This is a genomic window from Pseudoselenomonas caprae (assembly GCF_008271345.1).
In the GTDB taxonomy this organism is placed as follows: Bacteria; Bacillota; Negativicutes; order Selenomonadales; family Selenomonadaceae; genus Selenomonas_A; species Selenomonas_A caprae.
Window position 1 is genome coordinate 1 of the sequence record NZ_VTOZ01000021.1, and the last position, 51,936, is coordinate 51,936.

At 53.9% G+C, this 51,936-nt stretch carries 53 protein-coding genes, 1 tRNA gene, 1 other RNA gene and 1 pseudogene; 41 read left to right on the forward strand and 15 right to left on the reverse strand.

From position 1 onward, the window contains the following. Nucleotides 1-59: 59 nt before the first annotated feature. Nucleotides 60-404: a cupin domain-containing protein gene (locus FZ041_RS09950; RefSeq protein WP_075445293.1), complete on the reverse strand. Its 345-nt coding sequence runs from the start codon at nt 402-404 to the stop codon at nt 60-62. A 146-nt stretch (nt 405-550) separates the two neighbouring features. Between FZ041_RS09950 and FZ041_RS09955 the strand changes: the two genes are divergently transcribed. The 15 genes from FZ041_RS09955 (at nt 551) to FZ041_RS10025 (ending at nt 16,896) form a co-directional block, all read left to right on the forward strand. Beyond that, entirely contained in the window at nt 551-1,309 is a 759-nt protein-coding gene (locus tag FZ041_RS09955; RefSeq protein WP_075445291.1) for a YdcF family protein, read from the forward strand. Further along, nucleotides 1,306-2,649 carry an MATE family efflux transporter gene (locus FZ041_RS09960; RefSeq protein WP_075445289.1) on the forward strand — a complete coding sequence of 448 codons (1,344 nt, stop codon included), beginning with the start codon at nt 1,306-1,308 and terminating at the stop codon, nt 2,647-2,649. Before FZ041_RS09955 ends, FZ041_RS09960 begins: the two co-directional genes overlap by 4 nt. 102 nt (nt 2,650-2,751) lie before the next feature. After that, nucleotides 2,752-4,434 carry a phospho-sugar mutase gene (locus tag FZ041_RS09965; RefSeq protein ID WP_149189448.1) on the forward strand — a complete coding sequence of 561 codons (1,683 nt, stop codon included), beginning with the start codon at nt 2,752-2,754 and terminating at the stop codon, nt 4,432-4,434. Between the two features lie 27 nt (nt 4,435-4,461). Further along, nucleotides 4,462-5,061 carry a phosphohexomutase domain-containing protein gene (locus FZ041_RS09970; RefSeq protein ID WP_082336300.1) on the forward strand — a complete coding sequence of 200 codons (600 nt, stop codon included), beginning with the start codon at nt 4,462-4,464 and terminating at the stop codon, nt 5,059-5,061. A gap of 251 nt (nt 5,062-5,312) precedes the next feature. Continuing rightward, complete coding sequence (locus tag FZ041_RS09975; protein WP_075445283.1) at nt 5,313-6,773, forward strand: hypothetical protein; 1,461 nt, start codon at nt 5,313-5,315, stop codon at nt 6,771-6,773. A gap of 163 nt (nt 6,774-6,936) precedes the next feature. Then, nucleotides 6,937-7,467: a hypothetical protein gene (locus tag FZ041_RS09980; protein WP_149189449.1), complete on the forward strand. Its 531-nt coding sequence runs from the start codon at nt 6,937-6,939 to the stop codon at nt 7,465-7,467. Between the two features lie 7 nt (nt 7,468-7,474). Then, the gene (locus tag FZ041_RS09985) at nt 7,475-8,836 is read left to right on the forward strand and encodes a type II secretion system protein GspD (protein ID WP_149189450.1); all 1,362 of its coding nucleotides are present in this window, start codon (nt 7,475-7,477) and stop codon (nt 8,834-8,836) included. Nucleotides 8,837-8,848: 12 nt separating this feature from the next. Further along, on the forward strand, nt 8,849-9,520 hold the full coding sequence (locus FZ041_RS09990; protein ID WP_075445277.1) for a response regulator: 672 nt from the start codon (nt 8,849-8,851) through the stop codon (nt 9,518-9,520). A gap of 142 nt (nt 9,521-9,662) precedes the next feature. Further along, the gene (locus tag FZ041_RS09995) at nt 9,663-10,310 is read left to right on the forward strand and encodes a precorrin-2 dehydrogenase/sirohydrochlorin ferrochelatase family protein (RefSeq protein WP_149189451.1); all 648 of its coding nucleotides are present in this window, start codon (nt 9,663-9,665) and stop codon (nt 10,308-10,310) included. Further along, nucleotides 10,279-11,598, forward strand: a complete 1,320-nt coding sequence (hemA, locus tag FZ041_RS10000; protein WP_149189452.1) for a glutamyl-tRNA reductase — start codon at nt 10,279-10,281, stop codon at nt 11,596-11,598. The genes FZ041_RS09995 and hemA overlap by 32 nt, the downstream gene beginning before the upstream one ends. Beyond that, nucleotides 11,558-12,505, forward strand: a complete 948-nt coding sequence (gene hemC, locus FZ041_RS10005) for a hydroxymethylbilane synthase (protein WP_149189453.1) — start codon at nt 11,558-11,560, stop codon at nt 12,503-12,505. Before hemA ends, hemC begins: the two co-directional genes overlap by 41 nt. A 23-nt stretch (nt 12,506-12,528) precedes the next feature. Continuing rightward, nucleotides 12,529-14,043, forward strand: a complete 1,515-nt coding sequence (gene cobA, locus FZ041_RS10010) for a uroporphyrinogen-III C-methyltransferase (RefSeq protein ID WP_149189454.1) — start codon at nt 12,529-12,531, stop codon at nt 14,041-14,043. 21 nt (nt 14,044-14,064) lie between these two features. Continuing rightward, nucleotides 14,065-15,045, forward strand: a complete 981-nt coding sequence (gene hemB, locus FZ041_RS10015; RefSeq protein WP_149189455.1) for a porphobilinogen synthase — start codon at nt 14,065-14,067, stop codon at nt 15,043-15,045. A 3-nt stretch (nt 15,046-15,048) separates the two neighbouring features. Further along, on the forward strand, nt 15,049-16,368 hold the full coding sequence (gene hemL / locus FZ041_RS10020) for a glutamate-1-semialdehyde 2,1-aminomutase (protein WP_075445265.1): 1,320 nt from the start codon (nt 15,049-15,051) through the stop codon (nt 16,366-16,368). Nucleotides 16,369-16,482: 114 nt separating this feature from the next. Next, on the forward strand, nt 16,483-16,896 hold the full coding sequence (locus FZ041_RS10025) for a hypothetical protein (RefSeq protein ID WP_075445264.1): 414 nt from the start codon (nt 16,483-16,485) through the stop codon (nt 16,894-16,896). A 5-nt stretch (nt 16,897-16,901) separates the two neighbouring features. Here FZ041_RS10025 and FZ041_RS10030 read toward each other — a convergent pair whose 3' ends face one another. From FZ041_RS10030 to ilvA, 7 genes are all read right to left on the reverse strand, one after another. After that, nucleotides 16,902-17,657, reverse strand: coding sequence for a C40 family peptidase (locus tag FZ041_RS10030; RefSeq protein WP_075445262.1), 756 nt, complete (start codon nt 17,655-17,657; stop codon nt 16,902-16,904). Between the two features lie 42 nt (nt 17,658-17,699). Further along, nucleotides 17,700-18,071: an ArsR/SmtB family transcription factor gene (locus FZ041_RS10035; protein WP_082336299.1), complete on the reverse strand. Its 372-nt coding sequence runs from the start codon at nt 18,069-18,071 to the stop codon at nt 17,700-17,702. A 46-nt stretch (nt 18,072-18,117) separates the two neighbouring features. Continuing rightward, on the reverse strand, nt 18,118-19,200 hold the full coding sequence (locus FZ041_RS10040; protein ID WP_075445260.1) for a DUF871 domain-containing protein: 1,083 nt from the start codon (nt 19,198-19,200) through the stop codon (nt 18,118-18,120). Between the two features lie 45 nt (nt 19,201-19,245). Then, a complete protein-coding gene (locus FZ041_RS10045) occupies nt 19,246-20,619 on the reverse strand; it encodes a PTS transporter subunit EIIC (protein WP_149189456.1) in 1,374 nt (457 codons plus the stop codon). Then, nucleotides 20,616-21,530, reverse strand: a complete 915-nt coding sequence (murQ, locus tag FZ041_RS10050) for an N-acetylmuramic acid 6-phosphate etherase (protein WP_149189457.1) — start codon at nt 21,528-21,530, stop codon at nt 20,616-20,618. The genes FZ041_RS10045 and murQ overlap by 4 nt, the downstream gene beginning before the upstream one ends. A 100-nt stretch (nt 21,531-21,630) precedes the next feature. Next, nucleotides 21,631-23,166 (reverse strand): L-lactate permease, encoded by a 1,536-nt coding sequence (locus FZ041_RS10055; protein WP_149189458.1) that lies wholly within the window; start codon nt 23,164-23,166, stop codon nt 21,631-21,633. Nucleotides 23,167-23,358: 192 nt separating this feature from the next. Next, nucleotides 23,359-24,609 carry a threonine ammonia-lyase gene (gene ilvA, locus FZ041_RS10060; RefSeq protein WP_075445252.1) on the reverse strand — a complete coding sequence of 417 codons (1,251 nt, stop codon included), beginning with the start codon at nt 24,607-24,609 and terminating at the stop codon, nt 23,359-23,361. Between the two features lie 243 nt (nt 24,610-24,852). Between ilvA and FZ041_RS10065 the strand changes: the two genes are divergently transcribed. Further along, nucleotides 24,853-25,284 (forward strand): universal stress protein, encoded by a 432-nt coding sequence (locus FZ041_RS10065; protein ID WP_075445250.1) that lies wholly within the window; start codon nt 24,853-24,855, stop codon nt 25,282-25,284. Nucleotides 25,285-25,314: 30 nt separating this feature from the next. Further along, entirely contained in the window at nt 25,315-25,731 is a 417-nt protein-coding gene (locus FZ041_RS10070; protein ID WP_075445248.1) for a universal stress protein, read from the forward strand. A gap of 60 nt (nt 25,732-25,791) precedes the next feature. Here the strand turns inward: FZ041_RS10070 and nrdG are convergent, their stop codons facing one another. From nrdG to FZ041_RS10085, 3 genes are all read right to left on the reverse strand, one after another. Further along, on the reverse strand, nt 25,792-26,295 hold the full coding sequence (nrdG, locus tag FZ041_RS10075; protein WP_075445246.1) for an anaerobic ribonucleoside-triphosphate reductase activating protein: 504 nt from the start codon (nt 26,293-26,295) through the stop codon (nt 25,792-25,794). Nucleotides 26,296-26,297: 2 nt separating this feature from the next. Next, on the reverse strand, nt 26,298-26,582 hold the full coding sequence (gene nrdD, locus FZ041_RS10080) for an anaerobic ribonucleoside-triphosphate reductase (RefSeq protein ID WP_075445244.1): 285 nt from the start codon (nt 26,580-26,582) through the stop codon (nt 26,298-26,300). 161 nt (nt 26,583-26,743) lie between these two features. After that, nucleotides 26,744-27,778, reverse strand: coding sequence for a mechanosensitive ion channel family protein (locus tag FZ041_RS10085; protein WP_075445242.1), 1,035 nt, complete (start codon nt 27,776-27,778; stop codon nt 26,744-26,746). Nucleotides 27,779-27,920: 142 nt separating this feature from the next. Between FZ041_RS10085 and FZ041_RS10090 the strand changes: the two genes are divergently transcribed. The 7 genes from FZ041_RS10090 to FZ041_RS10120 all read left to right on the forward strand — a co-directional run bounded on the left by FZ041_RS10090 (nt 27,921) and on the right by FZ041_RS10120 (nt 34,902). Then, nucleotides 27,921-28,463, forward strand: coding sequence for a GNAT family N-acetyltransferase (locus tag FZ041_RS10090; RefSeq protein ID WP_149189459.1), 543 nt, complete (start codon nt 27,921-27,923; stop codon nt 28,461-28,463). Between the two features lie 192 nt (nt 28,464-28,655). Then, nucleotides 28,656-29,315, forward strand: a complete 660-nt coding sequence (gene deoC, locus FZ041_RS10095; protein ID WP_075445238.1) for a deoxyribose-phosphate aldolase — start codon at nt 28,656-28,658, stop codon at nt 29,313-29,315. Between the two features lie 28 nt (nt 29,316-29,343). Next, the gene (locus FZ041_RS10100; protein ID WP_149189460.1) at nt 29,344-30,525 is read left to right on the forward strand and encodes a phosphopentomutase; all 1,182 of its coding nucleotides are present in this window, start codon (nt 29,344-29,346) and stop codon (nt 30,523-30,525) included. 51 nt (nt 30,526-30,576) lie between these two features. Further along, nucleotides 30,577-31,899, forward strand: coding sequence for a pyrimidine-nucleoside phosphorylase (locus FZ041_RS10105; protein ID WP_075445234.1), 1,323 nt, complete (start codon nt 30,577-30,579; stop codon nt 31,897-31,899). 95 nt (nt 31,900-31,994) lie between these two features. Beyond that, nucleotides 31,995-32,381: a cytidine deaminase gene (locus FZ041_RS10110; protein WP_075445232.1), complete on the forward strand. Its 387-nt coding sequence runs from the start codon at nt 31,995-31,997 to the stop codon at nt 32,379-32,381. A gap of 95 nt (nt 32,382-32,476) precedes the next feature. Beyond that, nucleotides 32,477-33,676: a NupC/NupG family nucleoside CNT transporter gene (locus tag FZ041_RS10115; protein WP_149189461.1), complete on the forward strand. Its 1,200-nt coding sequence runs from the start codon at nt 32,477-32,479 to the stop codon at nt 33,674-33,676. A gap of 779 nt (nt 33,677-34,455) precedes the next feature. Further along, nucleotides 34,456-34,902, forward strand: coding sequence for an Hsp20/alpha crystallin family protein (locus FZ041_RS10120; RefSeq protein ID WP_149189462.1), 447 nt, complete (start codon nt 34,456-34,458; stop codon nt 34,900-34,902). Between the two features lie 319 nt (nt 34,903-35,221). On the opposite strand, the gene FZ041_RS10125 is transcribed toward FZ041_RS10120, so the two are convergent. The 3 genes from FZ041_RS10125 to FZ041_RS10135 form a co-directional block, all read right to left on the reverse strand. Then, nucleotides 35,222-35,584 (reverse strand): hypothetical protein, encoded by a 363-nt coding sequence (locus FZ041_RS10125; RefSeq protein WP_149189463.1) that lies wholly within the window; start codon nt 35,582-35,584, stop codon nt 35,222-35,224. 236 nt (nt 35,585-35,820) lie between these two features. Continuing rightward, complete coding sequence (locus FZ041_RS10130; RefSeq protein WP_149189464.1) at nt 35,821-36,036, reverse strand: hypothetical protein; 216 nt, start codon at nt 36,034-36,036, stop codon at nt 35,821-35,823. A gap of 336 nt (nt 36,037-36,372) precedes the next feature. Next, nucleotides 36,373-37,752: an ATP-binding protein gene (locus tag FZ041_RS10135; RefSeq protein WP_149189465.1), complete on the reverse strand. Its 1,380-nt coding sequence runs from the start codon at nt 37,750-37,752 to the stop codon at nt 36,373-36,375. 112 nt (nt 37,753-37,864) lie between these two features. On the opposite strand from FZ041_RS10135, the gene FZ041_RS10140 reads away from it, so the two are divergent. The 17 genes from FZ041_RS10140 to FZ041_RS10220 all read left to right on the forward strand — a co-directional run bounded on the left by FZ041_RS10140 (nt 37,865) and on the right by FZ041_RS10220 (nt 51,688). After that, complete coding sequence (locus FZ041_RS10140; protein WP_149189466.1) at nt 37,865-38,143, forward strand: transposase; 279 nt, start codon at nt 37,865-37,867, stop codon at nt 38,141-38,143. 537 nt (nt 38,144-38,680) lie between these two features. Beyond that, the gene (locus tag FZ041_RS10145) at nt 38,681-39,067 is read left to right on the forward strand and encodes a response regulator (protein ID WP_075445228.1); all 387 of its coding nucleotides are present in this window, start codon (nt 38,681-38,683) and stop codon (nt 39,065-39,067) included. Continuing rightward, nucleotides 39,057-39,704 carry a chemotaxis protein CheX gene (locus FZ041_RS10150; RefSeq protein ID WP_149189467.1) on the forward strand — a complete coding sequence of 216 codons (648 nt, stop codon included), beginning with the start codon at nt 39,057-39,059 and terminating at the stop codon, nt 39,702-39,704. The genes FZ041_RS10145 and FZ041_RS10150 overlap by 11 nt, the downstream gene beginning before the upstream one ends. A gap of 152 nt (nt 39,705-39,856) precedes the next feature. Continuing rightward, nucleotides 39,857-39,948: transfer RNA gene (locus tag FZ041_RS10155), tRNA-Ser, on the forward strand. A 51-nt stretch (nt 39,949-39,999) separates the two neighbouring features. Then, nucleotides 40,000-40,099, forward strand: an RNA gene (ffs, locus tag FZ041_RS10160) — signal recognition particle sRNA small type. Between the two features lie 81 nt (nt 40,100-40,180). Then, nucleotides 40,181-41,887 (forward strand): DNA polymerase III subunit gamma/tau, encoded by a 1,707-nt coding sequence (gene dnaX, locus FZ041_RS10165; protein ID WP_149189468.1) that lies wholly within the window; start codon nt 40,181-40,183, stop codon nt 41,885-41,887. Beyond that, nucleotides 41,884-42,726 carry a MurR/RpiR family transcriptional regulator gene (locus FZ041_RS10170; protein ID WP_149189469.1) on the forward strand — a complete coding sequence of 281 codons (843 nt, stop codon included), beginning with the start codon at nt 41,884-41,886 and terminating at the stop codon, nt 42,724-42,726. Before dnaX ends, FZ041_RS10170 begins: the two co-directional genes overlap by 4 nt. 256 nt (nt 42,727-42,982) lie before the next feature. Continuing rightward, nucleotides 42,983-44,326: a PTS sugar transporter subunit IIC gene (locus tag FZ041_RS10175; RefSeq protein WP_149189470.1), complete on the forward strand. Its 1,344-nt coding sequence runs from the start codon at nt 42,983-42,985 to the stop codon at nt 44,324-44,326. A 16-nt stretch (nt 44,327-44,342) separates the two neighbouring features. Continuing rightward, nucleotides 44,343-45,572, forward strand: coding sequence for a hypothetical protein (locus tag FZ041_RS10180; protein WP_149189471.1), 1,230 nt, complete (start codon nt 44,343-44,345; stop codon nt 45,570-45,572). Nucleotides 45,573-45,623: 51 nt separating this feature from the next. Then, complete coding sequence (locus tag FZ041_RS10185; protein ID WP_149189472.1) at nt 45,624-45,926, forward strand: PTS sugar transporter subunit IIB; 303 nt, start codon at nt 45,624-45,626, stop codon at nt 45,924-45,926. Nucleotides 45,927-45,935: 9 nt separating this feature from the next. Further along, nucleotides 45,936-46,259, forward strand: a complete 324-nt coding sequence (locus FZ041_RS10190) for a PTS sugar transporter subunit IIA (protein ID WP_149189473.1) — start codon at nt 45,936-45,938, stop codon at nt 46,257-46,259. A 2-nt stretch (nt 46,260-46,261) separates the two neighbouring features. Then, nucleotides 46,262-47,683, forward strand: a complete 1,422-nt coding sequence (locus FZ041_RS10195; RefSeq protein WP_149189474.1) for a 6-phospho-beta-glucosidase — start codon at nt 46,262-46,264, stop codon at nt 47,681-47,683. Nucleotides 47,684-47,708: 25 nt separating this feature from the next. Further along, nucleotides 47,709-48,506 (forward strand): glycoside hydrolase family 16 protein, encoded by a 798-nt coding sequence (locus FZ041_RS10200; RefSeq protein ID WP_255449343.1) that lies wholly within the window; start codon nt 47,709-47,711, stop codon nt 48,504-48,506. Nucleotides 48,507-48,520: 14 nt separating this feature from the next. After that, nucleotides 48,521-50,314, forward strand: a complete 1,794-nt coding sequence (locus FZ041_RS10205) for a glycoside hydrolase family 9 protein (RefSeq protein WP_075445212.1) — start codon at nt 48,521-48,523, stop codon at nt 50,312-50,314. 206 nt (nt 50,315-50,520) lie between these two features. Further along, nucleotides 50,521-50,856, forward strand: a complete 336-nt coding sequence (locus FZ041_RS10210) for a YbaB/EbfC family nucleoid-associated protein (protein WP_075430492.1) — start codon at nt 50,521-50,523, stop codon at nt 50,854-50,856. Nucleotides 50,857-50,858: 2 nt separating this feature from the next. Then, complete coding sequence (recR, locus tag FZ041_RS10215) at nt 50,859-51,455, forward strand: recombination mediator RecR (RefSeq protein WP_075445210.1); 597 nt, start codon at nt 50,859-50,861, stop codon at nt 51,453-51,455. Continuing rightward, nucleotides 51,455-51,688, forward strand: coding sequence for a pro-sigmaK processing inhibitor BofA family protein (locus tag FZ041_RS10220; RefSeq protein ID WP_075445208.1), 234 nt, complete (start codon nt 51,455-51,457; stop codon nt 51,686-51,688). The genes recR and FZ041_RS10220 overlap by 1 nt, the downstream gene beginning before the upstream one ends. Here FZ041_RS10220 and FZ041_RS14580 read toward each other — a convergent pair. Next, nucleotides 51,666-51,936, reverse strand: a pseudogene (locus tag FZ041_RS14580) (hypothetical protein); the annotation flags it as partial. The gene FZ041_RS10220 and the pseudogene FZ041_RS14580 overlap by 23 nt on opposite strands.

Consider the following 51,936-nt stretch of genomic DNA (forward strand, 5'->3'; position numbering starts at 1 on the left):
ACAAAAAATCCGTTGACGCATTTTCGTCAACGGATTTTTGCCGTGTAGCGGCCAGCCACTTATTTTTTGATGATGAGTGCCATGAATACGAGGTCTTCGGTCTTCGAAGCATTGGCGATGCCGTGCTTCTCGCCATCTGGGCAGAAGGTCGTGGCTCCTGCGCCGAGAGTGACTTCCTTGCCATTGTCGTTGTAGAGGGCTGTGCCCTGCAGGATATGATAGGTCTCGGTGTTGCCGTGATGCTCGTGGACACCGATGGAGCAAAGTGGCGGGATGATGACTTTCGCGTACATGTCGCATTTGCCATCGAGCTCTGCTGGCGTCAGCAGCTTGACGATGGTGATGGTGCCGTTGCCATCGGCTTTGTTGGTTGCCTGGATTGGGGTTGGTTCGATAAAGGCCATGATTGAAACTCTCCTTCTTTTCTTTTTCAAATTTATTTGCTACAATGACATTATACAACTTATTGATGCTGAAATAAATGCGGGGATTCCGGCAATGGCCAGGGATTTGCGCTTTTTCTTTTGTGTGTTGGAGCCGGAGGTGCGAAATGGTCTATTTGTTGAAGTTTGGTGCGAGCTGGATATTGCCGCCGGGAATCTTTATCCTGGCACTATGGGCGCTGGCTGTCTATATCTGGCGCTGGAAAGGGGAGCGGCGGCTGGCGGCGGTGCTGGCTGGCATCACGCTGGTCTTTTATCTGCTCTGTACGAGCCTGGTGTCTGAGCGGGCTATGGGCTGGCTGGAAGGGGCGTATACCCCGCCAGCAGACCCGCAGGGAGATGTTGTCGTCATGCTGGGCGGTGGTGCCTTCTCTGATGTACCGGATGTGGATGGCATGGGGACGCTCTGTGCAAATCCTTCGAGCCGGCTGCTGACGGCGGTGCGCCTGCAGCGCAAGCTCGATGTGCCAATCCTGCTTTCGGGCGGCCAGGTTTATGAGGATTCTGGCCCCGAGGCGAAGATCGCGCGCCGTATCCTGATTTCGCTCGGCGTCCCTGAGGATAAGATCCTGGTGGAGACGAAGAGCATCAATACGACGCAGAATGCGAAATTCTCGGCAGCCATCCTGCGGGAGCATGGCCTTACACATCCGATCCTGGTGACATCGGCCTTCCATATGAACCGTTCGGTGCTGGCCTTCGCCAAGCAGGATATGACGGTGACACCATATCCTGCGGATTACCAGACGAATCTTCGCCATGTGTTCCACTATAACAAGCTGAGCCCGCAGGCAGGTGCATTGCGGGATAATGTGATTGTGCTGCAGGAGGTATTGCGGGCTGCGGTGACGAGGTATCTGGAATGACAAAAAATCTCACGGAGGGAAATCCGGCTAAACTCATATTCTTCTTCACGCTACCGCTGATTGCTGGCAATATCTTCCAGCAGCTCTACGCGTTTGTCGACACGCTGATTGTCGGCCGCTTCCTGGGCGTCGAGGCACTGGCGGCTGTCGGCTGTACGGGCAGCCTGATGTTCTTGATGCTGGGCTTTGTCATCGGTTTTTCGACAGGCATCACGATCTACACGGGGCAGCGGTATGGTGCCAAGGACGCGAAGGGCGTGCGCCAGAGTGCGGCGGCCTGCACGATCCTGTCATTGGCCGCTTCGCTGGTCCTGACGGTGGCCGGTGTCTCGCTTTGCCGCCAGCTGCTGGTCTGGATGCAGACGCCGGCAGAGATCATGGACGGTGCCGTATCGTTCATCAGCATCGTCTATGGCGGCATCGTGATGTTCGTGTTCCTGCAGATGCAGACGAATATCCTGCGCGCGCTCGGCGACAGCCGGATGCCGACGGTCATCCTGGCCTTGGCGCTCATCATCAACATCATCTTAGAGCCGGTCGCTATCCTGGTGCTCGAATGGGGCATCCCGGGAGCAGCTCTGGCGACGGTGGTGGCGCAGTTCATCGGCAATGCTGTCTGCTATCTCTACATCCGCCGCCGTGTCCCCGCGCTGCATACGCAGCGTGAGGACTGGCATGTATCCTGGCATATCCTGCGCGAACATCTGAAGATCGGACTGCCGATGGGCTTCCAGTCATCAATCATCGCCATTGGTGCCATCGTCCTGCAGGTGGCGCTCAACAATCTCGGCCCGACTGCTGTGGCTGCCTACGCTGCTTCGCAGAAGGTCGATTCGGTGGCCATGATGCCGATGATGTCGTTTGGCCTGGCCATGGCGGCTTATACGGCACAGAACTATGGCGCGCAGAAATACGAGCGCATCGCTGAGGGCGTGCGCAAGTGCTGCTATATGTCGGTATCCTTCAGCATCCTGGCTGGTGTGCTGCTCATCATCTTTGGCCCTGATATCATGTATCTGTTCGTGGGCGAGGGGCAGCAGCAGGTCATCGACTATGGGCAGCAGTATCTGATGGTCAATGGCTCGTGCTATTGGATCTTGTCGCTGCTGTTCATTTTCCGCTATACGCTGCAGGGCTTAGGGCAGAGTGTGGTGCCGACGATCGCTGGCATCATGGAGCTGGTCATGCGCACAGCGGCAGCGATCTTTCTCTGTGCGTCCCTGGGATATCTCGGGGCCTGCCTGGCCAATCCGATGGCCTGGATTGGTTCGTGTGTTCCGCTGGCCATCGCGTTTTATTGGACGAGTCGGAGCTTCAAGAAAAAATATAATCTCGGTTAATCCTTGTTTAGCAGGGATTTGCGGCTGGGTGTCGAAGTAAATGGATGGGTTAATGTATTCATAATGCCAGATCAACCGATTCATGAAAGGGATGGATTAATTATGTATCAAGATGAGTACAAACGTTGGGCCGCAGCAGATCTTCTGGATTTTGACCTGAATAAGGAATTGGACGATATCCGCGATGACGAGGAGGCCATCAAGGATCGCTTTGCGGTTGCATTGGAATTCGGTACGGCTGGCTTGCGCGGCGTATTGGGAGCTGGCACGAACCGCATGAACATCTGGGTTGTGCGCCAGGCTACCCAGGGCGTTGCTGACTGGGTCAAGACGCAGGGCGGTACGCAGACGGTAGCTATCAGCTATGACAGCCGTCTCAAGGGGTGGAACTTTGCGCGCGAGGCAGCCAGCGTATTGGCGGCCAACGGCATCAAGGTACGCCTTTACGATGAGCTCATGCCAGTACCGGCACTGAGCTTCGCTACGCGCTACTACAAGTGCAATGCCGGCATCATGGTGACGGCATCGCATAATCCGGCCAAGTACAATGGCTACAAGGCATATGGGCCCGATGGCTGCCAGATGACGGATGATGCGGTGGCAGTCGTCTACGACTCGATCCAGAAGACCGATGTACTGACTGGAGCGAAATACATCAGCTTTGCTGCTGGTGTCGAGAAGGGCCTGATCCAGTTCGTCGGCGATGACTGCAAACAGGCTTTCTACGAAGCAATCGAGGCGCGTCAGGTCCGCCCAGGCCTTGCCAAGACGGCTGGACTCAAGCTGGTCTACTCGCCGCTCAACGGTACGGGACTGGTGCCGGTCACGCGCGTGCTCAAGGATATAGGCATCACGGATATCACCATCGTGCCGGAGCAGGAATATCCGAATGGTTACTTCACGACTTGCAGCTATCCGAATCCGGAGATCTTCGAGGCTCTTGCGAAGGGCCTTGAGCTGGCCAAGGCTGAGCAGGCTGATCTGATGCTCGCCACTGACCCGGATGCAGACCGCGTCGGCATTGCCATGAAATGTGCGGATGGCTCCTATGAGCTCGTATCTGGCAACGAGATGGGTGTGCTGCTGCTTGACTATATTTGCCAGGGCCGCAAGGAGAAGGGCACGATGCCGGAGAAACCGGTAGCGGCAATGTCTATTGTTTCGACGCCGCTGGCTGACAAGGTCGCTGAGCATTATGGCGTCGATCTGCGCCATGTGCTCACAGGCTTCAAGTGGATCGGCGATCAGATTGCCGGCCTTGAGGCCAAGGGCGAAGAAGACCGCTTCATCTTCGGCTTTGAGGAAAGTTACGGGTATCTGGCCGGCCCATATGTCCGCGATAAGGATGCGGTCGTATCGTCGATGCTCATCTGCGAGATGGCAGCTTACTACCGTTCTATCGGCTCGTCTATCAAGCAGCGTCTGGAGGAGATCTACCAGCAGTATGGCCGGTACTACAATGCTGTAGATTCCTTCTCCTTCCCGGGGCTTTCGGGTATGGACAAGATGAAGGGCATCATGGCGGAGCTGCGCAAGAATCCGCCGACGGAGTTTGCGGGCCGCAAGGTGGCAGCGTGCATCGACTATGCGGAGCCGGAGAAAACTGGCCTGCCGAAGGCCAATGTGCTGACCTATACGCTCGATGATGGCTCGACTGTCGTAGTCCGTCCCTCCGGTACGGAACCGAAGATCAAGACGTACTTCACGACGCTGGGCAAGGATCTTGCTGAGGCCAAGCAGGTGAAAGAACAATTGGCAGAGGCTGTGAAGCCGCTGCTGGCATGACAATAGGATTAAACAGAGGTGTATTTGATGGATTCAGTCAGTAAAGAGGTTCGTTTGGTTCAGGAGGTATATGACCTCAGAGAGCTTGAGAAGAAGATTGCCGCCAGCGATTTTGATGCCGACAACGATGGAACGGCTGAGGTGGTTGACGTCGATGTCATGCAGGCATATGTGGACGGACTGCTCGCGTATGTCGATGGGGACAAGCTCAAGCCCTACAAGGTCGTGGCCAATACGGTCAATGGCCCGGCTGGACCGATCATCAATGCACTGGAAAAGAAGCTGCCGTTTGATATCGTGAAGGTCAACAACGTGTTTGACCGCAGTTTCCCCTACGGCGTGCCAGATTCAGCCGATGATGGTATGCGGGCGGCTACGGCTGCAGCTGTACGCGAGCAGGAGGCGGATATGGGCGTCCTTTGGGATCTCGACCTGGGGCGCTGCTGCTTGTTTGATGAAACTGGCCGTTGCATTCCTGGGGAGTGCGGCGAGCGCGGTATGCTGGTCTGGCTGCTGGTGCTTGAACTGCTCGCGCGTTCCCAGGGGAAGAAGCTATCGGAGCTTTTGGCTGCGGAGGCATTTTCCTGGCAGGATATTGCAGAGCGGCTCAAGGCAGCACGCTGTTGAAACGAAAAATGATGAAGGATGCCACCGTCCAGGGAACTGGGCGATGGCATTTTTATGTGGCAGGCCCGGTGTTCCTGATTTTGGAATATTGTTTCAAGAGAACCGAAACCGTCTTGATTCGATATTGACTAAGAGAAACTGGTTCGTTATAATAATCACGTATGGAACAATAAGTGATTTTAACGCCTGCATTTTGCTTGGTTGCAACGATTTGCACCGGAAATGGGGCACAAAGAGGAGTGTTGACGAGCATGAGTTTGAAACTGAAATCCGGCTTTACTTTTGACTACGATAACCTGTATGGTGAAGGCAAAGTCACCGAGGCAGATCTCAAGAGCTACGAGGAAGATCTGAAGAAAGCCCATGAGGCAATGAAGGTTATGCGTGAGACGGGCTTCATCCGTGCGCATCTGTCAAAGGATGGTGAGCCGGAGAAAGTTCTGTTCAGCCAGCTGCCGTATATCGAAGAGGGCCATCTGAACAGCCCGAGTTCGATGAAGCACCTGCAGGAGCTCACAGACCATGTCAAGGACAATGTGGATGTTGTGGTTTCGCTGGGTATCGGCGGCTCTTATCTTGGTGACAAGGTTCTCTTTGATGTCCATTGCGGCGAGTTCTGGAATGCGATGTCCAAAGAGGAGCGCAACGGTTTCCCGAAAGTCGTATTCAGCGGCCAGAACATCGATCCGCGCCGCACGGGCGATATCATCCACTATCTGAAGAGCTCGGCTGCCATCACGCAGAGCCATGAGAAACGCAATCTCAAGGTACTGCTGCTCGTCATCTCGAAATCCGGCGGCACGCTCGATACGATGTCGAACTTCATGGTCATCTATGATGCCCTGCAGAAGTTTGAGGGCATCGATGTCGAGGTCGTAGCGGTAACGGATCCGAACATGGAGAAACAGACGCTGCTGAAGAAGCTGGCTATCGAAAAAGGCTGGCCGCAGTATGCTGTACCAGACGGTGTCGGCGGGCGCTTCTCGATCTTCTGCGAGGTCGGCCTGACGCTGGCTGCCTGCATCGGCTTTGACATCCAGGCATTCCTCGACGGTGCCAAGGATATGGACAAGGCTTGCCAGAACGACGATATCTGGCAGAACCCGGCTATGCTCAATGCGGCATTGAAGTTCGCTGCTGCTGAGAAACATGGCCGTGACATTGAGGTCATGATGCCGTATGGTGATTACCTCAAATCCGTTTCGGAGTGGTACATCCAGCTGCTGGCTGAGTCCCTCGGCAAGCAGTACAATAAAGAGGGCAAGGAAGTATGCTATGGCCGTACGCCGCTCGTTGCTGTCGGTACGACGGACATGCATTCCCAGACGCAGCAGCATCAGGAAGGCAAGCTCGATAAGGTTGTCCAGTTCATCCGCCTCGAAAACTGGGAGAATGACCTTGAGATTCCGAATGTATTCCCTGAGGCTCAGAAGCTCGCGGACATTTCCGGCGTGACGATGGGACAGGCGCTTGAGGTGGCACGTCAGTCCAATGCGGATGCGTTGGCTTCCAACAAGCGCTACAATGCTTGCTTCACGCTGCCGAAGCTCGATGCTTATCATCTCGGCGAGCTCCTCTACATGCTGGCTATGTCGGTTGCTTATGAGGGTGAGCTGGCTGATGTCGATGCGTTCGACCAGCCGGGTGTTGAGTCCTACAAACGCATCATGGGACCGAAACTCGCAGAGTGCAAGGCGAAGAACCAGAAATAATTCCTGTAACGGATTCGGGAAGAACTTCCTCCATGGAGGAAGTTCTTCTTTTTCGTTATCGTTGTGATATAAATAAGCAAAAACACTATACAACAAGATTCTGCTTGGCTATAATAAAAAAAGGAAAGTCCATTATGCGCGGACAAAAGAGGTGGAATCGCTTATGGACCTACAGAATGACAAGCAGAGACTGATGGTATTGCTGGTGACGTCCTTGGTGGCTGGGGCAGGGATCCTGTATGCGGGCGAGCCGGAGGAGATTCCCGTGGAGACGGCTCCTGAGACGGCAAGTGAGCCAGAGACTGGCCACAGGCCAGTGCAGGGCTTGGCGCTGGCACAGGCCGGCAGTGAAGTGCGCAATCCCTTCACGCTGGCACATGAGACTGCGGCTGAGCAGGGAAAGGCGGTTGTGGTACCTGCTGGGCAGCCGCTGCCCGCTGAAACGTCGCTATCGCCGCCGCCAGCAGCAGCGCCATCTGAGCCAGGGGGGCTGGCGGAACCCGAGTTATGCGGTGTCATGCAGACGGAAAGCCGCTGCCTGGCGCTGCTGCGGATACAGGGAACAACTGTGGCTGTGGCTGTTGGCGAGACCTGTCAGGCATGGCGTGTGGTGGCGATTGACCAGGATAGTGTTGTGATGCAGAAGGGCGGGCGGGAAAAACGTCTGGTTTTGTCCCTGCCGGCTCTGAGATGAGGAAACGATGATGAAACTGTGGCAGAAATGTTTGCTGGTGCAAGGGATGATCTTCAGCCTGCTGCTGTCAGGCGCAAAGGCTGAACCGATGCAGGTACAGGTGGTTGATGGTGATGTGCGCGCCGTACTGTTGTCGGCTGCGCGCATGGGAAACTTCAACCTGGTGCTCGATGATGCGGTGACGGGAGCTGTGACGCTATCGCTCACAGATGAGCCGGAACGCGTCCTGCAGCTGGTGGCCGCAGCCAAGGGGCTGCTGGTTGTCCGGGAGGGCAACGAGTATCTGGTGACGACTGCTGCGCGGGCAGCCAGCCTGCGCAGTATGCATGTTTACAGGGCGAAGTACGCCAATCCGCACGATTTGGCGCAAGTTGTAAATTTGTCACTGCAAGCGGCAGGAAAAAAGGATTCGGCGTTGAATCTAAATACTGATAACGGTAAGAAAAAAGAGTCTAAAGCGGATGTTGCGGGACAGGAGGAGAAACTGGCGCTGGTCAATGAAACGACAGGCGATGTAGTCTTCTATAGTACGGCCACAGAGGCACAGGCACTGGAAGCTTTGCTGCAGGAGTTGGACGTACCCGCTGAGCAGGTGTCCTTGGAAGCCAAGGTCGTAGCTCTATCGCGCAATGCCTCCAAGGAATTGGGCATAGAGTGGCAGTGGTCGAAGCTGCCGCAGTATCCGGAGTCGCATAAGCGCTGGTATCATGTGGGGAAGGATAATGAGCGCGTAGAGACGGAAGTCCGGCGGCAATGGGATGGCAAGGAGCAAGTGCCGGGAATCATCCAGTTTGGACATGGCCCTGAGGGGCAGCCCTTTGAATTCTATTTTGCAGCCAAACTCAATGCACTGCTCACAGATGGCAAGGCTAAGATCCTGGCGCGTCCGAATATAACGACGCTGCAGGGGCACGAGGCCGTCATCAATATCGGCGGCGAAGTCCCTGTGCCGACGCAATCGGTTACGGATGCGGCGACGACAACGACGATGACCTATCGGCAGGCGGGGATTATCCTGCGCTGCACGCCACGGGTGAATGAGGACCGCCAGATCACGGCGGAAGTCCACACAGAGGTCAGCACGCCGTTGTTTGTCAATGACATCAAGGCGTATCGTTTCCAGAAGCGCAGCGCAGATACCCATGTGCGTCTGCGGGATGGCGAGACGATGGTGATTGGTGGTCTCATTGGCAGCGAGGAATCGCATTCGCTCAGCAAGATCCCAATCCTGGGGGACATTCCTATCTTAGGACAATTTTTTCGCAATCTGAAACATAGCCGTACGGAGTCAGAAATCATGATCTTCCTGACGGCGCATATATTAGGAGATTCTGGTGGGATAAGGGATACAGGTCAACCGGAAACGTAAAGGAGAACAGTTATGGCGATTAAGATTTTGATTGCAGATGACCATGCGCTTCTGCGACAAGGCATCAAGCGTGTATTGAATTTCGAGGATGATTTGGAGGTCATCGGCGAAGCAGAGGATGGGCAGGAAACATTGGCGCGGACGCTGATGCTCCAGCCGGATGTACTGCTGCTGGATCTTAACATGCCGGGGCTCAGCGGGCTCGAAGTCGCACGCCAGCTCAAACAGGCAGATTGTCCGACGAAGATCATTGCACTGACAATCCATGACAGCGACAACTATGTGTTGGAGCTGCTCAAGAACGGTGCGCTGGGCTATCTGCTCAAGGATGTCGAGCCCTCGGTGCTCGTCAAGGCCATCCATGTGGTCAATGAGGGCAATGCCTTCGTCTATCCGAAACTGGCTGAGCGCTTGTTCGGCAGCTTGTCGCTGTCGGACGATGTGGAGACAAAGGCGCGCGAAATGCTCGACGAGAGCCGTGGGGAACGTCTGACGGCTCGCGAGATGGATGTGCTTGAGTGCATTGCCAAGGGCTTTTCGAATCAGGATATCGGCAAGGCCTTGGGCCTCAGCGAGAAGACGGTTAAGAATCATCTGACGAGCATTTTCCACAAGCTCAAGGTCAATGACCGCACGCAGGCGCTGGTTTATGTGCTCAAGAACAAGATCATATCGTTGGATTGATAAGAAATACGTGCGAATGAAGGAAGATATCCGGTCGGGTATCTCCTTTTTTTTTGCGCAGAGATGGAGTATAATAATAGAAGTGTATTAAAAATGAATCAAATTCGTAATTGATATTCATTCAGGAAAGCAGGGACGGCAGATGCTTTATCCATTGAATCTGGAACTGTCCGCCAAGGTCTGTGCCATCATAGGCGGTGGCCGTGTGGCGGAGCGCAAGGCGCAGGGATTGCTGGCGGCTGGTGCGCGTGTGACGGTCATCGCTCCGGAGGCGACCGCAGGCCTCAGGCAGCTGGCTGAGCAGCGGCTGCTTTGCTGGCGGCAGGAAGAGTACCGTCCTGGCAGCCTGCAGGAGCTGTGCCCCTTATTGGTTTTCTGCACGGCAGATGTGCCAGCAGTCAATCGGCAGGCCGCCGCAGAAGCGCGGTCGCTGGGGGCGCTGGTCAATGCTGCTGCGCAGCCTGAGATCACGGATTTTCAAGTGCCATCGCGCGTGCAGCGTGGCGATCTGCTGCTGACTGTGTCGACAGGCGGCGGCAGCCCGGCGTTTTCCCGGCTCCTGCGTGAGCGGCTGGAGCAGGAATATCCTGAAAGCTTTACAGCGTTCATGGACTGGCTGGCAAAGCTGCGGGCTGAAATCAAGCAAGTGCCTGGTGGCAGTGATACCCATCAGCAGTTATGGCGGCAGGTGCTCAACCAACAGATTATAGATTTAGTGAGAGCTGGCGAGCTTCGCCAGGCGGAGGATGAGATAAGACATGGAATTACTGATGCTGGGATTAAACCATAAGACAGCGCCCGTAGATGTGCGCGAGCGGTTTTCGATTCCTAAGCAGGCGGTGCGCAATGGCCTGGCGAATCTTAATGAATATGAAGGCCTGCTCGAGGCAGTTGTGTTATCGACTTGCAACCGCAGCGAGATGTATGCGGTGGTAGATGATGTGCGGCAGGACCTGCCGACGCTGAAGCAGTTCTTGTTCGACCTTACGGGCAACGAGGAAAACATCGATGAGTATCTCTACCATTATGCACATGAGGATTGCATCCGCCATCTGTTCCGCGTAGCATCCAGTCTGGATTCACTGGTGTTGGGAGAGGGTCAGATACTCTCCCAGGTCAAGGAGGCCTATGCTTTGGGACGTGAGGCTGGCACGACGAGTACGGTGCTGAATACCCTGTTCCATCGCGCGATTGCCACGGGCAAGCGCGTGCGCACGGAAACCCGCATCCAGTATAATTCGGTTTCGATAAGCTATGCGGCTGTCGAGCTTGCGCGCAAGGAGCTCGATGGTCTTGAAGGCTCGAATGCACTCATCTTCGGAGCGGGCAAGATGGCTGAGCTCACGGCACAGCATCTGGTGGCACATGGGGTCAAGAAGATATATGTGACCAATCGTCATTTCGACCGTGCCGAGCAGCTGGCTGAAAGGTTCGATGGCGAGGCCATCCCGTTTGAAGAGGCCATGAAGCAGGCCGTGGATGTCGATGTCATTGTGACTTCGACGGGAGCGCCGCATTACGTCATCAAGCCCTGGGAGACGCGCCAGCTCATGACGAAGCGCCGTGGACGCCATCTGTTCCTCATCGATATCGCCGTTCCGCGCGATGTCGACCCAGATGTCGGAGACATCAAGGGCGTCACGCTTTACAACATTGATGCACTGGAGGAAGTCGTCGACGAGCATATCCAGGAGCGCCGTGAGGAAGCTGAGCAGGCCAAGGACATCATCGAAGAGGAAGTCCTTTCCATCGAGGACAAGTTCCAGTACCTTTCGTTCCGGCCGCTGATGGCCTTGCTTTCGGAGCGCTGCGAGCGCATCCGGCAGCGGGAGATCAAGCGGGCGAGCTCGAAGCTGCCGGATCTCACATCGGAGGAGCAGCGTCAGATCGAGCACATGACCCGTATGATTGTGCGCAAGATCCTGCGCATGCCGATGATGAAACTCAATGCTTCGGCGGGAACGCCGCAGGAGGAGTTCTATATCGATGCGATGCGTTCGCTATTCAAACTTGATACGATAGGAGAGACAGCTACCCGTGAAGAAAGACACCATCATTATCGGTACGCGGAGCAGTAAGCTCGCGCTTTGGCAGGCGGAATACGTCAAGAGCCGCCTGGAGGAGAAATACCCGGCACTGACCGTTGAGCTGAAGCTCATGACGACCAAGGGAGACAAGATACTCGATGCGCCGTTGGCCAAGATCGGCGGCAAGGGCCTCTTTACCAAGGAGTTGGAAACAGACATGCTGACCGGGGGCATCGACCTGGCTGTGCATAGCCTCAAGGATATGCCGACAGAGGTTCCCGATGGCTTGGTGATTTCGGCCATCACCAAGCGCTTCGATCCCGGTGATGCGGTAGTCAGCCCGGAATACCAGCGCTTTGACGCTCTGCCACTCGGTGCGAAGGTCGGTACGTCGAGCCTGCGCCGCAAGGCACAGCTGCTGCATGTGCGCCCCGATCTCAATATCTGCGATCTGCGCGGCAATGTCAACACACGCTTGCAGAAGCTTGCGGATGAGGATTTTGATGCCATCATCCTGGCCGTGGCGGGGCTGAAGCGCCTGGGATTCGGCGAGCGCATCACGGATGTGCTGCCGAAGAGCATCGTCCTGCCGGCCGTAGGACAGGGGGCGCTGGCCATCGAGACGCGGGCCGATGATGCCGAGATCCGTGCGCTTATCGATTTCCTCAATGATGACGAGACTGTGCGGTGCGCGACAGCTGAGCGGGCTTTTCTCGGCCGCGTCGAGGGCGGCTGCCAGGTGCCTGTCGGCGTTTATGCAACCCCGGCTGAGGCGGGGCAGCTGCAGGTCGAGGCCGTCATTGCCTCGCTCGATGGCAGCAAGCTTTACCGCGACAAGATCACAGGGCAGGCTGCTGATGCCGAGTCTCTCGGCCGCCAGCTGGCTGACATGCTGCTGGCAAAGGGCGGCCTTGAGATCATGCATGAACTCGGGCTGCTGCTTGATCGCAATCAATAAAGGAACAAGGGAGAGATAGATATATGGCAGGAATGGTTTATTTGGTGGGAGCTGGCCCCGGAGATTATCGTCTGATCAGCCTCAAGGCGGTGGACTGTCTCAAGCAGGCAGATGTTGTCGTCTATGATCGCCTGGCCGATGACCGCATTCTTCAGTGGGCGCCCGATGATGCTGAGTATATTTACGTCGGCAAGGCATCGAGCAATCATACGATGAAGCAGGAGGATATCAATCAGCTGCTGGTCGATAAGGCCAAGGAGGGAAAATGCGTCGTGCGTCTCAAGGGCGGCGATCCGTTTGTCTTTGGCCGTGGCGGTGAGGAAGGATTGCTGCTGCAGGAAAATGGCCTGCCGTTTGAAATCGTGCCAGGCATCACGTCGGCGATTTCGGTACCGGCTTATGCAGGGATTCCGGTCACGCATCGGGCGGTGGCGACTTCGTTTGCCGTGGTCACGGGCCATGAAGATCCGACCAAGGGAAAGAGCAATATGCACTGGGAGCATCTGGCGACTGGTGTCGACACGCTCGTCTTCCTCATGGGCGTAGCGAATCTGCCGCATATCACGGCTAAACTCATCGAAAATGGCCGTCCGGCTGATACGCCGGCGGCTGTTATCCGCTGGGGTACGAAGCCTGAGCAGCGCGTGCTCATGACGACGGTTGGCACGGCAGCAGAGGATGTAGCGAAAGCTGGTCTCAAGCCGCCAGCAATCTTTATTGTTGGTGATGTTGTCAACCTGCGCGAAAAACTGCAGTGGTTTGATGAACCGAAGACGCATCCGCTGTTTGGTAAGACAGTGCTTGTCACGCGGGCGCGCAGCCAGGCTTCGAAGCTGACGGCGCGTCTTGAACAGCTGGGGGCCAAGGTTATCGAGACACCGGCTATCCGCATCGAAGATCCCGCCGATGATTATGCAGCGCTTGATGCTGCCATCGGCAATCTCAGCGATTATCAATGGCTGATCTTCACGAGCGTCAATGGTGTGGAGCATTTCTTTGCCCGTTTGTTTGCAGCTGGCAAGGACGCGCGGGCAATGGGATATGCGAAGGTGGCGGCTATTGGCAGCGCTACGGCTGAAAAGCTCAAGGCCTATGGCATACTGGCTGATGTCGTGCCGCAGGAATTCCGCGCCGAGGGTGTTTTGGAAGCGCTCCAGGGGAAACTGCCGCCCCATGCGAAGATCTTGCTGCCGCGGGCCCAGGAGGCTCGGGAGATCCTGCCCGAGAAGCTCCGTGAGCAGGGTGCGGTGGTAGATGTTGTCCCGGCATATCAGACCGTGGCTGCTGCCGTGGACGGGGAGGCACTCAAGGCCCAGCTCGCAAGCGGCGAGATCGACCTTGTAACCTTCACGAGCTCTTCGACAGTGACGAATCTCATCCAGATTGTGGGCGCGGCAGCCGCACTGGCTGGGGTGAAGACGGCCGCCATCGGCCCGGTCACGGCTGACACGGCTAAGAGCAATGGCATCGAGCCAGACATCGTGGCGAAAGAATACACGATTGATGGCCTTGTGGAAGCAATCAAAGAAAACATGTGATTTTCATAGGAGATGGACTTTATGTATACTCAGAAACTTCGCCCGCGCCGCATGCGCATCTCGCCTGCTATGCGCGCTATGGTCCGTGAGACGAGCCTTTCGGCCAAGGACTTTGTCTATCCGTTGTTTGTAGTTCCTGGCGAAAACATCAAAGAAGAGATCCCGAGCATGCCGGACTGCTATCATCTGTCGGTCGACAATGCCGTGAAGACTGCCCAGGAATGCTGGCGGCTCGGCATTCCCGCCGTCGAGGTATTCGGCCTGCCAGAGTACAAGGACGAAGACGGCTCGAGTGCCTGGGATATGACGAGCCCCGTACAGCGCGCCATCAAGGCCATCAAGGAGGCTGTGCCGGAACTCATGGTCATCGGCGATGTCTGCCTGTGCCAGTATACGTCGCATGGTCATTGTGGCCATCTGGAAGACCACTACGTGGACAATGACAAGACGCTCAAGCTGTTGCAGAAAGTAGCGGTGTCGCAGGCAAAGGCCGGCGTGGACATCATTGCGCCGTCGGACATGATGGATGGCCGTGTGGCAGCCATCCGCGAGGCACTTGATGAAGCTGGCTATACCAATGTATCCATCATGAGCTATGCGGTCAAATACGCTTCAGGCTATTATGGCCCGTTCCGCGATGCTGCGGACAGCGCTCCCTGCTTTGGTGACCGCCGCCAGTATCAGATGGACCCGGCCAATGCCCATGAAGCCATCAAGGAAGTCGATCTCGATGTAGCCGAGGGGGCGGACATCATCATGGTGAAGCCAGCGCTGGCTTATCTCGATGTCGTGCGCCAGGTACGCGACCATATCCATCATCCGGTGGCTGTCTACAATGTCAGCGGCGAATATGCGATGGTCAAGGCGGCCGCTGCCAATGGCTGGATCGATGAGAAGCGCATCGTGCTGGAGACGCTCCTGAGCATGAAACGCGCCGGGGCCGATATCATCATCACGTATCATGCCATGGATGCTGCGAAATGGCTCAAAGAAGAGGTGTAAGCCATGTTGAATCTTGAAAAATCTGCTGCTGCCTTTGCTGAGGCCAAGAACCTCATGCCGGGGGGCGTCAATAGTCCGGTCCGCTCGTATGCCAGTGTGGACTGCAATCCGCCATTCATCGCCCGGGCTGAGGGCGATAAGATCTATGATATCGATGGCAACGAATACATCGATTATGTGGGTTCCTGGGGGCCGATGGTCGTCGGCCATGCGCATCCGCAGGTCGTCAAGGCCCTGCAGGAGGCCGCCACACGCGGCACGAGCTATGGTGCGCCGACCTGCATCGAGTCGGAGCTGGCCAAGCTCGTCATGCAGGTCTATCCGTCGATTGAAGTCATCCGTATGGTAAATTCCGGCACTGAGGCGACGATGAGTGCGCTGCGTCTTGCCCGCGGCTATACGGGCCGAGATAAGATCGTCAAATTCATCGGCTGCTATCATGGCCATAGCGACAGCCTGCTCGTCAATGCCGGTTCGGGCATGGCAACGTTCGGTGTGCCGAGCTCGCCAGGGGTTACGAAGGGCACGGCACAGGATACGATTTCGGTGCCGTATAACGATGCGGAAGCCATCACGAAGGTTATGGAGGAAATCGGCGATGAGGTCGCAGCTGTCATCGTGGAGCCGGTGGCAGGCAACATGGGCTGCGTGCCGCCGAAGCAGGGCTACCTGCGCACGCTGCGCAATCTGACGGAAAAGCATGGCGCTCTGCTGATCTTCGATGAGGTCATGTGCGGGTTCCGTGCATCCCTGGGCGGGGCTCAGGCAGCTTATGGCATCACGCCAGACCTTACCTGCCTCGGCAAGATTATCGGCGGTGGCCTGCCGGTTGCTGCCTATGGCGGCCGCCGGGACATCATGCAGAAGGTCTCGCCGGCTGGCCCTGTCTATCAAGCGGGTACGCTCTCGGGCAACCCGCTGGCGATGACGGCAGGTCTTGAGACGCTCAAGATTCTTACGGCGGAGCCGGAGGATGGCAAGGCTGATTACAGCCGTGAGCTCACGCTCAAGACGAAGAAGCTCCTGCTGGGGTGGCAGGAAAAAGCCAAGGCAGCTGGCGTTACGATCCAGGCACATCAGGCCGGTTCGATGTTCGGTATCTTCTTCAATGATCACGATGTCTTTGACTATGAGGATTCCTGTGCGTCGGATCAGCAGGCGTTCAAAGTCTGGTTCAAGGCGATGCTCGAGCAGGGCATCTATCTGGCGCCGTCGCAGTTCGAGACGCTCTTCATGAGTGGCGCGCACAGCGATGCGGACATTGACCGTACAATCGCTGCTGCAGAGATTGCCTTCCAGGCTGTGGCTGACAGCAGAAAATAAATACAGACGCAAAAATCCCTGCAGACGATCAGAAGTCTGCAGGGATTTTTAAGTTTTTCCCATTTTCGCCGATAATACCTGTAGAGATGTCAGATCCGTACAGGAGGATAGCTTATGGCGGTAAAGATCGATGGTTTTGGCCTGCTTGCCGGGGAAACAGGCAGCAGGCAGACGACAACAGCAAAAGCAGCAGATTTCCAGCAGTTGTTCTCCAGTCTGCTGGCCCAGCGCAAAGGCAGCTTGGAAAAGACGCTGGAGGCAATGGAAGAACGGCGCGAAGAGATCAAGCAACTCAAGGTTCAGCGCGAGTTTTCCGAGACTGTGAAACGCATCCTGCCCGATGGCAGCATCCGGATCTCCGTTTATGAGAACGGTCATCTGGAGAGCTGCTATCGCCTGATGCCGAAACTCCGGCCGGTGATCGACGAGTCAAAGCCGATTCCCAAGGCCCCCGATGGCACGGAGCTTATCGGACAGGCCAAGGTCAAATTCGTGCCGCGCCGGAACATCCTCGAAGAGATGCTCTGACGGCCTTATTTCACGATATGCTTGCCGCCGTAGTATCGCGGCTGCCAATAGTCACTGGACAGGCTGTCGATGCGGACGCCTTTGCTGGAGCTGGCGTGGATGAAGTCTCCATCACCCAGGTAGATGCCGCAGTGCGAGGCTCCGGGTTCATAGGTCGTGAAGAAGACGAGATCGCCGGGCACAAGCTGGCGGCTGCTGGTGGTGCGGCGTCCGAGCTTGTACTGCTCATCGGCTGTACGCGGTATGGCGATGCCGTTCTGGGCAAAGACGTATTGCAGGTAGCCGGAGCAGTCAAAGGCCTTGGGGGTTGTGCCGCCGAATTTGTAGGGCACACCGATATAGGACTTGGCTGTCTTGATGATGTCCTTGACCTTGCCCGGGGCAAGGATCGGTTTATTGTTCGGAGCAAGAGGAAGCTTTTGGTTGGGGAGCGAAGGCGCCGCTGGCGGCGGCACATTCGCTCCCCATTCGCGTTGCTTGGCCTTTTGGAGCGCCCGCCAGGTGGCATTGTTGACGATACCGGTCACGCGGATCTTCTGGTCGCGCTGGAATTCGGCAACAGCGCGTTCGGTTTCATTGCCATAGACGCCGTCAACGGAGCTGATGGTGTAGCCGATGGTCTTGAGCTTTTTCTGCAGCAGCAATACGTCATGACCGTGTGAGCCGGCATGAAGTGTGGGCGATGCAAAGGCAGCGCCAGTCAGGAACATAAGCGATACGCCAGTCAGGATGCCGGCGCGGAGCAACCGGGATTTCTTCATCGGAACCGTCCTTTCTGCCAAGAGGATAGCGGCTATTGGCCGTCAGGTCTCGCGCACATGGTCGAGGCCCTGGCTCATGAGCTTGACGACATGGTCGTCATCGAGGGAGTAGAAGGCTTCCTTGCCGACCTTGCGGAACTTCACCAGCCGGGCTGCGCGCAGTACGCGCAGCTGGTGTGAGATCGCAGACTGGCCCATCTGCAACGATTCGGCAATATCACAGACACAGAGCTCGGTTTCGGAGGCCAGCAGGGAGAGCAGCTTGATGCGGGTCTTGTCGCCAAGGATCTTGAAAATATCTGCGAGTTCCTGACTCGTAGCGTCGTCGAGTTTGTGGACGGCGCAGTGTTCTAACTTGTCTGGATGGGTATGATGAATCTCGCAGAGGTCATCGTTAGCTGTCAATTCTTCCATGGAATCCTCCCTAAGTCGTGCATATAATCATAATTATTATAGCAGTTTATGTATCGAATCGGAATGAAAATTTTCGGCCTGGCGTGATGTACTGGAGCAGGTTGACTTCGCTTTCCTCCACCATGGCCGGGACGTTGACCCGCGTGTCGGCAGTCTGGGGATGGCGGATGATCTGCAGTTCGCCCATGTAGCGCTGGTAGCCCTGGTTATCGATGGTGATGGCACCGACAGGCCGCACAAGCGTGTTTTCCGGTGCGATGATGCCGTGCTGCTTCTTCAGCAGCGCACGGCTTTCCTCGGCCCGGATGCAGTCACGGGCTTCATCGGCACGGGCCGTGAAGGTATGCGTGAGCAGTTCGCGCTGGATGGGATCATGGGTCAGGAGCTTTGCACGCAGTGTGACCTGGTCGCCAGCCAGGCTGCCGATGGCGGCCAGCTCTTCATCAGCGGGCAGGCTGTCAGCCAGAAACACTGAGTCGATGCCGAGGGCGATGAGATGGCGGGCGGCCAGCTCGCTGGGTTCGTCGCGATGCTCCTCCATGGTCGGCAGGCCATCGTGCAGCGGGCCGCGGCGGCGATGCTGGCTGGGTACGAAGGCACCGGTGCGGATGCCGAGCTTGTGCAGCATCATCGTCTTGCGCACGAGGAATTCCTCGCTGATGCCCGTGCCGCGCCGCGGGTAGAAATTATGCAGCGCGTCGATCTGATGGAAGTTGGCGTCCATCTCGACGAGGGCACTCAGCAGCTTGCCTGTGATTGTCGAGGCGTTGAGCTGGATGCGGATGCCCTGCTTGTTGCGTGACAGCCGGACAATCTCCTCAAGCCCGAAGCCGTAATCGAGGCGCAGCGTAGTGATGCCGAGCATGCGGAAGGCTTGCGGGCTGAACTCCTTGATGCCGAGCAGTTCCATGGTTGCCGGCGAGATGTCGGAGATGACCTCCATATCATGCTGGCGGGCGGCTTTCAGGAGCTCTGAGAGCTCGCGCTTGAGGGCGGCGGTATTTGTTTCAGGGATATGCAGGGAGGTAAAGAGCCGGCGGAAACCGCAGGCGGCGGCCTTTTCAATCAGCGCCAGATTTTCCTCGGGGGTGTTGTCAAGGCCTGGATAGATGGAAATACCATTTTCCATAATATTACCTTCTTTATCATTTTATAGTCGTGCCGGAAGCGGGAATCACGCTTCGTTGGCAGGGTCATCGAAACCGAGCAGCCAGGCGGCGATGAAGCCGGTCACGTAGGCCGTGAGTACGCCTGCCAGATAGATGAGTACATGGTTGGTCGTGGCGGCCAGCGGCAGCCCCGAGATGCCGAGTGCCGAAGCACCGACCACGAAGGCTGCCTGGACGGCACCGCCGAAGGCACCACCGATGCAGGCAGCGAGGAATGGCTTGCCCAGCGGCAGGGTGACACCATAGATCAGCGGCTCACCGATGCCCATGATGCCGACCGGCAACGCTGAGGCGACGGTTTTCTTGAGATGGGGATTCTTCGTCTTGCAGAAGACGGCAAAGCTGGCGCCTACCTGACCAGCACCTGCCATGGCCAGGATCGGCAGCAGGATGGTCATGCCATATTGGGATAGCAGTTCGACATGGATCGGGGTAAATGCCTGATGGATGCCGAGCATGACGATGGGCAGCCAAAGACCGCCGAGTACAAAGCCTGTGATAGCACCGCCGCTCTGGACGGCCGTGGTGGCAGCACTGCCGATACTGCTGGCGATGAAGCCGCCGAGCGGCTGCAGCAGGCAGATGGCAATCGGCCCGGCAATCAGGAAGGTCAGCAGGGGCACCAGGAAGAGACTGAACATATCAGGGATCAGGCGCTGCAATCGCTTTTCGATCCAGGCACCGAGTGCGGCGACGAGCAGCACCGAGATGACACCGCCGCGTCCTGGAACGAGCTGGGTGTCTCCCAGCGTGATGGCTGCCAGTCCCGGATGGCTGATGAGTCCGCCTAGGATGCCGCCGAGGATCGGCGAGCCGCCGAATTCCTTGGCGGTGTTGTAGCCGATGAAAAGATTCATGCTCCAGAATACGACATTGCCAGCGACGGCACCAAGCTGGAACCAGGCAGTGCTCGTAATGGTGGGATCGAACTTGGCGGCGGTGCCTAAAAGTCCCGTAGTCAGGCCGCAGGCGATGAATGCCGGTATCAATGGCAGGAAAATGCTGGCAAGGCGTTTAAGGAATAACTTGAATGGTGTAGCATTTTTTGCCCGGATCTGCGCATGGAGCGCCTGGCCATCGCCAATCTGTGGCCTGGACGCAGAGGAAACAGCTTTTGCGGCGGCAGATTCTTTTGTCACGATATGGGAAAAGCAATCGGTGACGCTATCCGTTGTGCCAGGGCCGAGGATAATCTGCAGCTCATCGCCGGTATCGTTCACACCGAGGATGCCTTCAATCTTTTTCAGACGGGCTTCCATATCTGCGGGGCGTTGCGCAAGATACAGGCGCAGGCGGGTCATACAATGGCTGATGGAGGTGATGTTGGCGGCTGGGCCGGTTACCGCATAAATTTCTTGCGCGATGCGTTCGTATTTCATGGTGTATTCTCCTCCTTTTGTTGTAGGGCAAGGCTGAGTTTTCCCTGTGCTTTGGCAAGCAGGGAAGTTCCTTCGGCTGGTGTGCAGCCGGTAAGCTGGAGCAGGATAGCCAGCTTGGCGTTGCCATTGGCTGCGTCAAGCGCGGCTATGGCGTCCTCGCGGGTGCAGTCTGCGGCTTCCATGACGATGCGGCGGGCGCGTTCCTCGAGCTTGAGGTTGGAGGTTTTGACGTCGACCATCAGATTGCCGTAAACTTTGCCGAGTTTGATCATCGTGCCTGTGGAGAGCATATTGAGCACGAGTTTCTGGGCAGTGCCGGCCTTCATGCGCGTGCTGCCCGTGATGGCTTCGGGGCCGGTGACGGGAGTGATGGCGATATCGGCAAGCTCTGCAATCGTTGAAACGGCACTGCACGACAGGGCGATGGTGGCAGCGCCGAGCTCGCGGGCATAGGTGAGACCGCCGATGACGTAGGGGGTACGGCCTGAGGCCGCAATGCCGACAAGCACATCGCCTCTTTGCAGGCCGATGTCCTCCAGGTCCTGACGGGCGAGTTCAGGATTGTCCTCTGCGCCCTCCTGGGCCTTGAAGATAGCTGGCAGTCCGCCGGCTATCAGTCCTTGCACGAGATCGGGGCTGGTGCCATAGGTCGGCGGGCATTCGACTGCGTCGAGGATGCCGAGACGGCCAGAGGTGCCAGCGCCGATGTAGATGAGACGGTGGCCGCAGCGGAGTCTGTCCGCAATCAGGTCGATGGCGGCGGCGATCTGCGGCAGTACATCCCTGACAGCGAGCGGTACTGTCTGATCCTCGTTATTGATGAGTGTCACCATAGCGAGCGTATCGAGCTCGTCGATATGAGCGGTCTGCGGATTGCGCCGCTCGGTTGTGAGTTGGTTTAGCTGAATCATTCTGCTTGCTGCTCCTTTTCGGGTATATGTGTTTAGTATACCACACGACATGCGAAAAAACCTTCCTCGCTTGCGAGGAAGGTTTTGTTTCTCTATGGAATCAGCCGACGAACGCCTGGCCAAAGTAAACGATAAGGCCCATGACAATGACAAAGGGCAGATAATATTTGACTGCGAATTTCAGCAGCTGGCCGTCGACACCGGTAACGCCGATGGAAGCAACAGCAATCGCGATGCTCTGCGGCGATACCATCTTGCCCGCGCAAGCGCCCGTAGCGTTAGCCGCGGCAATCCAGGACTGGACAGCCGGGCTTGCACCGATGGCCATAGCCGAGTCGGTCTGCAGCTTGCCAAACAGGACGCAGCTCGACGTAGCCGAGCCCGTGATGAAGGTACCGATCGAGCCGATGAAAGCAGCGATGCACGGATAAGCCGTACCCGTTGCAGCAACAGCCGTCTCAGCAATCTCGTGGGTCATGCCGGCATAGCCCATGACTTTAGCCGTAGCGATGACCGTGATGATCGTAAGGATCGTGAAGCGCAGATTGCCGATCGTGCGCTTGAGGACGCCGAGCATCTCACCGAAGCCAGCACCCTGGACATTGCCGCCGATAAAGGCAGCCAGCAGGATCAGCACACCCGGCGTAGCAACCCAGGTGAACGTATACGGTGCGCCGCCTTCACCTGTATAGATGAGAACCGACGACTTGATGAGGTTCAGCGGATCGTGGATTGCCGGGATGAGTTTCGACGTTGCCAGCAGGAAGACAAAGATGAGGATGAACGGCAGCCAAGCTTTGATACCGGCAGCAGCCGTGACAGGCTCCTCGTCTTCATGAGCAGGCATGGCAAACTCGGGATCGTTTACCGGGAAAGCCTTGGCGCAGCCAACGATGGCGGCCATGGCACCGATAGCACCAGCGACAACAGCGAGTTCCGGGCCCATGGTGGAAGCAACGATAAACTCTGGTACGAGGAAGCCGGCAGCGGCTGCGACGCACATGATCACCATGCCCTTGAGTCCTTTGAGGGAACCACCGCTGGCTACCAGCGTCATGAGCAGCGGGCAGAGCAGCGTGAGCGGTGCGAGCTGCAGGCAGGTGTAGGTGGCCAGCGTCGTGGCATCGCTACCCGTGACACTGCCGAGAGTGACAAGCGGGATGCCGATGGAACCGTAGGCAGTCGGCACAGAGTTGGCGATCAGGCAGACCGAAGCCGCCATGATCGGATTGATGCCGATGCCGGCAAGCATGCCGGCCGGAATCGCGATAGCCGTACCGAAGCCGGCCATACCCTCCAGGAAGCCGCCAAAGCCCCAACCAATCAGGAGGATGAGCACACGACGGTCATTGCTGACCGAGGTAAGCATCTTCTTGATGACATCCATACCCTTGGTGTGCAGGGAAAGGTTGTAGGTGAAGATTGCGGCGATGATGACCAGAAGGATTGGCCAGCAAGCCAGAGCCACACCTTCAAGGAAGGCCTGGAATGCGTGCAAAGCAGTCATATCGTAGAGAGCCATGCCGACCACCACAGAGATGACGAGTGCCAGAGAGCAGGCCTTGTGACCGGGCATATGAAGGATGCTCAGCGCAACGACCAGCCAAAGGATTGGGGACAGTGCGAGTAGAACCAAATGAGTTCATTCCTTTCTTTACAGCTCATTGTGAAAAAATGATGAAAATAAATAAGATACTTCATTATATAAGCAGGTACTAAAAAAGTCAATGCGATAGCGTAAAGGTTCTATTTTCAGAAAACTATGAATAGAATTACGACGACAACAAAAGAACCCGGCAGGAACCGGGTCCAAAGAATGGGCGGATATTCAATAAAGGCGCTCGACTTCGTAGCCATTCTGAGCCAGTGCGTGGATGATGCGCTGGACGTGTTCTTCGTTGTGGGTCTCTACGGTGACTTCAAGCACGACCTTCTTGAAGCTGTCGGTGACCTTGGCTTGATTATGGTTGAGCTCGATGACGTTGGCGTTCTCTTCGGACAGGATGCGCGACACGTTGAGGAGTTGGCCAGGTTTGTCCGGCAGCAGGACGGCGAAGCAGAAGACGCGGCTGCGGGCGATCAGTGCCTTTTCAATCAATGCGGAGATCATCGAGATGTCGATGTTGCCGCCGCTGACGATGGCCGCGACTTTCTTGCCCTTGAAGGGCAGTTTGGGCAGGGCGGCCAGCGAGAGGACGCCGGCGCCTTCGGCAATCAGCTTGTGCTTTTCGATGAGGGACAGCAGGGCGCCCATGATTTCCATCTCCGAGACGGTGATGATATCGTCGAGGTATTTTCGGCAGAACTCAAAGGTCAGGGTGCCGGCGGTTTTGACCGCGCAGCCATCGGCTACGGTGTCGGCACTGGACAGTGTCACGATCTTGTTCTTCTTCAGGGCCTTTTTCATGCAGGCCGCATTGGCTGGCTCGACACCAATGACCTTGATGCCGGGATTGACGAGTTTCGTTGCCAAAGCCACGCCTGAGGCAAAACCGCCACCGCCGATCGGCACGAGGATGGCATCGATATCCTTGCAGGCATCGATGATTTCGAGGGCCGTCGTGCCCTGGCCGAGCAGTACCTGCAGATCGTTGAACGGATGGATATAGACGTAGCCATGCTGCTTCTGGAGCTCGAGGCTGTAAGCATAGGCATCGTCGAAGCCATCGCCATGCAGCACCACCTCGGCACCGAGGGCCTTGGTACCCTCGACTTTGAGGATCGGTGTCGTGGCCGGCATGCAGATGACTGCCTTGACACCGAGCTTCTGGGCGGCGAAGGCGACACCCTGGGCATGATTGCCAGCCGAGGCAGTGATCACGCCCTTGGCACGTTCCTCTTCGCTGAGCTGGCTGATCTTGTTATAGGCACCGCGCAGTTTGAAGGCACCAGTATGCTGGAGGTTTTCCGGTTTCAGGAAAACCTGGTTGCCGGATTGTTCCGAGAAAAAGTCACTGGGAATCAGCGGCGTTTTCTTGACCACGCCCTCGAGCTGCCGGGCGGCTTGATAGACACCGGCAATGGTGGTCGATGCGACGATTTCCTGGTTGGATGGTGATGCAGCGGCGGTTTTCGACATGGATGATGCCTCCTTAAAAGAATGTATACACAAATATACTAGAAAATAAGATTTACTTTACACTATAAAGGAGATATAAAGTTAAAATAGCCGTTAAGTGTTCTATAAAGTGTATCATCTTTTCGCAATTATTGTCAACGAATAAATCCTGGGGATTTTTTCGCGGAGATTGGGAAAATTTAGAGGAATTTTGCGGCAATTGCCGAAATATACAATATAAGCATTACGGGGGAGGAAGAAAATATGAAGAATCTTACCCGTATCTTGGTTCCTGTTGATTCATCTGCCGGTGCTGACCGGGCCGTGACGCTGGCCGCTAGTCTGGCACAGGCGACAGGAGCTGTCCTGGACGTGCTGCATGTCTCGTATTTCGATGCGGACACCGACGATGAGCAGGAGTCCTGGCTGCCTGCATCGATTGCGGGGCCGGTCGGACGCGTGGGGCAGGAGGCGCTGGAGCGGGCGAGGAAATACGTTCCCGCGTCGGTCACTGCTGTCTATCATCGCCGCACGGGAATCCCGGCTGAGGAGATCCTGGGCTTTGCCGCTGAAAAGCAGGCCGGGCTCATCGTGATTGGCTGCCGTGGACTTGGTGTGGTGGAAGGCTTTCTGTTGGGCAGCGTCAGTCAGGAAATCGTAGAACGGGCGACTGTCTCTGTGGTGGTGGCCAGATGAATTCGAGCATTTTATCAAGGGGGTAATACTATGTCGAGAAATATCCTTGTACCAGTAGATGGGTCGGAAGGTTCGGATCGTGCGGTAGCACAGGCGATTGCGCTGGCTGAGGCCTGCGAAGCCAAGCTGAACTTCCTGTATGTGGCGAATATCAACCAGCTGGCCATCAATGCCTGCCTTTCGGATGCGATCCTGGAGGCGGTCACCAAGGCTGGCAACGTCATCCTTGACCGGGCAATGGAGATGGTTCCCTCGGGCATCGAGAAGGAAGCCTTCTCGGAGACGGGCTCGCCAGCAGTCGTCATCCTAGACTTCGCGACGACTAACGAGATGGACATGATCGTCATGGGCAGCCGCGGGCTCGGTGTTGTCAAAGGCGTGCTGCTCGGCAGCGTCAGCCAGTACATCGTCGAGCAGTCCAAGTGCCCGGTACTGGTCGTGAAATAAGACAGAGCAGACAACAAAAAGGAGCAGCGGGAAGTTGTGGATAACTTCCCGCTGCTCCTTTTACGTATCTGTGTATAAAAGTTTGATTTTACCGGTTTTGCGCCAGTGATGCATATCGATGATGCGCTGGTTCGAGGAGCCACGGAAGGCCAGTGTGAGGTCCCGCTGTTCCTCCAGGAAGCGGCCGTCAATGAGCACATCGACTTCGGCGAGCAGCGCGTTGATGGCAGGATTGCAGCGTTGCTGCAGCTCTTCCAGCGTGAAGCCCGTGTAGCTCCAGACGGTCAGGCCGCGGGCATGGATCTCACGGGCCAGCCGTGCCAGCGGTGCGGGTTGCATGAAGGGCTCGCCCCCACTGAACGTGATGCCTGCGAGGAGCGGATTGGCATCGACCTCAGCCAGGATGGCCTCGGTGGTCGTCTCACGTCCGCCACGAAAGTCGTGGGTGGCAGGGTTATGGCAGCCGGGACAGTGATGCGGGCAGCCCTGGGTAAAGACGGTCAGCCGCATGCCCTCACCGTCGACCATTGAGTCATCGATGATACCGGCAATCTGCAGTTTCATCGTCAGTGCATGCCGTGCTTGACGCGGTCGTGCTCTTCACTCTTCTTGGCATCGTTCCAGCGATCGATGGTGCCGACGAGATAGCCTGTGATGCGGCGGATGCGCTCGAATTTGTGCGGCTGCAGGACGTAATCGATGTTTACTGTGTCATCGCCAGCAGACGAAATGCGCAGCGTGTCGATCTTATCGTTTGTCTCATTTTCGACATAGTCGATATAGTTGATGATTTCCTGCTCGGAAACATCAGAAAGTCCTTCAATCGTTACATCAATACCATTTACTACCATGATGATCCCCGTCCTTTTCCTATATTGCAAGTGCGCGTCAGCGCCTGATCTTTTGACGCAAGGCATTGCTTGAATCTGAACAAATTATACAATATGTATGGGGTGATAGTCAATAGATACACTATATATTGTTATCCACAGATTATTTTCCCTTTTGTGGATTACGAGTGGATAACCGTGCGGATCGGGTAAGGAATCTCGATTCCTTCTTCGCGATAGCGTTTGGTGAGTGCTTTGATGAATTCGTGACGGATGATGAATTGATGGTCAAAACGGCTGGAATGCATGAGCACGTTGAAATCGATGCTGGACTCGCCGAAGGTGTGGAAGCGCACGGCAGGCTTGATCTTCACATCCTTATCGACCTCTTGCAGTGTTTTTTCCGCGACTTCGAGGGTCACGCGCTCCACCAGGTCAAGATCGCTGCCATAGGCGACGCCGATGGGGATCTTGATGACGATGTCGCGGCGCGGCATGCTGAAATTGGTGATGATCGAAGACGCGATTTTTTGATTCGGTACAACGACCATGTTGGCGTCGCCAGCCGGTACAATAGTAGTGAAACGCCAAGTGATGTCGGTGACGCGCCCTTCTTCGCCTGTGCTGAGGCGGATGTAGTCGCCGATGCGCAGCTGCTTGGACAGGATGAGGTGCAGGCCTGAGAAGATATTGGCCAGCGTTTCCTGTAGCGAGAGGGCGACGGCCATACCACCGACACCGAGGGCGGTGAGGATCGGGGCGATCGATATGCCATAGTATTGGAGGATGACAAGGCCGCCCATCGCGTAGATGATGCAGTTGACGATGGCGTTGAGCAGGGTTGTCTTGGGAAGTTTCTGCTGGGAGCGCTCAATCTGCATGTTGATGATGCCGCTGACGGCACGGGCGATGACGCGGGTGATCGACAGGATGATGACCGTGAACAGGATATAGGAGAAGATGCGTACAAGCGGTTCGATGATGTCGATGGTGTTGACGATCCAGTAGAGACCGACAACGAGGCAGAGCGAGATCGGCACGCCTTGCAAGGCGTTGATGAAGATATACTGCCAGCTGGCTTCATCGGTGTCGAGATGCTGGGCGACCCGCCGGTGGATGATACGGTTGATGGTGATTCCGGCTGTAAGCGATGCTGCCAGGATGCAGCCCGGAATGATCAACATTTCAAGGAGATGGGTCCAGTCAATCCAGCCCATCCATGCTAAATTAGGCAAAAAATTACCTCCTCATCGTCGTTTTCGTGACAGGATTACTTGAACTTAAAAATCTCTCTAATTATACTATACCTATGTGAAAAGAAAAGGTGATTTTCACGAATTCAGGAAACGGAGTGATAGCATGGCCGAGATTCTGCAATCTGGAGAGCGCTTGCAGCTGCGCAAGGCAGAGCTCACGGATCTGGACTATATAATGAAGCTGGAATACGAACCGGAAAACCTCAAGTTCATCGTACCCTTTGACCGGGAGTTCCATACGCGCATCATTGCGGAGGGCAAGGCCGCAATGGATGTCATCGTCGAAGAACGGGCGACGGGGGCGGCAGTTGGTTATCTGATGATCAATGGGCTGACGACACCGGCCAAGGAAATCGAGTGGACGCATGTCATCATCGGCAAGAAGGGGCTGGGCTATGGGCATGAAGCGATGAAGCTTTTGAAGGCCTGGGCTTTCGATACCTTGGGGTTCCACCGGGCCTGGCTCGACTGCAAGGACTACAACGCGCGGGCCTTGCATCTCTATGAATCGGAAGGCATGCTGCGCGAGGGGCTGATCCGGGAGACGATACTGACCAATGGCGTCTATGAGAATCTCGTGATACTCGGCATCCTCGATCGCGAATATCGCGCGCGCAAGGAGCAGGGGCTGGAGCTTGGCTGCTGACCGCTGCTGCCGGAAAAACAAAAAAAACAGGACACATGTTTAGAAAACACGATGAAATACGTGGTGGTTAAAGACATGTGTCCTTTTATTATACGAAGGAAAGCGATACAATAATAGCAACAAAGGGAAACATGATGATGCGATTCGTCAATCCTTGTAAACATAGTTACCTATCCATAGGGAGGAATTTTCATGAAAGCAACGGAAATCTTAGCGTGTGTCGATCATACGTATCTCAAACAGACGGCGACCTGGGCAGATATCGAGAAAATCTGCGATGAGGCAGTCGAATATCATACGGCCACGGTCATGGTGCCGTCTTGCTTTGTGCCGCGCATCAAGGCACAGTATGGTGATTCGCTCAAGATCGCGACGGTAGTTGGTTTCCCGAACGGCAACTGCAATACGGCAGCCAAGATTGCCGAGACGGCACAGGCTCTGGCTGATGGCGCCGTAGAGATTGACATGGTCATCAACATCGGCATGCTCAAGGCTGGCGAGACGGATTACGTCACTGAAGAAATCCGCGCCCTCAAGCGCCTCTGCGGCGAGCGCGTGCTCAAGGTCATCGTAGAGACCTGCTTCCTGACGGAAGCGGAGAAGATTGCCGCTTGTGAGTGCGTGACGAAGGCTGGCGCTGATATCATCAAGACGTCGACGGGCTTTGGCTCGGCTGGTGCGAAGCTTGAAGACATCGAACTCTTCAAGAAGCACATCGGCGAAGGCGTTGAGATGAAGGCTGCTGGCGGCATCCATACGCGTGAGGAAATGGAAGGCTTCCTCAAGGCTGGCTGCACGCGTCTTGGTGCCAGTGCTGCGGTCAAGGTACTCAAAGACGAAATCGGCAAATAACAGTGGCGCTAGAAGGGAAGGGTATAAAGTGAGTAAGTTCAAACGCGCGTTCATCATTGTTCTGGATAGCTATGGTATTGGCCGTGAGCCGGATGCGCCGGAGTTTGGCGACGATGTCTGCAATACGCTCAGATCCATCGCCGCTTCGCCGAAGTACGACACGCCGAACATGAAGAAGCTTGGCCTGTTCAACATCGATGGTGTCGGCTGCGGCACGCCGGAAGCAGAGCCAATCGGCGCATTTGCCCGCCTGCGTGAGCTTTCGCGCGGCAAGGATACGACGACGGGGCATTGGGAGATCGCGGGCATCGTGTCCGAGCGGCCGATGCCGACCTATCCGGATGGCTTCCCGGCTGACCTCATCGCGAAGCTGGAGAAGGCTTTTGGCAAGAAGATACTCTGCAATAAGCCCTATTCGGGTACGCAGGTCATCCATGACTATGGGCAGGAGCAGGAAAAGACGGGGGGGCTCATCGTCTACACGTCGGCAGACAGCGTATTCCAGATTGCTGCCAATGAGGCGGATGTTCCCATCGAGGAACTCTATGGCTACTGCAAGACGGCTCGCGAGATCCTGCAGGGCGAGCACGGTGTCGGCCGTGTCATTGCCCGTCCGTATGTCGGTAGTTTCCCGGATTATACGCGCACGTCGCGCCGTCATGACTTCTCCCTTGACCCGACCGGTGATACGATGATGGACGCCTTGCAGCGCAAGGGGCTGGAGACGATTGGTGTCGGCAAGATCTCGGATATCTTTGCTGGCCGCAGCATCAGCCGCAGCCTCGGCATCAACAAGGACAATGTCGATGGCATGGAAAAGACGCTGAAGCTCATGGATGAGGATTTCACGGGCCTGTGCTTCGTGAACCTGGTCGACTTTGATATGCAGTACGGCCACCGTCGCAATATCGATGGCTATGCTGAGGCTGCCACGGTCTTTGACCGCCAGCTCGGCGAGTTCATGGCCAAGATGCGCGACGACGATGTGCTGATGATCACGGCTGACCACGGCTGCGATCCGGGAGCTCCAGGCACGGATCATACGCGTGAGTATGTACCACTGCTCGTCTATGGCAAGCAGATCAAGGCTGGTTTGAATCTGGGCACGTATCCGACGTTTGCAATGATTGGCGCAACGATTGCCGACATGTTTGGCTGCGAACTCAAGACGAAGGGCGAGAGCCTGCTGCCGCGGCTGATAAAAGACTGAAAATAAGGGGGAGGCATCACCTCCCCTGTTATATAAAGGAGATATGCAGCAATGAGAATGTATGATCTTATCACGAAGAAAAAACATGGCGAGGTCCTGACGGATGAGGAAATCCAGTTCATGATCACGGGTTATGTCAATGGTGAGATTCCTGACTATCAGATGTCAGCAATGACCATGGCCATCTGGTTCAATGGCATGAACGATCATGAAATCACGGAACTCACGAAAGTCATGGCACAGTCAGGCGATATGATCGATTTGTCGGCTATTGCTGGCAAGAAGGTCGACAAGCATTCCACGGGCGGTGTCGGCGATAAGACGACGCTGATTGTGGCACCTATCGTAGCTGCTTGTGGCGGCAAGGTTGCCAAGATGTCCGGCCGTGGGCTTGGACATACGGGCGGCACGGTCGATAAGCTCGAGGCGATCCCTGGCTACCGTACGGTACTCGATCGCAAGGAATTCTTCGATACGGTCAACAAATGCGGCATGAGCCTTATTGGCCAGTCGGGCAATCTGGCACCGGCGGATAAGAAACTCTATGCGCTGCGTGATGTCACGGCTACGGTCGACAGCATCCCGCTCATTGCTTCTTCGATCATGAGCAAGAAACTGGCGGCTGGCAGTGATTGCATCCTGCTGGATGTCAAGACGGGCAGCGGTGCTTTCATGAAGACGCTTGATGACTCGATCAAGCTCGCGCAGACGATGGTAGCCATCGGCGAGGGCGCTGGCCGCCGTACGGTGGCGCTGATTACCGATATGGATACGCCGCTGGGCTTTGGCATCGGCAACAGCCTGGAGGTCATCGAGTCGATGGATGTCCTCAAGGGCCGTGGCCCGGCTGACCTTACGGAAGTATCGCTGCAGCTGGCTGAGAACATGCTGTATCTCGTTGGCAAAGGCACGATCGAGGAATGCCGGGCGATGGCGGAGAAAGCCATTGCCGATGGCAGTGCTTTCGAGACGTTCTGCACGATGGTCCGTGAACAGGGCGGCGATGACTCCGTGCTGCGCGACTATGAGAAGTTTGCCCAGGCACCATACAAGCAGGAAGTCTTGGCTGAGCGCGATGGTTTCATCACCAAGATGAATGCGGAGGAGATCGGTGAGACGTCGGTCATCCTTGGTGCTGGCCGCGAGACGAAGGACAGCGACATTGACTTCTCGGCAGGTCTTGTCCTGCACAAGAAGTTTGGTGATGCCGTCAAGAAGGGCGACAGCCTGGTGACGCTCTACACGTCCAAGGAAGCATCGCTGAAGGATGCGGAGCGCCTGTACCGCGAGGCTGTAGTCATCGGCGATACCCAGCCGGTCAAAGAGCCACTGGTCTATGCCCGCGTGGAGAAGGACAAAGTCGAAAAGTATTGATTGTTGCGGCGAGGGATAAAGAATGCCTCCCCTGGGGGAGGCGTTTTTTATCGGCAAAATTGTCAATAAATTTTGTATTGAGGGAGTGTTTTAGCGTGAATGACAAAGAATTGATTGAAGTCGCGCGCAAGTACCGTGAGTTTTCTTATAGCCCGTACTCCAACTTCAAAGTCGGTGCGGCGGTGCTGACGAAGAAGGGCAATGTGTACGGCGGCTGCAATGTGGAGAACTCAAGCTACCCGCTGACCAACTGTGCGGAGCGCACGGCCATCTTCAAGGCGGTATCCGAGGGCGAACGCGAGATTGAGGCCATCGCTTTGATTGCCGATACCGAGGGGCCGTGTTCACCATGTGGTGCCTGCCGTCAAGTCATGGGAGAGTTCCACATCAACCGCATCATCATGGCGAATCTCAAGGGGGATGTAAAGGTGGTTACCCTGGAGGAAGTCCTTCCGTTTGCCTTTACTGAAAAAGATCTCTAAATTCATAGATAAAGTTTGACAATACCAGATGCGTGTGCGAAAATAGGACTCGTGTCCTTATTTTCTCATGATGCAAAAAGGAGAGAAAGAAAAAGATGTATTTCATTATCAATCTTCTTGGTGTAGTGGTCTTTCTGGCCATTGGCGTTCTTTTATCCAAGAAACGTAAAGAGATTCAGTGGCGCTGTGTTGGTGCGCTGTTGCTTTTGAATGTGTTCATCGCCTGGTTCCTGACGACGTTCCCAATCGGCCGTGACATCGTATCTGGTGCAGCGGCAGGCTTCGTCTGGCTTGTCAGCGTTGCTTACGATGGTATTGCCTTTGCTTTCCCAGATTGGGTCCATGTCGAGCAGATGAACTTCTTCACCTCGGCACTGCTGCCGATCCTGCTGGTTGTACCGCTTTTTGATATCTTGACGTACATCGGCATCCTGCCGTTTGTCATCCGTTGGATCGGCAAGGCACTGGCGTTCATCACGCGCACGCCGAAGTTTGAGTCGTTCTTTGCCATCGAGATGATGTTCCTTGGCAATACGGAGGCACTGGCTGTCTCCACGCTGCAGCTCAAGCGCATGAAGGCTGACCGCAACCTGACGCTGGCCATGATGTCCATGAGCTGTGTCACGGCTGCCCTGATTGGTGTCTACACGAAGATGATGCCGGCGGAATTCATTCTGACGGCTGTTCCGCTCAACTGCATCAACGCGCTGATTGTTTCGAACCTGCTGCATCCGGTACGGGTCTCGGAAAAGGAAGATGTCATCGCTACGCTGGATGACAACGGAGCTGAGCGTCAGCCGTTCTTCTCCTTCCTCGGCAACTCGATCCTTGGCGCTGGCCGCCTGGTACTCATCATCTGCGCCAACGTCATCGCGTTCGTTGCTCTGGCAGCACTCATCGATAAGCTGCTCGTCCTCATCCATCCGTCAGTCACGTTGGAGAATATCCTCGGCTGCATCATGTTCCCGTTTGCCTGGCTGCTCGGCTTGGATGCTGGCGAGGCATTCCAGCTGGCGCAGTACATGGGCACGAAGCTCATCACGAACGAGTTTGTCGTCATGCTCAATGTCAAGGACATCATGGCGAACTTCAGCGTGCACATGCAGGGCGTTTTGACAGTCTTCATCACGTCCTTTGCTAACTTCTCGACGGTTGGTATGATCATTGGCTGCTTCAAGAGCATTGTTGATGAGGATAAGAACGATCTGATTTCCCGCAATGTTGGCTATATGCTGCTGTCCGGTATCCTGGTATCGCTGCTGTCGGCAGGCATCGCTGGCCTTTTCATCTGGTAATCGCTGAACAAAGCAAGAACCTGGCTTTTTGTCCAATGTCATTTAGTTAAGCCTTCCCCTTGAGGGGAAGGTGCCCCGTTAGGGGCGGATGAGGTGGAGAGTTCTCTCGTTTATCTGCCTTATCTTGTTCATTTGCACCTCATCCGTCAGCCTTCGGCTGCCACCTGTCCAGGGTGTCCACCGGACACCCGCGGCTTCGCCGCCCCCTCAAGGGGAAGGCAGTTGAAACAATGATGCTTAACTTAATGACATTGCCTATAGAGGTGGGGGACATCTTCTTCCGAGTTATATCATAAAAGCGAAATTTGTGATATAATGTGGATAAGGCAAGTTCGATTAACAAGCTTCCATGTGGCTGCATAGTTGGCGCTATGCGGTCTCCGGGCGAAGGGGCTGCTCCTGAGGGAGTGGCCTTTTTTGTACGCACATACCCGCATCAAGGCAAAAGCCTCCACGGATATGGCCATCCTGTCCAGGCTGCCATGTGTTACCAATAAGAAGGTGGAACCTACCTCACAGCTCGTGGTACCATAAAAAGAATTGATACAATTTTCCACAAACTTATCCTCACTGACAATACAGAGCTGGCTCTGGACAATATCAGCAACATTCACAGCTCCCTGCTGCCCGACGAGACATTTTACTGATTTTTTCTTTTTGACCTATTGACTTTTTGACTTTTATGGATATAATAAAGGTTGTAAGGAGCAAAGGAACAGCGATAGGGTTCCACCCCCTTACAGCCAGTATTTACCATCCATGAGAGGAGATTGATTACTATGTTTGGTCTGGTTCCATTTGTAACGAGAAATAGTTCAGTGAGCGAGAGCAGCTTGTTCGATCACCTGCTGGATGTTTTTGATGAACCTTTCAAGAGCTTAAATACTCAGGGATTCAAAGTCGATGTCAAAGACAACGGCAGCGCCTACGAGCTGAAGGCCGACCTTCCCGGCTTCAATAAGGATAATGTGGCACTAAGCTATGAAAACAACTATCTGACAATTTCCGCCAAAAGGGAGGACTCCCATGACGAGAAGGACAACCAGGGCAATTTCATTCGCCGTGAGCGTTCCTGCGGTCAGATGTCACGGTCCTTCTACATTTCAGGTATAGATGAACATAACGCCACAGCAGAGTTCAAGGATGGCGTGCTGAGAGTCCAGTTGCCTAAACTCCAGGAACAGGCAGCCCCTGATCATCAGATTCCGATTTCCTGTGCCGGATAATTACGCTCCCTTCTTAACGCCGGGAACCGTCTATCCATTGTGACAGACGGTTTCCGGCGTCATTTGTATGCGCAGATATATGATCTGAATTTATGAGCTGACAAAAAAACAGGCAGACCCTTAATTGATCTGCCATAACTTCAAATTCATTCATCTGGCTATTTCCAGAAGGAGAGAAATAACAAATATATACCAAAAAGCCCCCGCCGGAATGACGGGGACGGAGTTTGTCAAGATAAGTGTGTAAGTTTTTTTGCCATAAGAAAAGCTTAATATTGCTCGTACTTTAGCATTCTTGCCTGAATTTTCTCATCAATGTTTACCAATTCCATTCCTCGCGGGACAGTTGTTTGCCAACCACATTCATTGCATGTTGCATAGCCTCATAGTGGCTGACTTCTTTGCCGTTGATTTTATAAGTGTTAGCCCATCCCGATGATATTAGGCTGCCACTATGAATAGTGGCATCAACGCCAACGGATTTCCAAGCATCAGCAATTTCAGAGTCATGGTCTTCGAACCTGATGCGCGCAGCACCATAACGGTCACACTGGCTGGGCTTACCAGCCAGCAATACATTAAGAAAACGGCTGTCTTCTGCGGTTGTACCAGCGCTTCCCCCTGCTACCCCTTCCAGTTCCTGGTCATTCAGCTTGCTGTTTGCGAATTTCTTGTTTTCCATGATGAATCTCTCCTTTGTAAAATCCTTTGTTTGTTCCTCTCTGTTCTTTATACGCTTGAAATCGAAAAGTGTTACATGATTTTATAATTTTTTTTTGGAGTTGGCGCGACTACCAGTAATATAAGGGCCTCCGAGGATTTCTCCCGTCCTTTAAAAGGCCGCCTTTGTCATGGGACTCAAAGCCCAGTCCCTTGAGGGCATCCCGCATGCTGTCAAAGTTCACTCCGCTGATGTCGTTAAACACATTCTTGTGCCCGGCCTTCTCCAAGAATCCGGCCACTTCCATGCTCTGGAGATAAGTCCCCCCCTGCTACCCCTTTCAGTTCCTGGTCGCTCAGCTTATAGTGCGAGGAGTCGGCGAGGAAACATAAACATAGGGGATTGGCGGCCCCTGCTACCCCTTCCAGTTCCTGGTCGCTCAGCTTGCGGTTTGCGAATTTCTTGTCTGCCATGATAAATCTCTCCTTTGTGAAATCCTTTGTTCGTTCCTCTCTGTTCTTTATACGCTTGAAATCGAAAAGTGTTACATGATTTTATAATTTTTTTTTGGAGTTGGCGCGACTACCAGTAATTAAGGGCCTCCGAGGATTTCTCCCCAGAGGTCTGTGTCTTATTCTGCTTTGTATTCTTCTACCCACTTGATAACTTCTTCAACCGACAAGCCCTTGGCATCTATCGCATCGAGAAGCCCCTTGATCTTAAAGGCTGTTTCCATGAACCTGACTTCTGGTGGACACCCTGGCATATCCATACAACACAGGCTTCACCTCGCTATTTTCTTCCCAATATCACCTATACATGTCTCTCAAGGTCACCAAGCGATAGGCGTCTCTATCTACATCTGCAGCAAAACCACTGCGAGAGAAGAAGCCGAAGCCGTAGAAGTTCAGCCCCAACTCTCTTGCCTGCCATTCCTTTTCGTGAACGACCTTCATGCTCAAAGGCTCTTTCCTGTACTTGCACTCATAAGAGATAAGACCACGCTCATCTTCGGTGACGACATAAAATTCTCCATTTTGCCTTTTCGCCTTGTCATGATATATATACCTGCCAATGGCAAAGAAAGGCGGATCTATTTTATTAGCTCGGTTTTGTCTCAAGAGGTATTCCGCAGCTGCCTGCTCGAACTTTCTGGGGAGATAGCTATCATTAAGCACTGTCTCTACTTTAGTATGGTAGAAGGCCTCTGGCGCCATGGCACTTCTCGCCGTCATTTCCCGGAAAAGGAAGCTGTAATAGAAATCCAGCAGGTTATCACTAATCACATAACGATGCTGGCGCTTATTGGATGAGGCATTGATAGGTGAATCCTTTTCTATAAGCCCCATGCCTTCAAGCTTGCCCAGCGTATGGCTAAGCCTGCCGCTGCTGCCGGAAAAGTTCTGTGCAATCTCACTGTACCTGCCCACACCGCCAGCTATCTTCTCCAATACATAATTGGCGTTCTCTTCCTTGGAAAGTTCCGCCGTAAGCTGGAGCCGTATCTCATTCTCAAGGAAGGAACCCTCTGGAATAAGAAGCCGCTGTACGTTTTCTGCCGGAGAAAGCCTGTCATCCAGCTGCATGAGATAGAAGGGAATCCCGCCAAAGATGCTGTACAGGAACAATTTCTCCTCATCAGTCCTCTCGGGATAAAACAAGGCGGCCTCATAGTAGTCAAATGCCTGAAGCTTCACTATCTCGGTAAATCTTCCAAAAAGTGGCGCCTGGCCCTCCATAACTTTCTGCATCGTCTCCATGTAGGAACCGCAGAGGATGAGCTTCAGGCATGACTGATGCTGCCATTCATCTATGGCTATCTGGAGCTCAGAGTCGATGCTCTCATCATCTCCGCGCAAGAACGGATACTCATCTATGAAGAGTACCACCTTCTGACTGGTCGCCTTGCTGTAAACATACTTCAGAAGCTTATCTATGGAGCTGAAGTCAATAAAAGATTCATCGAAGGCTTTAGCAGTCGCCTTAGTTAATCCTGCCAGGTTCTGGGAAAAGGAAGTCTTACGGCAGACATAATGTATAACAACGGCATCTACGCCCTTCAGAGCTTCCTTAATAAGCTCGCTCTTCCCTACACGCCTTCTGCCGTAAACCAGCAAAGCCTCAGAACGGCCACTGGTCAATCGGCTCCTTATCAACGACAGCTCATGCTGCCGGCCTATAAACTGCATGTACTCACCACCACTCACTTAAATCATTTTAACTTAAATTAATTTAAGTACATTCTAGCATAAAAGGCTTCTGACATCAATCACCATCAATACATTGTTTTGACACTAAGTTATGAGACTCCATTTAACCTTTGCGCTGGAGAGAACCAAGCACTTTGAAGTATCCAAACAGTTTCTGCGCCAACGTCAGGAAGATTTGGAACGTATAACCTCAAAAGAAGGAGTACAGCTACGCATAAACCGAAGCATACAGGCAGAGGGTGCATTTGCAATGATGAAGGCGGACATGAATTTCCGAAGGTTCCTGAGCCGTGGCACAGCAAATGTCCTTGTTGAGATCATGCTGCTGGCCATGGCTTACAATATTCAAAAGCTGCACTGCAAAATCTAGTCAGACAGAGCAGGCCAGCACCTGTTCCCTGTGAATAACGCAGCCTGAATACAAAATAAGAGCACAAGGAAAAAGGCGATTTTTAGACCGCCTGGTATCTTGTGCTCATTTTTAGTGGATTTTACAACGAATAGGAACTTCTTATACATAAACAAGAAAAAGGGGGGCTGTGCATAAGTGGAATTACACTCATGCAACAGCCCATTTTTGTAGCAGTTGTTCATTTGACAGAGAAGAACAGGGTGAGAGTTTCTTCCCTAGTTGGTTTCCCCTTATACGCCCCGATAACGAGGAAGAAGATGTCCCCCACCTCTGCAGGCAATGTCATTAAGTTTAGCCTTCCCCTCAAGGGGAAGGCTTTTAACTCAATGTCGCTTAACTTAATGACATTGGGCTTTTTGTCAGGTTCTTTTTTTTTGCAGGGAAGGAGTTTGCAGGCAGGCCGCCGAATTAAGTAATACATCGCATTGATTGAATGCATATCACGAAGAACAAAGATTTGCAGAAGCAAGAGATATTGCTGAGGGGGCGTTAATTTTGGATAGAAAACTTAGAGTGCTGATTACGGACGATTCCAAAATGCTGCGCAAGAAACTGCGCCAGGAACTGGAGGCACTGGACTGTGAGGTGTTGGAAGCGGAGAATGGCAAAGAGGCAGTCATGATCAATCTGCAGGAATCTGTCGACTGTATCTTTTTGGATATCGTGATGCCGGAAGTTGGAGGCATCGAGGCATTGCAGGTCATCAAGGAAGTGAATCCTGATCTGCCGGTTGTCATGCTTTCGTCGGCAGGAACGCCGCAGAAGCTCATGGTTACCCTCAAGATGGGGGCAATGGATTTCATCCAGAAACCATACTCCAGCGACCAGATCAAGAAGACCATCGAGACGGTCCGAAAGAAGGTCGCTGCGAATGGCAAGTAAGTACAATATCGCCCAGTGCCTGCTCAACGAGGAGAAACATACGCCCGAAGAGATACAGGTGCTTCTGAAACAAGGCGAGGAAAATGAAGGGGCTATGGTCCGGCTGTTGCCGAAGGTCGAGACGGTCGATACGCGGCCAGTGCGAACGGCTTTGCTGCGGGCGGCCGGTGATGGCTACTCACCAGGTGAATTGTCGATCTATACGGCGTATGTGGAGATATTCATCGAAAAGCTCCGTGAGCTTGTGCATACGGAAGCTGTGATTGCCCAGGAGCCTTGCCAGGAGTCTGAGCCGTCACCTGCGTATGCGGCATCTGTCCGCATCGATGGTGACTTTGACTTCGTGGGAGGCGTGATTGCCAGCGAATCTGTTTTTTTGGAGCTTGCGCGCCGTTACAGCGAAGATGATTCGCTGACAGAGGTCGACGACATGGCGATCGATGCCTGTTCTGAGTTCCTCAATGTGGTGCAGGGGCTGTTCTCGGTGGCGATGGCAAGACAGGATCTCGAAGGTGAGCTGCAATTGCCGCGGTGGGGAAAAGATGTCGTTCCGCAGGGGAGCCATCAACTGTGCCTGCGGGTCTACACGTCAGTGGGAGCTTTCCAGATTGTGCTGGCGGTAGATGAATTTTTCTGATATAATCAGGGGCAGAGTTGCTGCTCCTTTTCTTTTCTAGGAAAATTAAAAAAAGTGTTGACAGATATCGTTTTAGCCTTTATAATGAATTCTGTTGTTAAGCGACAAGCACAACAGCGAAAAATAAATAGCTTACTTTTGTAGAGCATTGTGGAGAGTTGTCCGAGTGGTTGAAGGAGCACGCCTGGAAAGCGTGTATACGGTGAACGCTGTATCGAGAGTTCGAATCTCTCACTCTCCGCCATTTTTTTATTTATTTTTATAGGGATTATTCTTTTTCAGGTCGGGCCATAGTGTCTGGGTCTTGCGCAATGAAGTCCCGCGAACCTCGTCAGGTCCGGAAGGAAGCAGCGATAAGAGGGCCGCTTCATGTGCCGCAAGGTCGCCTGGGGACTGTGGTCCGACGTGGAAAAGAATAAGGATAGCAACAAGCTATCCTTTTTTTTGTATACAGAAAGTCAAAGGGGAGACGGGTTATGGCGTATATTGCATTGTACCGGAAGTGGCGTCCGGGCAGTTTCAAGGACCTGGTGGGGCAGGAACATATCAGCCGGACCTTGTCCAATGCCATCACATCGGGGCGCATCGGTCATGCCTATCTGTTTTCAGGCCCGCGTGGTACAGGTAAGACAAGTACAGCTAAGATCTTGGCGAAAGCGTTGAACTGTGAGCAGGGGCCGACGCCTGATCCCTGTGGCGAGTGTGAGCAGTGCCGCAAGATAAATGATGGTTCGTCGATGGATGTCTTTGAGATCGATGCGGCTTCGAACCGTGGTATCGATGAGATCCGCGACCTGCGTGAGACGGTGAAATTCGCACCGGTGGATGGCCGTTATAAGGTCTATATCATCGATGAGGTCCACATGCTGACGTCGGAGGCTTTCAATGCGCTGCTCAAGACGCTGGAGGAGCCGCCGGCACATGTCGTCTTCATCCTGGCGACTACGGAGGCGCACAAGGTGCCGGCGACGATCCAGTCGCGCTGCCAGCGCTACGATTTCAAGCGCATCACGGTGGAGGAGATCCGTGAGCGGCTGGCTTATGTGGCCGAGGAAATGCAGCTGGATGCTGAGGATGAGGCCCTGACGATGATTGCTGTCCAGGCCGATGGTGGTCTGCGTGATGCCCTCTCGATCCTCGATCAATGTTCGGCGCTGGCTGAGGGGAAGATCACGGCTGAGCGCGTGCGGCAGATCCTAGGTCTTGTCGGTCATGATTGGATCTACCGCATCACAAGGGCCTTGGCCGCACATAAGGCGCAGGAAGTGCTCGAAATCATCGCGGAGCTCTTGCGGGATGGCAAGGATCTCAAGCAGATCGTGGCGGAGCTTTCGCTGCACCTGCGCAGCTTGATGATCTATCAGGCCGCAGGTACGGTAGCGAATATGGATCTATATGCTGAGCAGGATGAAGTGCTCAAGGAGCAGGCGCAGCTATTTACGTCAGAGCAGATCATGCAGATGATCAAGCGCTTGCATGAGGCAATGAACGAAATGAAATGGTCGCCGCAGCCGCGCATCACAGTCGAGGTTGCCCTGTTGGCTTTGTGCCGTCCGGAGGCAGCTGCCGTCAATCCGGCGGCTGCGCCTGCGGCAGCCGCAGATCCGCGCATCGCCCAGCTGGAGGCCAAGCTGGCCCAGGTAACGGCAGCTCTGGCAGCAAGACCGGCAGCTCCGGTAGCAGCTGCCAAAGCTGCTGTGCGCCCTGCACCTCCGGTCCAGGCGCAGACTGCACCGCCGCCTGCGCCGCTGGAGGTCACGGCGGCTGATGCAGAGGTCTGGGATACCCTGTTGCGCAGATTGCGGGAGACCAATAAGATGCCGATCCTGGCTTGTGTACAGCAGGGAAGTTTTGCCGGTATGACTGAGAAACAGTTTTTCATCCAATTCAAGGGCAGTCTGATGGCGTCGCTGACGATGCGCAATTATCGGCAGCAGCTTGAAGCGCTGCTGCAGGAAATCACGGGGCGCGAACTGCATCTGTCGTGCAGTGGCGAAGACATGCCGATGGCTCCGCCACCGCGTCCTAAACCAAAACCGCGGGCGGAATCCATTCCGCTGCCAGAGGAGCCGCCAACCATTCCGGTGGACCTCAATGACATTCCGCCGGAGGAGCGGGCGCCGCTGGAGACGGCTTTCAACTATTTTGGGGATCATGTAGTAGAAATCGAGGATGACAAATGACAGGGTTAGTGAAGCAACTACAAGAGAAGACAGGATTTTCGGAATCTGAGGCGATGATTGCAGATTATTTGCTGACGCATTTCCGCATGCTGCCGGGGATGTCGACACGCCAGCTGGCCAAAGAAACCTTTACGAGTTCGGCGGCGATTGTCCGCTTCAGCCAAAAGCTGGGCTTTGGCGGTTACACGGAATTCCGGGTCAAATTCCTGGCGGAGATGATGCGTTATATTGAGCGGCCGCATGGTGATGACCTTGTCATGACGGATCGGGATTCTGTACATTCACTGCTCGATAAGGTTACGAGTATTGAGCTTGATGCCATCAAGGATACGCGGACGATGCTTGACCCGGCGGATTTTGTGCGGGCATTGACGCTGCTCAATAAGACAAACCATATCGATTTTTATGCGACAGATAATAATCTCGACATTGCGAATATGGCGGCCTCCAGCTTTATCATGGCTAATAAATGTTCGACGGTTCATCCGGCCATGACCATGCAGTATTTGCAGGCGACTGGTGCGCCTAAGGATCATGTGGCGTTTTTCATCAGCCGTACGGGTGAGAACCGCATGTTGCTCGATATTGCGCATTTGCTTAAACTCCGGGGCAATTCCATCATCCTGCTGACCGCAGCACCAAATTCGTCGTTAGCTTCTATGGCTGAGGTGGTTTTTCCTGTGGCTACGGTAAAATCCATGGAGGAGTTGGGGCCACGTGTCTTCTTGATGACGGCAAAATATGTGACCGATATCCTGTTTGCGGTACTGATGACACGGGTGGATTACAAAAATGCCCAGCAAAAGGAGCAGTGGCTCAACAAGCATTTTTACTACTGATGAAGATTTTCTGGCTTCCCTGCGGGGAAGCTTTTTTTTATGCGTAAATAACAGAATATTTCAAATACCTGCAATATATGTAACAGTGATACAGCACAAAGAATCTTTCTGTGCACTTCGTTGAATCAGTGTTTCTTATTGGTTTGGCGTTATTGTGCGCAAAAAGTACGACGTGTTATATTAGACTTACCTTAAGGGGAAGAGGCTGGGCGCGCAGCCTCAAGGTTATCGACTATTGGAAAAGAGGAAAAAGAACATGAGTAAACAAGAACTATTCGATAAGTTTATCGAATTCATGGGAGAGTTCGCTCAGATTCGTGCTGTAGCAGCTCTGCGTGATGGTTTCATCATGACGACGCCATTTACGATTTGTGGTTCGGTGTTCCTGCTGCTCGCAAATCTGCCGATTCCCGGTTATGCTGAGTTCATGGCTTCGCTGTTCGGCAATGATTGGACGGCACCACTCAATGCAGTTGCTGGTGGTACGTTCAGCGTGCTGGCACTTATCGTAGTTTTGTCGATTACATATAAATATGTAGAGAACGAAGGTTGCGATGCCATCATGGCATCAATCCTGGCCTTGTCCACTTTCCTGATCCTTCTGCCGCCGTCCATCCTTACTAAGGGGGGAGAAACTGTTGGTGATATCATTCCGAAGGCTTGGGCTGGCAGTAACGGTGTCATCACGGCAATCATCATTGCTTTCTTTGTTTCGTATGTGTTCTGCTACTGTGAGAAGAATCATATCGGCATCAAGATGCCGGATTCTGTCCCCTCGGGCGTTGCCAAAGCCTTTACGGCTCTCGTACCAGGCATGATTTTCTTTACAGCAGCATCCGTATGCTATGGCCTTTGCCATTATATCGGCGCTACGACGCTGCCAGAGCTTATTTTTAAAGTCATTCAGACGCCGTTGCAGGGGCTTTCGGATTCGCTGGCTGGTGGTTCGATCATCGTCGGTCTGCAGAGTATCCTGTTCTGGGCTGGTATCCATGGCCCGAACGTTGTCGGTGGAGTAGTCAGCCCGCTCTTGATTGCCAACTCGCTGGACAACCAGCATATCATCGATGCGGGTATGAGCCTTATCAACAATCCGCAGGCTAAGATCTTTACCTGCCAGATCAATGATGTATTTGTCAAGAGTGGCGGCTGCGGCCTTACGCTGGGCTTGCTGATTGCCGGTGCGATCACGGCGCGTTCGCAGCAGCTCAAATCCTTGATGAAGATGGCCTTTGTTCCGGGACTCTTCAATATCAATGAGCCGATCATCTTCGGCCTGCCGATCGTCTTCAACCCGTATCTGCTTGTACCGTTCATCCTGGTACCGCTGCTGGCTATGTTTGTCACGTACTTCTCGATCTCGCTGGGCTTCATGGCTCCGTTCAGTGCTGTACAGGTTCCCTGGACGACGCCGCCGGTAATCGCTGGCTTCTTGCTCGGTGGCTGGCAGGGCGCTGTCGTACAGATTGTGAACCTTGCTATCGCTACGGCTGTCTACTTCCCGTTCCTCAAGGCGCAGGACAATGCCTTCCTTAAAGAGGAACGCGGTGAGCAGTCTGAGGAGAACGTCGAAGATACGGATGCAGTCACTACACATTGAGATAAAGGGGAGTTAGATGATGAATCGTAAAAAAACGGGAGCTATCCTGCTGGGATTGACTATGGGGCTTACGGGAACGGTATGTGCAGCACCAGCGGAGCAAAGCGATATCAGTGCGCGGATTGCAGCTATCGAGGCACAACAGCAGCAGCTTGCCGCGCAGTTGGAGGCGCTCAAAGCGGAGAATAGCAAGCTCAAGGCGGAAAAAGCGGAAACGGAAAATAAAGTCAATGATGTTAAAAAAGAGCAAGATCGTGTAAAGATCCATGGCTTTGTACGTGCCTCGTGGGATAAGGATAATGCCCGCAATCAAGGGGATGCCTGGGCGGATGAGAAAGATAATTCCCGCTATTATCTGAATCTGTTGGGGGATCTTAAAATCAATGATGAGTGGACTGGCCATTTCCAGAGCGAGACAAATCAGCGGTTCGCGCATCAGACTGGTAATGGCACGGAAGGTAAATTGAAGAGAGAGCATGGACAGATCCAGCGTATTTGGCTTACGGGTAATCTCAAGAACGGTTTGGAAATCAATGCGGGCCGTAAGTGGAGTCCGCTTGGCATGCAGTTCTCGTTGCTTGGCTGCACCACGAGTGGTATCGATGTAAGCTATCCGATTACGAAACAAGGATTGCGAGCTGGTGCTTTCTACTATGCGATGGCTGAGTATGATAATGCGGACTTTTCGATGTGGGGACCGACAATCCGTGGCCCGATCGGACATAATTTCGACATCAATCTCGCCTATGCAAAGCTGAATGTTGGGCGTACAGGCGAGCTCAATAAATTCTATGAAGCGGGCAAACAAAAGACGCCGTTTGGCAATCAAGGATTTGTCTTGAGTGCGGCGACGAATGTTGCTAAGAATTTGCGGCTTACTGCGGATTATGTGCAGACGAATTATCAGGCAGACCCAGGTGAACAGGATAATAATCGCGCGTATCTGGCCCGGCTGGATTATAAGTGGACGAATCCATCGGTCGTCGGTTCGTTCGGTGCTTATCTGCGCTACCATGACATCCAGGCGCATGGCAATATCTGGGCTGATGATGCTTGGGGATCGCTGCTCAAGGACTCCAAGGGCTGGACAGTTGGCTTCAAATATGTGCCGTGGAAGAATGTGGAATGGGAAACGTTCTACCAGATTGCTGACTGCGGCATGTCGCAAAAAGCCGATGGCGAATGGTGGGAGAAGAAGTCGTTCAAGCGCAATCTTATCCGCACGCAGCTTGACTACCATTTCTAATCGGAAGCTATCGATTATATAGTTTTTCAAGGTCAAAGGGGAGAGTTTATCATGAAAAAGATTGTTTTGCTTTGTGCATCGGGAATGTCTACGAGCATGCTCGTCAAGAAGATGAAAGAGGCCGCTGCTGCGGATAACTACGATTGCTCCATCGATGCCTTCTCGGCATCGGAGGCGGCAACGAAGGCAGCTGATGCGGACTGTGTTCTTCTGGGGCCGCAGATTCGTTTCCAGAAGAACAAGATTGCCGAGCAGCTTCCGGGGATTCCGGTTGATGCTATCGACATGCGCATGTATGGCCGTATGGATGGCAAGGGTACTCTGGATTTCGCGCGTAAACTTATGAAGGATTGAGGTTTTATAATGGAAGGTTTGGAACTTATCGCATTTCAGATTATTTCGGCTGTCGGCACGGCCCGCAGCTGCTATATTGAGGCCATTCAGGAGGCTAAAAAAGGCAACTACGAATCGGCAGAAAAACTTATTAAAGATGGCGATGAAGCGTTTGTTGAAGGTCATGATGCTCATGCGGGGCTCCTGCAGAAAGAGGCTTCGGGTGAGGGGGGCAACATCAATCTGCTGATTCTCCATGCCGAAGATCAGCTGATGAGTGCTGAAGGCTTTAAGACGATTGCATTGGAATTCATCGAAGTGTACAAGCGCTTTGATGCTGAGAAGGAGGCCTGATTATGAGTTTCCCAAAAGGTTTCCTCTGGGGCGGCGCAGTAGCTGCCCATCAGCTTGAAGGTGGCTGGCAAGAAGGCGGCAAGGGGATAAGCGTTGCTGATGTCATGACGGTCGGTGGCCCGGGAAAGCCACGTGAAATAACCGACGGTGTCCTGCCGGGCAAGATTTACCCGAATCATGAGGCGATTGAATTCTATTCCCATTATAAGGAGGATATCGCTTTGCTGGCCAAGCTGGGGTTCAAATGCTTCCGCACAAGTATTGCCTGGACACGCATCTTTCCGAATGGTGATGAGCTCGAGCCGAATGAAGAAGGCCTGAAGTTCTACGATGATCTCTTTGATGAGATGCATAAGTATGGTATGGAGCCGGTTATCACGCTGTCACATTTTGAGATGCCGTATCATCTGGTTAAAGAGTATGGCGGCTGGCGCAACCGCAAGCTTGTTGACATGTTTGTCCGCTTTGCTGTGACCTGTTTTGAGCGTTATAAGGATAAAGTAAAATACTGGATGACATTTAATGAAATCAACAATCAACGCAACGTTGATGATGCTTTTGCGCCGTTTACGAATTCTGGCGTGCTCTATCAAGAGGGAGAGGATCGCTATGAGGTTCTCTACCAGGTAGCGCATCACGAGTTTGTCGCTTCGGCTAAGGCCGTCATCGAGGGGCATAAAATCAATTCGGATTTCCAGATTGGCTGCATGCTCGCGATGTCGCCAGTTTATCCGGCGACGTCCAAGCCGCTGGACCAGATGGCAGCGCTCAAGGAGATGGATCGCACTTTCTACTATGGAGATGTCCAGTGCCGCGGCCATTATCCGCAGTATATGCTCAAAGAGTGGGAGAACCGTGGTTATCATATCGTGATGGAAGACGGCGATCTTGCGCTGCTTGAGGCAGGCAAGGTAGATTATTTTGCGCTGTCTTACTACATGAGTTTCGTCAGCGAGTATGACCCGAATGGCAAGATCCATATGGGCAAGGAAGTCCCGAATCCGTATGTCAAGGCATCGGATTGGGGCTGGCAGATCGATCCGGTCGGTCTCCGGTATATGCTCAATGTTCTGGCAGAACGCTACGAGTTGCCGATGATGATCGTGGAAAACGGCATTGGCTTGCATGAAAAGCCGGCAGAAGATGGTGTGGTGCATGACGATGAGCGCATCAAGTATTTTGCTGAGCATATTGCGCAGATGAAGGATGCCATCGAAAAAGATGGCATCACGCTGATGGGGTACTGCCCCTGGGGGCCAATTGACCTCGTCTCAGCCAGCACGGGTGAGATGGAGAAACGCTACGGCTTCATCTATGTCGACAAAAACAACAAAGGCGAGGGTACACTTGCGCGTTCGCCCAAGAAATCCTTCTATTGGTATCAGAAAGTCATTGCCAGCAATGGTGAAGATCTAACGTATTGATTATATGAATCGGGAGGAATACAGAATGATGGATATTCGCAAGAAAGCTTTGGCAGTAGCAGTTTTGGCTGCACTGGCAGCTCCGGTCTCTGTTTCGCTGGATGTGGTTTCGCCGGCAATTGTTTCTGCTGCACCGGCAGCGGAAACGAAAGCCAGTGATGCCTTTACGATTGATTTGACGAAAGGCGGGCAGAATGACATCTCCATCCCTTCGGATGGCTGGTCGAATGGCGCGATGTTCAATGTATTCTGGCATAAAGAGAATGTTACTTTCCATGATGGTGCGATGCAGCTGGTAATCAACCCCTCGCCGAATCCGGCGGCGGATAAGGTTCCGTATTCCGGTGGTGAGTATCGTACCAAGAATTTCTATGGTTATGGCCGTTTTGAAACGACGATGAAGGCCATCAAGAATGATGGTGTTGTCTCCTCGTTCTTTACCTGCACGGGGCCTTATGACAACGGCAACGACTGGGATGAGATCGACTTCGAGGTACTTGGCAAGGACACCACGAAGGTCCAGCTCAACTATTTCCGCAAGGGTGTTGGTGGCCATGAGAAGATGATCGACTTGGGCTTTGATGCATCGGAAGACTTCCATACCTATGCATTCGAGTGGCACAAGAACTCTATCATCTGGTATGTCGATGGCAAAGAGGTCTACCGTGTCGAAGGGGGCGACCTGCCGTGCACGAAGGGCCGTATCCTTATGAACGCATGGTGTGGCAAAGGCGTCGATGAGTGGCTCAAGCCCTTCAAAGATGACAAAATGCCGCTGGTGGCTGAATACAAATCCATCAAGTATACGCCGTTTGCAGAATAAGGAGTGATAGTATCATGCAGAGCAAGAAAAGACTTTGCCAGTTGGTACTGGCGGGGATTGCCATGCTGGGAACCTGCGGGATGGCATCCCTTACGGAAGCTGCCGATGCTGGTATGCATGTCGATCAGGTCGGCTACCTTACTGGCTATGAAAAAGTAGCTATGGTAACGGATTCCGGCGATACGGATTTCAGCGTAGTCGATGCCAAGACGGGGAAGGTTGTCTATACGGGGAAACTGTCGGCAGCCAAGGCTGATCCGATGTCTGAGGAAACGCTGCGCCGGGCGGATTTCACAGGGCTCAAAACGCCTGGTACATATAAGCTCAAAGTGGGCAATCGTGAATCCTATGACTTTGCTATCGGCGACAATGTCTATGCTGTCCCAGCTGTCCAGACCTGGCGTTCCTATACGCTGACGCGTAGCGGCACGCCGATTGATGATGCGGGTATCACGGGCCTCAAAGTCAAAAACGGCCATGCGCAGGACAAAGAAGCCAAGGTGTATTTCACGGACAAGCTCAATAAGAAGGGCGATAAAGTCGATGTGACAGGCGGCTGGTATGATGCCGGCGATTACGGCAAATACACGACGACAGCTGGCATTGCCGCTGCTGAGCTGCTGCTGGCCTATGAGGCGCATCCTGATCATTTCACGAAGGGGCAGCTGTTGTTCCCGAAAGGCATCAAGTACGATAAGAATCTGCCGGATGCGCTCAATGAAGTCAAGTACGAATTTGATTTCATGAAAAAGATGATGCGCAAGGATGGCAGTACGTTCCATAAGGTATCTGGTGCCCAGTGGCCGGGCTTTGACAAGAGCCCTGATACGGATACGCAGGAGCGCTTCTTATACAGCACTTGCTCGGCCAGCACGGCGATGTATGGTGCCAGCCTGGCTATTGGTGGCCGCGTCTACAAGGATTTCGATCCGGCATATGCCAAGTCGCTGCTGAAGGATGCCGACAAGGTATGGGGCTATTTGGCCAAGACGAAAGAATCGGTCTATCGCGTGGATGAAGGCCAGGAAAGCGGTTCGGGTCCGTACAACGATACGAATGACATTCAGGAGCGCTTGTGGATGGCCGCTGAAATGTTCCGTACGACGGGCGACAAGAAATATGAAGAGTATCTCAAGGCGAACAAGGCGGAGTTCACCAAAGCACCGGGCTTCTTCACTTGGGATAACACGCTGGCCTTGGCGCAGTTTGCCTATGCGATGTCCAAGAATGCGGATGCAGGTCTGCAGACCGAGGTAAAGAAGGTTTATCTCGATTATGCGGATATGATTGCTGGCAAGATCGCTAAAGACGGCTTTGGCTGTGCGCTGTCGAAAGAAGAATACACCTGGGCCTCGACGAAGAATGCCATGACGCAGGGCGATATGCTGCTGATGGCATATCAGCTTGAGCCGAAACAGGCCTATGTCGAAGGTGCTTTGTCCCAGATCCATTACATGTTTGGCCGCAATTCGCTCGATAAGAGCTTCCTCACTGGGGCCGGATCTAATCCGCCAGAGCATCCGCACAACCGCATCCATGAGAGCACGGGTGCCTATATCCCGGGCCTCTTGGTTGGTGGACCGAATGCAGTATCGGGCGGCGATCCGGATCAGACGAAGTATCTGGAGAGCGGCCATATCCCGACGGCAAAATCCTATCTGGATGTCCTGTCGTCCTGGTCTACGAATGAGTATGCCATCGACTATACGGGAACGGCAGCCTATGCTCTGGCATGGTTTGCCAAACCGGAAGCTCTTACGGCATCTCAGATAAAGCTTACGCGCGATTTCCCCGTCGTGGCGAAGTAAGATTCTCTTTTTCAAACCTATAACAAAACTTTGGAAAACTGTTTCTGCAAAAAATCTCGCTGTCGTGCAGACGGCGGGATTTTTTGTTCGCGTGGGCTGTTGCGGATTATGGTTGACGTTGGCACGTTATTTTGGTAGGCTAGAGGAAGTGAAAAAAGAAAGACAAGCATGCTTGGTTAACAGCGTGTGATGAGAGGAGCAATAACATGTTTGGTGGAATGGGCAACATGGGCCAAATGGCCGGCATGATGAAAAAAGTCCAGAAAATGCAGAACGAAATGAAGAAGATGCAGGACGAACTCAAACGCAAGACTGTTGAGGTCACGGCTGGTGGCGGCGCAGTCAAGATTGTCATGAATGGCGAGAAGCAGGTGCAGTCGCTGGTCATCGATCCGGCAGCTGTCGATCCGGAAGATGTTGAGATGCTGCAGGATCTGATCTCGGCAGCATTCAATGAGTCCATCAAGAAAGTAGACGATATGATGGCCTCTGAGATGGGCAAGCTGACGAGTGGTCTTGGCTTGCCGCCAGGGATGTTCTGATTGTGCAATACATTGCACCGCTTGCAAAACTGATAGAGCATTTTCGCGCACTGCCGGGGATTGGAAACAAGACGGCAGTGCGTCTTGCTTATCATGTGCTGGATATGGATGTGGAGCAGGCCAAGGCTTTAGCTGGTGCTATCGTCGAAGCGAAGGAGAAGATCGGTTATTGCAATACCTGCTTCAATCTCAGCGACCAGAACCCTTGCGCAATCTGTGGCAGCGACCAGCGCGATCATTCGCTTATCTGCGTGGTCGAGCAGCCGCAGGATGTTGCAGCGATGGAGCGCATGCGTGATTTTCACGGCGTCTATCATGTGCTTCATGGCGCTCTGTCCCCACTCGAAGGTGTGGGGCCTGACCAGATACGCATCAAAGAACTGTTGAACCGTCTGGCTGATGATACAGTCAAGGAGGTCATTATGGCGACGAACCCGAATGTTGAGGGGGAGGCAACTGCCATGTATATTGCCAAGCTGCTCAAGCCAATGGGAGTAAAAGTCACGCGCATCGCGCATGGCCTGCCGATTGGCGGCGATCTTGAGTATGCGGATGAGGTGACCTTATCCAAGGCAATGGAAAATCGGAGGGAAATCTAATGGAAATCATCGTGGCCTTTGCAGTGGGCCTTATTGTACTCTGCCTGATCGGCAAGATCATTGCCTTGCCGATGAAGCTATTGTGGAAACTCATCACGAACAGTGTGGTGGGTGCTGTTTTGTTGTGGGTGGTCAACCTGTTTGGGGCTGGTATCCAAATCACCTTTGTGAAAGCTTTGCTGGCAGGTGTACTCGGAGTTCCGGGGGTAATCATCGTCCTGCTGATGAACTGAGAATAGATCCCTGGCTGTACTGGCTGATGCTGGCAGTCAGGGATTTATTCATAAAAACATGCAAAAAATGAAAAAAGGTGTTGACATATGAGGAAAAGACGTGTATCATAATACAAGTCGCTGAGAGATACGGCACACGATGTGAACCCGCAAAGCCTTGATTGGCAAGGGATTGAAACATGTCGGTTCCGAATTCAGTCAAAAAGAATTTTGAAAAAGTTCTTGACAGAGAAAACTCAACGCGATAT

Excerpts from the sequence above, each read along its gene's own strand:
- FZ041_RS10035 (WP_082336299.1), bottom strand. The coding sequence starts at position 18,071 with ATGGAAGAATTGACAGCTAACGATGACCTCTGCGAGATTCATCATACC.
- FZ041_RS10120 (WP_149189462.1), top strand. The coding sequence starts at position 34,456 with ATGTTTGGTCTGGTTCCATTTGTAACGAGAAATAGTTCAGTGAGCGAG.
- FZ041_RS10090 (WP_149189459.1), top strand. The coding sequence starts at position 27,921 with ATGGCCGAGATTCTGCAATCTGGAGAGCGCTTGCAGCTGCGCAAGGCA.
- FZ041_RS10150 (WP_149189467.1), top strand. The coding sequence starts at position 39,057 with ATGGCAAGTAAGTACAATATCGCCCAGTGCCTGCTCAACGAGGAGAAA.
- dnaX (WP_149189468.1), top strand. The coding sequence starts at position 40,181 with ATGGCGTATATTGCATTGTACCGGAAGTGGCGTCCGGGCAGTTTCAAG.
- FZ041_RS10025 (WP_075445264.1), top strand. The coding sequence starts at position 16,483 with ATGGCGGTAAAGATCGATGGTTTTGGCCTGCTTGCCGGGGAAACAGGC.
- FZ041_RS10105 (WP_075445234.1), top strand. The coding sequence starts at position 30,577 with ATGAGAATGTATGATCTTATCACGAAGAAAAAACATGGCGAGGTCCTG.
- FZ041_RS10175 (WP_149189470.1), top strand. The coding sequence starts at position 42,983 with ATGAGTAAACAAGAACTATTCGATAAGTTTATCGAATTCATGGGAGAG.
- FZ041_RS10185 (WP_149189472.1), top strand. The coding sequence starts at position 45,624 with ATGAAAAAGATTGTTTTGCTTTGTGCATCGGGAATGTCTACGAGCATG.
- FZ041_RS10180 (WP_149189471.1), top strand. The coding sequence starts at position 44,343 with ATGATGAATCGTAAAAAAACGGGAGCTATCCTGCTGGGATTGACTATG.
- cobA (WP_149189454.1), top strand. The coding sequence starts at position 12,529 with ATGGCAGGAATGGTTTATTTGGTGGGAGCTGGCCCCGGAGATTATCGT.
- FZ041_RS09965 (WP_149189448.1), top strand. The coding sequence starts at position 2,752 with ATGTATCAAGATGAGTACAAACGTTGGGCCGCAGCAGATCTTCTGGAT.
- FZ041_RS10125 (WP_149189463.1), bottom strand. The coding sequence starts at position 35,584 with ATGGAAAACAAGAAATTCGCAAACAGCAAGCTGAATGACCAGGAACTG.
- FZ041_RS10195 (WP_149189474.1), top strand. The coding sequence starts at position 46,262 with ATGAGTTTCCCAAAAGGTTTCCTCTGGGGCGGCGCAGTAGCTGCCCAT.
- hemA (WP_149189452.1), top strand. The coding sequence starts at position 10,279 with ATGGAATTACTGATGCTGGGATTAAACCATAAGACAGCGCCCGTAGAT.
- FZ041_RS10190 (WP_149189473.1), top strand. The coding sequence starts at position 45,936 with ATGGAAGGTTTGGAACTTATCGCATTTCAGATTATTTCGGCTGTCGGC.
- FZ041_RS09970 (WP_082336300.1), top strand. The coding sequence starts at position 4,462 with ATGGATTCAGTCAGTAAAGAGGTTCGTTTGGTTCAGGAGGTATATGAC.
- FZ041_RS10130 (WP_149189464.1), bottom strand. The coding sequence starts at position 36,036 with ATGGCAGACAAGAAATTCGCAAACCGCAAGCTGAGCGACCAGGAACTG.
- FZ041_RS09990 (WP_075445277.1), top strand. The coding sequence starts at position 8,849 with ATGGCGATTAAGATTTTGATTGCAGATGACCATGCGCTTCTGCGACAA.
- FZ041_RS10040 (WP_075445260.1), bottom strand. The coding sequence starts at position 19,200 with ATGGAAAATGGTATTTCCATCTATCCAGGCCTTGACAACACCCCCGAG.
- hemB (WP_149189455.1), top strand. The coding sequence starts at position 14,065 with ATGTATACTCAGAAACTTCGCCCGCGCCGCATGCGCATCTCGCCTGCT.
- FZ041_RS10085 (WP_075445242.1), bottom strand. The coding sequence starts at position 27,778 with ATGGGCTGGATTGACTGGACCCATCTCCTTGAAATGTTGATCATTCCG.
- FZ041_RS09985 (WP_149189450.1), top strand. The coding sequence starts at position 7,475 with ATGATGAAACTGTGGCAGAAATGTTTGCTGGTGCAAGGGATGATCTTC.
- FZ041_RS09955 (WP_075445291.1), top strand. The coding sequence starts at position 551 with ATGGTCTATTTGTTGAAGTTTGGTGCGAGCTGGATATTGCCGCCGGGA.
- nrdG (WP_075445246.1), bottom strand. The coding sequence starts at position 26,295 with ATGAAACTGCAGATTGCCGGTATCATCGATGACTCAATGGTCGACGGT.
- FZ041_RS10065 (WP_075445250.1), top strand. The coding sequence starts at position 24,853 with ATGAAGAATCTTACCCGTATCTTGGTTCCTGTTGATTCATCTGCCGGT.
- ilvA (WP_075445252.1), bottom strand. The coding sequence starts at position 24,609 with ATGTCGAAAACCGCCGCTGCATCACCATCCAACCAGGAAATCGTCGCA.
- FZ041_RS10030 (WP_075445262.1), bottom strand. The coding sequence starts at position 17,657 with ATGAAGAAATCCCGGTTGCTCCGCGCCGGCATCCTGACTGGCGTATCG.
- FZ041_RS09995 (WP_149189451.1), top strand. The coding sequence starts at position 9,663 with ATGCTTTATCCATTGAATCTGGAACTGTCCGCCAAGGTCTGTGCCATC.
- FZ041_RS10135 (WP_149189465.1), bottom strand. The coding sequence starts at position 37,752 with ATGCAGTTTATAGGCCGGCAGCATGAGCTGTCGTTGATAAGGAGCCGA.
- FZ041_RS10205 (WP_075445212.1), top strand. The coding sequence starts at position 48,521 with ATGCAGAGCAAGAAAAGACTTTGCCAGTTGGTACTGGCGGGGATTGCC.
- FZ041_RS09950 (WP_075445293.1), bottom strand. The coding sequence starts at position 404 with ATGGCCTTTATCGAACCAACCCCAATCCAGGCAACCAACAAAGCCGAT.
- FZ041_RS10115 (WP_149189461.1), top strand. The coding sequence starts at position 32,477 with ATGTATTTCATTATCAATCTTCTTGGTGTAGTGGTCTTTCTGGCCATT.
- FZ041_RS09980 (WP_149189449.1), top strand. The coding sequence starts at position 6,937 with ATGGACCTACAGAATGACAAGCAGAGACTGATGGTATTGCTGGTGACG.
- murQ (WP_149189457.1), bottom strand. The coding sequence starts at position 21,530 with ATGATTCAGCTAAACCAACTCACAACCGAGCGGCGCAATCCGCAGACC.
- FZ041_RS10070 (WP_075445248.1), top strand. The coding sequence starts at position 25,315 with ATGTCGAGAAATATCCTTGTACCAGTAGATGGGTCGGAAGGTTCGGAT.
- nrdD (WP_075445244.1), bottom strand. The coding sequence starts at position 26,582 with ATGGTAGTAAATGGTATTGATGTAACGATTGAAGGACTTTCTGATGTT.
- FZ041_RS10045 (WP_149189456.1), bottom strand. The coding sequence starts at position 20,619 with ATGAAATACGAACGCATCGCGCAAGAAATTTATGCGGTAACCGGCCCA.
- FZ041_RS10220 (WP_075445208.1), top strand. The coding sequence starts at position 51,455 with ATGGAAATCATCGTGGCCTTTGCAGTGGGCCTTATTGTACTCTGCCTG.
- FZ041_RS09975 (WP_075445283.1), top strand. The coding sequence starts at position 5,313 with ATGAGTTTGAAACTGAAATCCGGCTTTACTTTTGACTACGATAACCTG.
- FZ041_RS10200 (WP_255449343.1), top strand. The coding sequence starts at position 47,709 with ATGATGGATATTCGCAAGAAAGCTTTGGCAGTAGCAGTTTTGGCTGCA.
- FZ041_RS10210 (WP_075430492.1), top strand. The coding sequence starts at position 50,521 with ATGTTTGGTGGAATGGGCAACATGGGCCAAATGGCCGGCATGATGAAA.
- FZ041_RS09960 (WP_075445289.1), top strand. The coding sequence starts at position 1,306 with ATGACAAAAAATCTCACGGAGGGAAATCCGGCTAAACTCATATTCTTC.
- FZ041_RS10170 (WP_149189469.1), top strand. The coding sequence starts at position 41,884 with ATGACAGGGTTAGTGAAGCAACTACAAGAGAAGACAGGATTTTCGGAA.
- hemL (WP_075445265.1), top strand. The coding sequence starts at position 15,049 with ATGTTGAATCTTGAAAAATCTGCTGCTGCCTTTGCTGAGGCCAAGAAC.
- deoC (WP_075445238.1), top strand. The coding sequence starts at position 28,656 with ATGAAAGCAACGGAAATCTTAGCGTGTGTCGATCATACGTATCTCAAA.
- FZ041_RS10140 (WP_149189466.1), top strand. The coding sequence starts at position 37,865 with ATGAGACTCCATTTAACCTTTGCGCTGGAGAGAACCAAGCACTTTGAA.